Raw genomic sequence first — 54,829 nt, forward strand, 5'->3', positions numbered from 1 at the left:
ATCAACGAGTGGATGGTCGACGCGTCCGCACACCCTTTTTGGCGCAGAACGTGCGCAGCCTTACCGGTGAACGCACCAAAGGCAACTTCACCATCCAAACCCTCTGCCAAATGACGGGCCAGCGTGGTCTTTCCGGTTCCGGCATACCCAAACAAGCGAAACACCTGTGGCCCGTGAGAGCGTGCCCAGCGCGCCACTTCAGTAAGTGCATCATCTTGTTGCGGAGACCAATCCATTCCAGACCACCTGTAATAACTTTCTCAAACGTCAATGAGTAATAAACGAAGCTGACCTGAAACGCCCTCGTTTTCTTAAAAAGGTCAACAGGACACTCCAAATTGAACTTGTGAAACTTACGCGGAATTCAGGCACTGTCGCTAGGGTTGCAGCAGCCTATCAATTTCGGAGCAACCCCATGCCACTGTGGAAGACATGTGCCAGCGAAAGTCCCGACATCTACGCCACGGCCCGCGCCGTTGAAGGCTTAGCCAAAGCCCGCATTCCAGAAACCGGAGTGAGCCCGGAAGAAGCCTACAATCTTGTGCGGGACGAGCTGTATCTAGATGGCAACGCACGGCAAAACCTTGCCACGTTCTGCACCACATGGGTGGAGGATGAAGTCCACAAACTCATGGCTGATTGCATCGATAAGAACATGATCGATAAGGATGAGTATCCGCAAACGGCAGAGATCGAAGCCCGCTGCGTTCACATCATCGCTAGCCTCTGGAACTCGCCGGAAGCCGAAGAAACCATCGGCTGCTCCACAACCGGCTCTTCAGAAGCCGCCATGCTGGGCGGCCTTGCACTGAAATGGGCATGGAGAGACCGCCGCAAGAAAGAAGGCAAGCCTCACGATAAGCCCAATATGGTTTGCGGTCCTGTTCAGGTGTGCTGGCATAAGTTCGCAAAATACTTCGATGTGGAACTGCGCCAGATCCCACTCAGCGAAGGCTCTCTCCATATGCGGCCTGAGCAGTTGAAAGACTATGTGGACGAAAACACAATCTGCGTCGTCCCCACACTGGGCGTTACCTTCACCGGCGTTTACGAACCCGTCAAAGAAATCTGCCAGGAGCTGGATAGGCTTCAGAATGAAACCGGTCTGGACATCCCAGTCCACGTGGATGCCGCATCCGGTGGCTTCGTTGCACCCTTCTTGCATCCGGAACTGCTGTGGGATTTCCGCCTCGACCGCGTGAAATCCATCAACGCCTCTGGCCACAAGTTCGGCCTCGCGCCTCTGGGTGTGGGCTGGGTGATCTGGCGCGATAAAAAAGAGTTGCCGTCTGATCTGGTGTTCAACGTTGATTATCTGGGCGGCAACATGCCCACCTTCGCGCTGAACTTCTCTCGCCCCGGCGGACAGATCGTCATCCAGTATTACAACTTCATGCGATTAGGATGGGATGGCTACCGAGACATCCAGTCCGCTTGCGCAGAAAATGCTCAGTATCTGGCAGAGAAACTATCAGAACTGCCGGAGCTGGATATCCTTTACGACGGCAACGGCGCCCTACCCTGCGTATGCTATCGCCTTAAACATCCGAACAAAGCTCACTACACGCTCTACGATCTTTCAGAGCGCGTCCGCATGAATGGATGGCAAATCGCATCCTATCCACTGCCATCAGATATGGAAGATACGGTTGTCCAGCGCGTCATGATCCGCCACGGCGTCTCTCACGATGCCGTCGAGCAGCTCTACTGGGACATCAAGAAAGCCCTGAACTATCTGGACAAAAACAACATCAAGTGGTCCGAGGCTGGACCAAGTTTCTCTCACGGATAGAACATATCCCCGAAAAGTGGAAACCGGTTTTCGGAAAAGGATATGCCCCAAACAAACCCGTGAGAGATGATCTTTGAGTATCAGGCCAGCTGTTCCAGCAGCTGTGCCAGATAGTCTGGCTCATCAAGATGGTTCTCAACCATCAGCTCAAACTCTTTGTAAGTCGCCACGTACTGCACAGCTCCCATCAGATCACGGGTTTCATTCTCCCGTGCGGCCAATGGGTGAGACGAGCCTTTAAGCCCTTCAAAGTAAGCATCAACAAACGCTTCGCCCAGCGACTTATCGATCTCGCAGAGGAACGGATAAACGCCAGCCACATCATAAACCGGCAAATCCCAACGGCATTCATCCCAGTCCAGAATACCAACCAGTTCACCAGAGTTCTCACTAATCAGCGTGTTCGGCGGGCCAAAATCACCATGGATCAGATGCTTGGTCTCATTCAGCTTCGCCAAAGCACCAAGGGCATCATTTAGAGATGCCTCAACATCAGTCCAGTACTCTGAGGTCAGGTACTTGCCATCGATGTTCTTGGAAGCTTCCATCCCAGAAAGCGCTTCCAGTAACGCAGCGCCAGACTTCAGCGTCTCCTTGCTGACACCCGGACGTTCTTCCTCTGCAAATTTAAACGCATCCCGCTCCTCCCAAAGCTTGATGTGCAGATTTGCCAGAGCCTGACCGCTTTGCTTGCAGGTCTCAACCTTGTCCAGTGGAGGTGTTTCCCCTTCGATCAGCTCAAAGAGAGAGTAGTGTGCACCTTCCACCTCGGTCACACGCTCCTGATTAACACCGTACAGCGCCTTCGGAACCTCATAGCCAATCAGATCATGAAGCAGGTCCAGACATTTGAATTCAGAGAGGATCTGCTCTTCGGTTCTGTTTGGATTGTGACGACGAAGAACCACAGGCTCGTCACCGTCTATCTCTCCCAACCATGTTTCATTGGCATGGCCTTCTCCAAAAGAGGACCACTTGGTGTTTTCCGGCAAGGCAAAAGCTTCATCAAGGAGCTTGATTTCCTGCTTATTCATTTGCATCCCCCATTAACTCGCCAAAATCTCCCAGTGCATAGCGCGTGTTGCCATCACGACCCGTCACGCGTTCTGCATTCAACATTGAATTGACGATTGCTTCTTCTGTAGCTTCTGCTGCTGCTCTAAACACTCTGTCAATTCGCCGCTCATCCATTTGTTCCACCGAATGCGTACGTTTTCTGCTCTTAATGTCCACCGGATCCACAGTTGTGAACGCTAAAGCTATATCGCCACTTCCATGACCAAGGAATGAACCAGTTCGTGCAAGTCCTACGGATGTCCGTCTGGCTACTCGCTTCAACTGTCGTTCGCTCAGTGGCAGATCCGTTCCAACGATCATGATGATGGAACCTTTCTCAGGCCCACTCTCATCACGTGCCAGCTTCTCTTCAATCTGCGGACCAATGTGCCGTCCAGCCAATGTAAAGTCCGGCATGCGGCCCATATTGGAAAGCACCAGAGCACCCACATGGTACTCTTTATTGCCCAGTTTCACCTGGCGAGAGGCACTCCCGATGCCCCCTTTCAGCCCATAACAGGACATGCCCCGTCCTGCACCAACTGCACCTTGTTCAAACTCGTCTGAAACTGCAGAAATCGCCTCCAGAGCGTGATTGGGCCGAACATACAACGCACTGATCTTGTTCAGAAAAGCATCGTTACATTCAAACACGACAGGGTTGATGGTTCCCATCACGAAATCGATGTCTGGCGTTTCTGCCAGCGTATGCTGGATAAGCCCCTCACTCACAGCACCAACGCTCAACGTGTTGGTCAGCAAGATAGGCGTTTCCAGCTCTCCCAGTTCCTCAACCTGCACCAGCCCGACGCTCTTGCCGAACCCATTGAAAACATGGGAAGCCGCGCGGGTTCTCAGGTTAAAGGCGTTCTCATTGTGAGTGGTAATTGCTGTCACGCCAGTCTGGCAGTCTCCATCCGAAAGCGTCACGTGCCCAACTTTGACACCCGGAACATCACAGATTGTGTTCCGCTGACCCTTTGGCAAAGACCCAATATTGATTTTCTGAAACATTCCAACCTCTGGCACAAATCGTATTCCACTCAGGTGTACCAGTCCTATTTCATAGTTAATCAGCAAACAACGCCATCAAGGCAAATGGTGGCTTAATTCAGGAAAGATCCGCTTCAATATTGGCCGACCAATTTCACTTCCAGTATAACCTCCCTGTATATATCCGATGGTTTTCCCGTTTTAACTCATCAAGAATTTCAATAAAATCAACGAAAATAAGTGTAAGCAGCTAATTGCAAAATACCCCGAAATATCGGAAAATGGTCTACCAATTAGCTGTCACCAAATTCCAAGCATCAGAATCTTTCCTGCATCATATCAACCGCTCCGGCTGCAGGAAACTGATAGGACTGGCCAAAAGTGACGCATGCTGCCTGATACACTTTGAACAATGAGGACAAAATGACCGCAGAAATCATCAGCTTTGGGGAGCCGTTGTTCGAGTTCAATCAGGTCAAGGAATACAGCGGTGAAGGCCCGGACTATCTCTCCGGCTTTGGTGGTGATGCCTCAAACTTTGCGTGCTGCGCAGCCCGTCAGGGCGCTAGCGTCGCAATCCTGACCCATCTGGGTACTGATGTTTTCGGCAACAAGTTCATTGATCTTTGGGAGAAAGAAGGCGTCCAGACCCACCTTGTTGAACGCAACGCCATTGCGGCAACCGGTATTTACTTCATCTCTCACGACGAGCAAGGTCACCACTTCAGCTTTGCCCGCAAAGGCTCCGCCGCATCGCAGATCACACCAGAGCAGCTGCCAGCAGATGCAATCCGCGCAGCGAAGCTGTTCCACGTCACCGCAATCACACAGGCCATCTCCACCAGTTCTTGCGACAGCGTATTCAAAGGCATCGAAATTGCTAAAGAGGGCGGTACGCTCACCTCTTTCGACACCAACCTGCGCCTCAAACTGTGGGATCTGAACCGCGCCCGCGGCATCATCCACGAAACTGCACGTCTCGTTGATTTCATCATGCCAAGCGTTGATGAAGCCGAAGTGCTGACCGGCCTGTCTGATCCAGACAAAATTTGCGACTTCTACCTCAACCTCGGCTCAAAGAACGTTATTCTGAAGCTGGGTAAAGAAGGCGCCATGTACGCCACCGCATCTGAGAGAAAGCGCGTGGCAGGTAATCCGGTTGAGGCTATCGATGCAACAGGCGCAGGCGACTGCTTCTCCGGCTCATTCTTCACCAATGTGGTGGCAGGCAAGTCACTGGAAGAGAGCCTCAAATACGCCAACGCCGCAGCAGCGTTGACCACTCAGGGCTACGGTGCAGTTGCTCCAATCCCAACACGGAACCAGGTCGAAGCCTTTATGAAGGCCCGAGATATCTGATAGGCAAGTATGAGAGTAGGCTCGCTCTAAAACAGCGGGCCTTTTTTATTTGAACTGATCGCCAAAGAAGCCGATGTGATTGCGCATTTCCCGGCGCGCACCTTCCACATCCCGCGCGCGGATCGCATCCAGAATGGCCTTGTGCTCTTCAATGCCATGACGACGCGCAAATTCCGGCAGCAGCGGGTAAAGCCCCTTGCTCATGTTCATGCCCACGAGGATCTGCGGCTTCATTAGCTCATAAACAGCAGCGGCATATTCATTCTTCGCAGCCTTCACCACCGCAGCATGGAACCGCATATCACCATCAATGGTACCGACGGAGTCCAATCCATCGCTATGGATCTGCGCCAACGCGGCATCCAGCTCTTCCATTTCCTCATCTGTCCAGCGCTCAGCAGCTAGTGCCGCCATCTCACCTTCAAACGCCATACGGGTTTCCTGGCATTGGATGACATCACCAATTCCAGAGATCGCAAACTCACCAAGGGTTGGAGCAAATGGGGTTGGAGTGACGTGCTCTTTGATGACAAAGCTACCAGAACCGCGCACAGTCTTGATGTAGCCTTCTTTACGCAGGCGCTCCATTGCACCGCGTACAACAGGCCGCGAGACGCCGTACCGCTCACAAAGCGCGTTTTCAGTCGGAAGCTTCAAGCCTTCCGGAAATTCTCCGGAATCGACAGCTTCTTTCATCTTGTCGTAAACCGCATTCGAGAGGTTTGCTGGACGGGCCACCGCTCACTCCAATTATTCTTGTTTTTCTTAGCTGTTTGCAGCCTTTGGAATTGCATTAATTTACAACAGCCCGCCTGAGCTAACAAGCTTGCCACCCTAAACCCGCCCAAAGCACATCTCGCAAAAACACCAGTAGAAAACCCTGAGTAAAATCAGAGAACTACACCAATTATGAGCTCATCAAAATAAGCGAACAACCATGTCTGCTTAAGCAACTGCGACATTATGTAGTCTACTTATTTACAGCGCATCTTTCTAATATATCTGAGAGGGATTGTGGGGTCTCTCCAAGGTTGGGGGTGTTATTATGCGTCGACTTCCTTTCAAGACTATTCAGTGTGCGGCAACTGACTTCTGTGGCACTTTGGCTGTCACCAGTATCCTCGTAGGCCTCCTTTATCTGATCTTCACGCTGACCTGAGTTCTCTGCGTTTTCCAACAGCTTAGGACACAGCATCTGTTGGACAGGTCAAACTCTGCTCTGGCGAACTTCCGCAACTTGAGTCATTCTTGACGGTGACGTTCAAGTAATCTTCAGATGACTGTACATGACCGATGTTCTGCAACTAAGCCCTTATGCGCCCGATGAAATCAACGAGGAGATGGATCGCCGCTTCTCGCCTGCCCACTATTGGGAGCTTCAGCAGGACGAAGATCTGAAAGCCCAAATACTGCCAAACATTCGAGTGGTCGCCACCAAGGGGGATGTGGGCCTGCCAACAGAACTCATGGCCTCCCTGCCCAATTTGGAACTCATCACGGTCTACGGTGCAGGCTACGACAAAATCGACCTGGATCAGGCCCGCAATCGCAACATCATCATCACCACGACGCCAGACGCGCTGACCGAAGCCGTCGCCGATCATGTGGTTGCGCTCGCCCTCGCCTCCTCTCGCAGAATTGCAGAGGGGGACCGCTTTATCCGCAATGGCGACTGGCTCAGGGGCAAACTCGGCATCGGCTACAGCTTACGCGGCAAAACACTCGGCATTTTCGGGTATGGGCGTATTGGCAGAAAAACCGCAGAGATTCTCGGCGGTACATTTGGCATGCATATCTTGTACTGCGACAGGAACAGCGACCCATCCGAGGACAGCCTATGCAGAGCGACACCTCTTGAGCTGGCAAACGAATCTGACGTGCTGGTTATTGCCGCTTCAGGCAGTCCCGACACAAAAAATATTATAGATATTAATATATTAGAAGCACTCGGACCTCAAGGCCTTCTTATCAATATTGCCCGCGGTTCATTAGTAAACACTCAACATTTGATCGCTGCACTTGAGAGCAGAAAACTGGGCGCAGCAGCATTGGATGTATTTCCAGATGAGCCCAATGTTCCCAATGAACTGATCAGTTCACCCTACACAACACTCACACCCCATCTCGCAAGTGCCACACTGGAAACGCGACTGGAGATGGGACGCCAAGTAATTGAAAATATTTCATCTTATACGCGAAATGGAGAAGTATTTAGCCGACTAAATTTCTAACCTATACGTAACCCCAACAACATTTACATAGAAAAAACAAAAATATAGCTCACACCCACTCGATTCAGGTGTTATTGTTACCTGCGAGTTCCACTTACTTTATAAATAAAGCAAATTCATGCCTTTAAAAAAATCCAGAGTTACTGTGTCCGATATTGCGAAAGCAGCGGGGGTATCGGTGGCGACCGTGTCGAATACAATAAACGACACCGGCCGCATGACGGAAGAAACCAAAGCTCGCGTAAAGAAAGCAATGCAGGAGCTGGGCTTTGTAAGAGATTACAACGCCGCCAAACTCCGTTCCGGCCGCTCACGCCTTATTGGCGTACTCGTACCGGACATCTCAGTCCCGTTTTATGCCGAGTTCTGCACCTCACTGGAAGCCGCACTTTCAGAACACGGCTATCTGCCTGTGATCGCAAATGTCGGAGAGGACACCAAGCGCCAGCAGACTATGCTGGAGGAAGTCATCGGTCACGGCGTAGCTGGCATCGCCATCAGCCCAAGCGCGGGCACCAAGCGCAGCGACTTTGAGATCGCCAGCACACGCAAGATTCCAGTTGTCACCTTCTGCCGTGAGATTGAAGGTCTAGCCATGGATTACATCGGCTCCAACAACTATCAGGCCGCTCAGCTGGCCACCAAACACCTGTTGGAACAAGGCCACCGCAAGTTCGCAATGATCGCAGGCCTGCAGGAAACAATGCCAGGCCGCGAGCGCAAACGCGGGTTTTACGACGCCTTGAAAGCAGCAGGCATTCCTGAAGCAGATATCCATGTGGAAGTATGTGGCTTCGATCGTGAATGCGGCCGCATCAAAGCGCAGGAGTTGATCTCAAACCAAACCGAGTTCACCGCCCTGCTCTGCCACAACGATCTGGTTTCAGTCGGCGCAGCAGCAGAGCTAAAGAAAGCCGGCCGCAATATTGGCGAGGACCTCGCCGTAGTCGGCTTCGACAATCTTCCAGAGGGAGAAGCATGGACACCTGCCCTCACCTCAGTGGAGAGCTACCCACGCACAATCGGCAAGGACGTCGCCAACCTGCTCATCAAACGCCTTGATGGAGACACTGCCCCCACCATGACGGAGCGTGTAGAGCCGCATCTGTTGGTACGCGACTCTTCCAGATTTCAGGTCTGACGCCTTTACTTAGGACGAGGCTCGTCCCAGAGATTTTCCCAGGAGTAAGGGCTGCCGGACAGAAAGTACTCATCGCCAGGAATGAAGCGATGGTTCTTGTCCAGATGTGCAATACGGGACATGTCGTGCTCATCAAGATCGCACGCGAGCGCCGCAAGGTTCTGTGCGAGTCGCTCAGGATTGCCTGACTTCGGCACAACGATAATGCCGTTCTGGATCGCCCATTTCAGCACCACCTGAGATGTGGTCGCATCATGCTTCTCTGCAATCTCTTCAATAACAGGATGTGCCAGAACAACCTCCTGCTTCTGCTGCTCAGTCAGGTCAGCAGGAATACCACGGCCAAGCGGTGAGTAAGCCGTAATCGCGATGTTGTTGTGCAGGCAGTAAGAGCGCAATTCATTCTGCTGAAGGAACGGATGTAGCTCCACCTGATTAACCGCAGGCGCAACCCGCGCTTCCATGATCAGGTCTTCCAGCTTGTGAGTGCTGAAGTTGGAAACGCCGATGGTGTTCACCAAGCCCTCATCAAAACACTCTTCCAGCTCACGCCACGTGCTCATCAGCGGCACGTCCTCAAGCGAATAGTAATCCGCTGAACTGGTAGGCTTCTTCACGCCCTTCTTCAGCGCAACAGGCCAGTGCATGAGATAAAGGTCGAGATACTCCATCTGAAGATCCGCAAGCGTCTTCTCTAGTGCACCTCTCACATCCTCAGGCTTATGAAAGCTGTTCCAAAGCTTGGAGGTGATGAAGAGATCTCCGCGTTTGATGCCGTCTTCTTTCATCGCATCAGCGATTGCCTGACCGATCTCCGCTTCGTTATCGTACATCATCGCGCAATCGATGTGACGATACCCGGCCTTCAACGCCGCACGCAGCGCAGGATAGGTTTTGCCTTCTCCAAAGTTCACCGTGCCAAGGCCCAGCATTGGCATCTTGTAACCGGTGGAAAGTGTCTTTGATCGCATGATGCCCCCTCAAAAAAGAAAACCTGCCAGCATAGGCCAGCAGGTTTCCTTACAACGTATTGTGCACCAGATAAACACCAGCGCGAACCATTTCAGCTCATCAAAGAGCCAAATACTCTAAGCCACGTACTTGTTGAGCACCTCTAATGCAGCCAACTTGCGGGAGAGATCTCCCTCCAGCCATTGCTCCATGGCACCAAGGACTTTTTCCTGAGAATAACAACGCAGGCACGTTGCAGCTCCCGGGATAAGAACCCCGTTTTCCATCTGCGCAGCTTCAAAGATATCATCCAGCGCTCCAGTGTCAGCTTCAGCGCTCACAAGCTCCAGTGCTGTCACCCGCAAACGACGACGCGGACTTGATAGATAGCTACGTACATCAATGTTAGCCTCAGCTTTTCCGGCCAAAACTTTCAGTGCAGACGCGGACACAGCATCGGTCTTGTCCTTCAATGCAGCTGTCACAACCTTCTCAGCTTCCGGCTTTGCAGAGGTGCCAAGCAGCTCAACACGCATGGCACGCACGGCAACATCGTTCTCAGGCGGCAGAGCAAGAATGCGGTCAATCGCATCTTCGGAAAGCTCAAGACCATTCTCAACCAGATGCACGAGGCTCTGGCTTGCAGCAAAGCGAACCTGCATCTGACGGTCAGACAGAGCAGACACCAACGCTTCAATCAGCTCCGGACGCTTCGCATCACCACAGATACGCAAAGCCAACAGACGGATGTCCAGCGCTGGATCATCAGGACGACCCGGCACAACACGCTTCTTCTCAATCAGCTCATTCGCCAACTCAAGGAAGTGCATGTCCTTCTTGCCAAGCTCAACAGGCTCTTCTGCAAGCTTCTCAATCTCATCCTCAGTGTTCAGGATAGCGCCAAGGGTAGAACCCGGGAAGGCAACAACATTGTCCGGCAGATCTTCAGCTCTCTCAATCGCACCTTCTGGCACCTCTTCAGAGACTACCTCGTTTGCACCGGAGGTCACCTTCGCAACCAGATCCTCAGCAGCAGGCTCTTCCGAAACAACCTCTTCTTCAGCAACGACCTCTTCTGGAATCTGCGGCTCGATCACATTACCTTCACGATCAATCTGAACACGCGGCGGCTTATCGTCACCTTTGCCGTTGTTGCCTAGGTCAGACGGATCTTTCTCTTTCGCAGTGTCGAGAATATCCTGATCATGCGCTTCAGGCATCAGCTTGCCGGAAACAGCCCAGACCAGCTGCACAGATGCATTGTCTGCAATGTCACCCTCACCTTCAGCCAGCTTGGCAAGTGAGTTCAAAGCGGCAAGGCGGATTTCCTGTTCAGCACTGGTAACCTGCTCCTGCAGCACAGCCAGCCCTTCAACGCTCGGCTTCTCCCCATGCAGCACGATAAATGCCTTCAGAACAGCTTCTTCCGTGCGGTGGGTCGCGATTTCAGTCAGCAGTGAGGTCGCAGCTTCACTTTCCACCTTCGCCAAGACCGGGACCAGAGCGGCAACAAACACATCACTCGCGCTGCGTAGAGAGCGCTCAGTCCGCTCAATCAACGAATCCGGCTTGGTGATCTCAACTGAAGCCATCCGCTCCAGCGCCATCACGCGCAGCGTTTCTTCCTCATCCTCAAAAGCCACTTTTTCAAGCTTGGAGTAAGAGATTTTGCCCGGAGCCTTCAAAGCCAGCCGGCGCATCTGCGGCTCACTATCTGCCAGCAGAACAGCCAGATCAGCTTCTTCACCACGTGCCATCAGCACTTCAGCCGCTGCAACACGAACATCCGGATCAGCATCAGCAAACAGAGCACGCAGGATCTCACCAACGCGCTCATCTTTCGCAGAAGAAAGCGCACGCGCCGTATGCTCGCGCACACGAGCAGAAGCATCAGACGCCAGCCCAGCCAGTTCCAGCAAGCCAGTCACACCCATTTCAGCGAGCGCCACAGTAACTTCCGGCCAGACTTCCTGACCAAACGGATCCCGTGCAGCTTCCAGCAACGTAGCCGCCGATGCTTCACACTTGAGCGTGCCAAGCGCCAGAATGGACTTACGCTGCACATCCAGCCAGTCATCCCACTCAGCGCCGTAACCATCCCAGGCAACGTCATCTTCGCAGCGATCTTTGGCAAGCTTCGTCAGCCACTCTTCAGCAACTGTTCCGCCTACAATTGCAAGACCATCAATGGCCGAGAGCTTCACTTCCAGCACAGGGTCGTTCAGCAGGCTCCAGAGAAGCACATCAGCATCAAGGCCTTTGCCCGCGCTGATCAGAGCCTCTACCGCATCACTGCGAACGTCTTCATCCTCATCCCGCAAAGCTTCTGCTAGTGCGGCCTGAGCTGTCGAATTTCCAAACTTTCCAAGAATTTGAGCGGACAAACACTTTTCACGCTCTTCGCCGTTTGCAAGCAACTCACACAGGATCTTCACGAGCTTATCGGTAGCTTCGGTCTGCTCGATTGCAAAATCCTGATCCAAACGCCTGGTGGAAACCGTCATGATTGGCTTTTCTCCTCAAGCGTATTCTCGAAAAGTGGGCACCGGATCACGGCAAGAATACGCAAAACTAAAACTCAAAGCAGGTTGAAGGTTCAACATCGAAAGCCAACCGCTTCAAGGTCCACTTCTGCAAAAGGGCCAACCTCTGAAAGCCCCTTGGCACAAGCGGAAAAAGAACTGGCGGGGTGCGCCCGCCAGTTCCTGATTTCTTATGCAATATCGCGACGAGCGAAAGACATAGACCGGAAACTATCCTTGTATGGGCTTGTGCCGATCTTCTTAATGCGACCAACACCCATCTTGTAGTTGTAGTTACCGCTGATCCAGTCAACCACGCGGCCAGACAGAGCATTCGCTGGCTGTGCAGTGTGCAGGAAGTCCATGTAAAGCATGCCCTTCTTCAGCGCTGGAGTAACAATTGCTACCGCAGTGATCGCTGCTTCAGTCAGCTCGATGTGGCCTTCGTCCATCAGCTTGGTGAAGGTGAAGTCATCGCCTTCGATACCTACTGTGGTGTCTGTCTGAACCGGAATACGGTCAGAGTAGAGCATCACATAGTCACCGTTCTCGATACCGCGCTCTTTCGCATCATCTGGGTGGATTTCAACCCAGTTTTCAGGCCAGCGCTGTACGATGTAAGGACGACGGCGGTCATCATAACCAGACTGCCAACGCTCATTGATACGACCAGAAGTCACCCAGAGCTCATCATCCTTCGGCTTCATCCATGCCCAGTAATCGGAGAACAGGCTCCATGGGCTCTTCTGGATGTTACACTTACCAGTCTGAGAGTTGAAGTGAGTGAGCTTCTTGTTGTAGCGGTTGGAACCACTTGGACCAGTCGCAGACAGTTCACGGGTGGTATCATGCAGACGCTTGGTACCCTGCAGGGTGCCATCTTCAAGCATAACAACCGGGCCCTGAATACCGTCAGTACCGAACTCAGCAAACTTCTCGTGAAGAGTCTTGCCTTCCTTCTGCGCAGCAACCTTCAGCATAAAGAAGTCTTTACGGCTGCCACGGGAGAAGCGGGCTGCTTCTTCAAGCACTTCATTGGAGTCTTTCCAGTCGTAGCCCTTGAAGCCCATTTTCTTCGCGAGGTTCGCAACAATCCACCAGTCAGGTTTTGCTTCACCCGGTGCATCGTAGAATTTTGGATACAGACGCAGACGACGCTCACCGTTTGCACGGGTGAATGTGTCTTCACCCCAACCTGCAGCTGGGAAGACGATGTCAGCGAAACGTGCACCAATTGGATCTACGAGGTAGATGTCTTGGTTCACAACAACCATACCACCGCTGTCTACACGCTTCTTCAGTGTGTCGATGATGGTTTGCTTGTCGTAAGAGCGCACCTGATTTGGGTTCTGAACGGTCAGCTCTTCAAACTTTGCAGCAAGAGACTGGGAACCACACATGGACTGGATCCAGGTGTTACCAATCACGTGAGCAAAGCGGGTGTGACCACTCATCAGATACCGGTCGGTATCCATTGCGCGGCGACGACGGCCTGGCAGTTTCTCAGGAGACTTGTTGCGTGGGTAAGAACCACCCTTCAAGCCACCACGCTGGTGACCACCAGCACGACCGATAACCTGACCTGGGCGACCACCACAGCCACAGATAATACCAAGGGAAGAAATCGCATTGGTGTTACCGGTGTTGTTGGACCAGTAGAAGCCCTTCTCGATCATGATGGATGTCTTAGGACGTGATCCATCTTCACGAGGTTTCGCCATCCACTCAGCAGCTGTGTAGATCTTCTCTACATCGATCTGAGCAGTTTCAGCAGCTGCAGTTGGTTCAAACTCATCCTGAGCCATCAGCCACTTAACGAAGTCTTCGTAGCCTTTGGTCTGGAATTTGCCCCAAGTGGTACGCCACTGCCATGGAGTGTTACGGGTACCCTGACCGAAGCCTGAGGAGCTTTCCCACTTGTTGTTGACCCAGTCACGGATCCACTCAGCGTCCTGCCAGCCGTTTTCGATAATCACACGAGCAATCGCGTTCACAACGAGAAGGTCAGTACCAGGCTGGATGTCGAGCCACAGACCGCCATTTTTCTCAGCGTAAGCCACACCAGCGGTCTTACGTGGGATCATGAAGATGGTCTTCTGACCATTCTGGATCGCAGGCATCATCCAGTCAGTGAACAGGATGGTCTTGGACTCATATGGGTCCGTACCGCAAACCATCAGGGTCTCAGCATCTTTCCAATCCTGATAGGATGGACCGAAGTTGTCGAAACCAGCGTCACGGAAGCCTGGTGTGGAGGTCACATCAGACGGAGTGTCGTGGAAAGTGAAGTTCGCAGTGCTAACAGAGCGCAGAGCATACTTGGAAATCGCATAGGTGTTTTCCATGTAGCCGTAGGAGAATGTTTTCACGCAGAAAGCGTTCTCGCCGTGCTTCTTGATAACGTGCTTACCAACTTCCGCAGCAACTTCCAGAGCCAGATCCCAGGTCACTGGCATCAGTGTGCCGAACATGCGGATCATTGGTGACTTCAGACGATCACGGGTTGGGGTCTGAGGGTTGTAAACCTTCTTCGCCAGCGCACCACCACGGATAGATGAGTTACCATTGATGTTTACATGCTTGGTATCTTTATCCGGAATGATGATCACATGGTGAGGTTCACCCTTGTGCAGCACAACGTTGTACTGGTTAGGAGCAACCCATGGGCCCAGCGGATCAACCGGGAAGTCTACGCCAAAGGCGTTTTCAGCGGCTTTTTCACCACCTACTTTTCCGCCCTTAACAGGCCAGCGATAGATCTTATAACCACACGCTACGATACAATAATCACAAGCAGTGGAAAGAACATCAGCGTCTACCGGAGGCAGCGGAATGTTTGTTCCAGGAATGTAGTAGGGAGTTGACATGATTTACTCCTCACCCTTTGAGATTGTCGTAGCGGCCATAGATCAGCCCGAACATACCAACAGCGTAGATATCGTCGCCGTCTAGCTCGAGAAGAACCTGAGGCAGACTCTGGTAAGCCTGGCCGGAGATGAAGATACCGTGACGGGTTAGGTCAAAGGTGGTTAGGTGCAGTGGGCATGGGCCCAGCGCCTTATCACCTTTCTGATAGGTACCCTGCAGCGGACCACCCTGGTGAGTACAGGTGTAGTTGAACGCGACAATGTCCTTGTCAGTACCGATACCGCCGCCAGCTTCCTTGCCCAGCTTAACAATCATGGACTCGGAGTAAGCGCCATCATCTGGGTAGCTGAAGTCAAATGGCTCGTCTTCTTTCAGATCAGAAAGCTTACAAATGAACTTGCGCTCATAAGTGGAGACCATTGCAGGCACCTTCGCGGAGGAAGGACCAGACTTCAGTGCCACCATTACGGTGAAGGTAGAAATACCGGAAGTCAGCAGGAACTGACGGCGTGTCATCACGCAGCGCTTGCCAGTTTTCGCGATTTCCTCAGGGCCGTTAACGACCTCAATCATCTCAGGAGAGACGGACTTAGGTTGATGTGTCATCTCCATCTCCTCTTAGTTCGCTACAGCCGGAAGCGGTTCATACTCAGGAAGATCAGGTGTTTCCATGAGAAGACGCTCGCCAGAGAAGCTTTCTACGAAGGCCACCAGATCAGCTTTCTCTTTGTCGGTCAGACCAAGAGGTTTGATCAGGTCAGTTTTCGTTGCTGCCCAGTCGTTAGTGCCACCACCCTGGTTGTAGAATTCAACTACGTCTTCCAGAGTTTCCAGCATGCCGTTGTGCATGTAAGGAGCGGTGTACTTGGTGTAACGCAGAGAAGGCACACGGAACTTACCGAGGTCAGCTTCCTGCTTGGTCACGAAGTAAAGGCCCGGATCGTCCTTCCACTTGCGATATTTCTCTTCCGTGGAACCTTTTGCATAAAGCTCGAAGCGGAAGGTGATCTGTGCAAGCTCATCATCTTCCCAGCCGTCATAAGCTGGAACGCCGAGGTTGTAGTACTTCTGGTTGGAGATCAGAGCACCGTCGTGACAGGTTGAACAACCTGCTTTGCCGGTGAACAGTTCCATACCACGCTTCTGCTGGTCAGACAGAGCATTGTCATCGCCCAGCATGTACAGGTCGAACGGAGTATCGCGCTGAACGATGGAACGTTCGAATGCAGCAATCGCCATGTAAGCGTCGCGCATCAGCGGATATTCTGTGCCGAACACGTCATTGAAGCGCTCACGATATTCAGGAATGAACGCAAGGCGTGCTTCCATCATGTCGTCTTCACCGTTACCGGCAACACCGCCACGTGCAGCTGTGCGGGCCTCTGCTTCCAGAGATTTGGAAACACCAGTCCAGAACAGATTGCCGTAGTAAGCAGAGTTCACGATGGTTGGTGAATTACGCCAGTGAACAGTACCTGGGTAGCCCAGAGAGATCTTGTCCGGGAAATCCCAGCCAAGTTCTGGAAGGTGACAGGCCGAACAAGGCATTGCACCGTTACCGGACAGGCGTGGATCGAAGAACAGAAGCTTACCCAGCTCAACCTTTTCAGGTGTCATTGGGTTATCTGGTGGAGAAGGAGGCTCTCCCAAAGGAGCCAGTTCTGCCGGGCGTTTTTCAGCCGCTTGAACACCAGCTGCCACTGCAACAATGGAAACACCAGCAAGTGCAATCGCACTAATGGTTTTTTTGAATGTTGTCATTTTAGCAGCCCCCTAGTTCTTCTTGTTTTTCCAGTCTTCGATCAACTCGTAAGAGTAGTCGTCGGCTGTCCAAACGTATTCAGGAGTATCGAAGCTGTCGCCAGACAAGGACTTGAGGAACGCGACCAGATTGGCTTTTTCGCTGTTCTTCAGGTTGAGTGGCTTCAGACGTGAGTCTTTGTTGACATCATCACCACCGCCCTGGTTGTAGAATTCTACAACGTCTTCAAGGGTCGCCAGCATGCCGTTGTGCATGTAAGGCGCGGTGTAGGTCAGCTCACGAAGAGTTGGGGTCAGGAAGGAACGCTTGTTCTCTTCTTTGTGATCCCGGATGTATGCACCCTGGTCTTCACGCAGGTTCATGTAGTTTTCTACGCCCATGAACTTCGCGTAAGTCACATAGGTGATGTGACGCAGCGGATCAGACCAGATGTCCGGATTGTTTGGAACACCGGTATTGTGTGGCTGATCATCAGTGAAGCGGTTGCCGGAGTGACAGGATGAACATCCTGCTTTGCCCATGAAGAGTTCATAACCGCGTCTCTCAGCGACGGTCAGCTCACCACGGTCAAACGCGGAACCTTGAGATGTAATGGATTTAAGGAATGCTTCCAAAGCACCACGAGCACCACCGTTGGATGGTTCGCCCTTGCCCGCAGCTTTAAACATTTCAACGTAAACAGGATCCTGCTTAAAGCGCTCCTGCATAATACGCATATCCATGTTCATGATGTAGGTCTCTGTGATCATACCACGAGACACGTCGTTCAGGTTTGTACCCAAACGGCCATCATGCATCCATGCAGCACGGTGTCCGACGTTCGCCAGTGTTGGCGTGTTACGGAAACCTTCTGTACCTGTATATGCGGTAGAAAGCTGCTCGCCATCTGTGAACGCCTTAGCTGGATCATGACATGTTGAACAGCTAAGGTTGGTGTCACCAGACAAACGGCTATCATAGAATAAGCGTTTTCCCAGTTCTACAAGAGCAGGATTCTGCTCAATTTTTGCAACAGGCCCTAAATCTGTTGCGAATGCCGCAGTGCTTGTCATCAAAGCAATCGACATACCGACGAGAAGGCGCATTGTTACCCCCAGTTTGCCTAGGATGACGCCGCCTGGATTCGTTGCCAAGCGGCGTCGATCCCCGAATACGCATTATTTCTGCATGGGGTTGAACTGCATTCATTGATTGCAATCAGAAGCTGGATTTAAGAGTTCTAAACAATGATATTTTTTCACCTTCATCCGGTAACAAAATGTTGAATAAAAGTAATCCTTAGAATATTGATTTATATCAATGTCCTTTACTACAGGGGACTTTACGCCAAATCACGTAATAAGCGGGGAGCTTAACGCATGTCGGGGACAACCCCTCCTAAGATAGCGTCATCGCCTGACCAACCATCTTTTGAATGTGTTCATGAAACCTGCGGTTTTAAGGGCGAAGAATGCATCTGCCGCCCTATGCATCTTCACTTCGACAGAGCTGAACTTCGCACCGCCCGAACCATCGAGCTGAACGAAGGTGATCAGCTGGCACCCGAAGACTTTCCGGAACCAGTTGTCTTTGCAGTCCTCACTGGTGTGATTGCTGTCGAGAGTCATTTAAGTGATGGCCGCCGCTCTCTACTGACACTCCGCTTCCCGGGCGAATACCTCGACATGAACCGCGCGGACAGACATGCATCCGGTGAGGTTGTCGCGCTTGCGCCAACATCCGTAAAGCTTGTCCCACGCAATGTGTTCGAAGAACTTCTCCTGCGAGATGGAAATCTGCGCCGCATTTACTGGCGCCGCGCAACAGACATCATGCACCAGCAGTTCGACCATTCCTCTGATCTGGGCAAGAAGACCCCAACAGAGCGCATGGCCTCCTTTATCTTTGAACTGCGCAACCGCATGAACATCCCGCGCTTCGTAGAAGAGTTCACTCTGCCAATCTCCAGACAGTCTATCGCGGACTACCTCGGCCTGCGCGCTGAAACCGTCAGCCGTGTTCTGAAAAGTCTGGAGAAAGAAGGCGCAGTCAAACTCATCGGCAAACACAAGATTGAAGTTCTGGACTTCAAAGGCCTACGTAAGATCGCCAACGGCGCACGCCCGCGCCTGTCCAACCACCGCTGATCAAATCAGCAAACACAAGAGCTGGCGAACTACCAGCTCTTTCAGCCCTACTCTTCCTCTACATTATTAATACGCGCCGTGATCTCATTAAGACGGGTCAGGCTCTGCATCGTCATGGGCAGCATGATGGCAGCTTCCACAAACTCCCATGAATACGCTACAATAGAGAAGATCATCCCTGTGCTCATATCCGGTAGGCCAGCTGCAAGCACCAGATTGGTGACGATGAAGGCAATCTGAAACAGGAAGATCACGCCATAAACGATCGCTTCCGTATCTGAAAGCCGCACTTCATGAGTTCGCAAAGCTCTCAGATGCCGCCAGACACCTTTCCGACTACCCCGCTCCAACACATTCACCTGATTTTCACTCTCCGCATTGAGCGAGGAGTTCAACAGATAGAATCGGCTGTTAAACGCCGAATAGGTCAGCAGCATCAGGAGAACAACTGCAAATGCAGAGGCCGACAGTAACAAATGGAACCCGGCGAGCACCACCATAGCTACAACGATCTGAATAACAGCTGAAAGCACCTCAGGTACTTCACCTTCCAGATAATCCACCAGCTCCCGGCTCATGTTCAGCCGCGCAGCCCGTTTTGAGACCGGTTTATTCTGATGCTTCTGATCCAGTGCAGCGCCAAGATGAACGCGGATGGTACCGTAGGCGCGAGTATCATAAATCCGTCGGGCAACAGCAATCACCGTCAGCCCGACAAGCACGGCACCCATTATAATGACATTATCATAGGCACCCTGCAGCAGGTCATCGATGGCAAACCCGATCAGCAGCGGGATCAACGCCATCAGAAAATTCTCTGCGAGCACACCAGCCCATGTCAGACAGATCCGATAAGGAAAGGTCTTCACAATGGTAGAAAGCCCAAGATGCCCCTCTAAACGCATTAAGTCCTCAACACGAAGATAATAGATTGTCATTTTAGATAATCTATTATCTCATTGTGTCAAGGCCTGCCCGTTGCAGAGCTAAGCCACCATCTCCTCAACACCAACCAGCTCAAAAGAACCAACTGCCGTTTCTATCCCATTCAGCAGCACCGCAAGCTTGTGCTCACCATCGTAATACCGCCGGGTCGTAATGGGCCGCATGCTATGCTGACCTGTAACAGAGAGCTTCTGCCCTGCACGCAACTCCCCGCGCTTCCATTTGAACACCTTGGGTGCCAAAGTCCCGTTGGCTTTCCGATGGTAGATTACAAAATCCAGCATGTAAGAAATCGGCTGGTCGGAAGAGTTCGCGATCTCAGCAGCAAAGGAAAGCTTGGAGCCAAACTCGACACGGCTATCCCGCAGCTCACAAGAGACAACCTGCGCATGTTCAGGATCATACCCGAGCACCGCAAGGCTCGGCAGATGCGCGGCTTTCACGTTGCTCCGCAGAGCATGGCGTACCATCCGCTTCCGCCGCTCAGAAGGCTCTTCCATCCATCTCTTACACACCTCAGCTGTCAGATCTGGATGATCCTTTGAGATGTCATTGAGATGATTGGCAACAGACCGGCGCACATACTCGGTCTCGTCATCCTTCAACGCCTCCAACAAAGGCAAACACTTCTCCGGCGCTTCAATGAACCCCTTCAAGCGCTGCCCCCATGGCAGCCGTGGTCGCGTCCCCTCAGAAACGAGCCGCCGCACATGGGCGCTTTCATCCGCGGCCCATTCAGTCAACAACACCATCGCTTCATCTTCATAGCGCTCGATGAAAGCACGAATGGCAAACTCAGCAGAAAACCGACTGGTCATCTCTTTCATGGCCGCCATGGAAAGCTCAAAGTGCTCCAGACCATAAAGCAGAACATAGTCTGAGTACGGCATGGTGATGAAACCATAGAGCCCATCCCCTTCATGCTCCCAGACAGGCTCGTCATCCATAGCCAGCGGCGCAGAAAGCGTCGCCATCATGATCCAGAGCGCATCGCTATAATCTTCCGGCAGATAACGACGCAGACAACGTGCCAGATGAAGTGAGCGCTCCTTTAGCTCCAGGTCACTCAATCCCTCCAGCGCTTCCACCATAAAACCAGCACTGTCAAACGCAGGATGAACCCTCGCCAAAGCAGAGGCCACACGTTGGATAGAGGCTTGATTGAAGACCTCTTTAAAAGGCTCAGCCATAAGTCCCCACCACGCTAAAGAACTCCATTGCACCCGCTTTACGAGGCTGATGCTCACGGCTCATATCAATCATTGAAAAATACGCCTGCCCAGCTTCATGCTGACCAGCCGCAGCAAATGCCCGCTCACTCGCGCTACTATCCGCCCAGACTACAATATCAGCGTAAGCACCATCCTCATGCTTCACAAGTGAACGACGCACAAAGCCCTTATGCCCATCCAGAAATTCACTCTGAAACCGCTCAGACGCAGCGACAAGATCCGCCTCCGTCTTATCAGCAGCAAGATGAAAAGGAGCAAACTCAATCACTTGGTTGGTCATCATTATTTCCTTAGAAGTCTCGATGACCCGTTTGTATGGACAAATATGCCATTTAATGACACATTTCTTTCATGACCACAGAGAGAACCAGAGCAACCGCGCTGGAGCGCTTAGATCGACTTGAACAAATAGAAACACTGCTGAAGTCCGGCGAGTGCCCGACAACCCATGATCTGGCGAAAGAACTCGGTATTTCTCAAAGAACCCTGTTCCGGGATCTGGAGTTACTCCGTGAACGCGGCCTGCCGATCGAAGCGGACAAAGGCCGCGGCGGCGGCATTCGCTTGCAATCCCGTTGGGGAGTTGGTCGTCTCAAGCTGGAGTATAAAGAGGCCATCGATCTGCTCATCAGCCTCGCCATCGCTGAGAGCATGCACTCCCCTCTCCTGCTGGCCAATCTCAAGCCAATCCGCCGAAAACTGATCGCCTCTTTCTCCCCGGAACTGCGCTCACGGGTCGACACTCTGAAGTCCCGCATCTGGATCGGCGGAACGGCTTCGGTCTATGTATATGGATCCTTTGAGGAAATCGACAGCGACGCCATGAGCCCAATCAACGAAGCCTTTCTGATGAGCAAATGCATCCAGATCGAGTACAGTGATCAGAACGGCAATCTCTCCCAGCGTACCATCGAACCGCACTACCTCTTCCTGAGCTATCCGGTCTGGTACATCATGGCCTGGGACCACCTGCGCAACGCCGTCCGCACCTTCCGCCTCGACCGCATAAAATCCGCCCAAATGCTCGCAAAAAGCTTCCCCTTAAAACCCAGACAACCCTTCATAGAGGCCATCGACGGCATAGAACCAACGACACCTTAAGCACCGTTTCTCTGGGTTTCGCACCACGTCATCAAAGCTTCAACAAACATTCATAGGCCTGCCATGCGGGGCCCCTAACCAGAAAGCACTTAACCGCAAAACTATTCTGACAGGGGATTTTCATGCGCGTTCTTCGCACTTCACTTATGGGCGGCATTTCGGTTGCCATGCTGGCAGCAGGCCTTTCTGCTGTAACTGCATCTGAAGCAAAGTTCTTCAAACGCATCGCGACCATGCCGGTTTACGAAACATTGGCAGAAGGCGTAGACCGCAAGTCGGAAACCGTGGCAGAAATCATTACCGCTTCTGAAGACGGCATGACCCTCGCCTTTACCGATGGCCCTCAGAAAGAGATCGTCTTCCTCGATGCTTCCAACGCCGCACAGCCAGTTCCAGCAGGGCGTACCGCACTCGGTGGCGAGCCCACTTCTGTAGCGATTTCAGGCAAGTATGCACTTGCAGGTGTAAACACCTCCGAAAGCTACACCAAGCCGTCCGGCTACCTCGCTGTCATCGATTTGGCGACCAAACAGATCACCGCAAAGTGCGATGTCAAAGGCCAGCCTGACTCTGTGGCTGTCTCCAAAGACGGCAAGTTCCTCGCGATTGCTATTGAAAACGAGCGTGACGAAGACCTGAACGACGGCGCTTTACCTCAGTTGCCAGCAGGTTTCCTGACCATCTTCGATCTGGACAACAACGGCATGCCGACAAACTGCGATGCCGTGCGCACCGTGGAAATGACAGGCCTTGCGGCAGAAGGTGGCGATGACCCAGAACCAGAATACGTCGCCATCAACAGCAAGGGCGAAGCTGTTGTAACTCTTCAGGAAAATAACCACCTCGCCATCGTGGACTTGGATTCCGGCAAGATAATCAACCACTTCTCAGCCGGTACAGCAACCGCTGAAAACGTGCCGGTTAAGAAGGCGCGTCTCTCTGATGCCTCTGGTTCGAAGGTGGACGTTCCTCGGGAACCGGATGCTGTGGCTTGGATTGATGGCAATCGCTTCGTGACAGCCAACGAAGGGGATTACAAAGGCGGCTCTCGTGGTTTCACCATCTGGAACAAAGACGGCACCATCGAGTTCGACAGCGGCAACCAGATGGAACATCTGGCCATGTCCCACGGGCATTACCCTGCCAAGCGCGCACACAAGAAGGGTACTGAGCCTGAGGGCGTAACTGTTGGCAAGTTCGGCGGAGAAACCCTGATCTTCGTAAACTCCGAGCGCGGAAACTTCGTCGCGGTCTATCGCGACACGGGCGGTAAACCTGAGTTCGTCCAGTTCCTGCCAACTCACATTGGCCCAGAAGGCCTGCTGGCGATACCGTCCCGCAATCTCTTCGTTGTCGCCAACGAGAAGGACAATGTGGAAGACAAAGTCCGCGCCCACGTTGGCCTCTACGAGTTTGGCGCAACCTCTGCTGAGTACCCGCAGCTGGTCTCCAACATTGATCCGGAAACCAACGCACCAATCGGCTGGGGCGCAATCTCCGGCATGGTGGCAGATAAAGACGATGCCAACAAACTCTACGCCGTCTCTGACAGCTTCTACGACAAAGCCCGCATCTTCACGCTGGACGTTTCCAAACAGCCTGTTGAAATCACAGGCCACATGGATCTGACAGGCGGCACCGCGAAAAAGTACGATCTGGAAGGCATCGCCCTGCGCAAAGAGGGTGGCTTCTGGCTGGCATCTGAAGGCAATGCGAAGAAGGAAATGGAACACTACCTGCTTCAGGCCTCTGCCAATGGTGAGATCCAGAAAGAAATCAAACTGCCAGCAAGCCTTATCGCACAAGCCAAGCGCTTCTCACTGGAAGGCGTGGCCGAGTTTGAGGTGAACGGCAAAACCCTCGTAGCCGTTGCAGTTCAGCGTGAGTGGAACGACGATCCGAAAGGCATGACCAAAATCGGCATCTACAACCCTGAGGATGAAAGCTGGGGCTTCGTTCACTACCCGCTGGACGCGCCACGCAGTTCCGCCGGTGGTTGGGTTGGCCTCTCCGAAATCACAGCTCTCGGCAATGGCAAGTTCGCTATTCTGGAGCGTGACAACAAAGGCGGTAAGGAAGCAGCCATCAAGCAGGTAACCACGATCTCACTGCAAGGCATCACGCCTGCACCACACGGCACCGAACTTCCAGTGCTGACCAAGAAAGTCGTTCTCGATCTGCTGCCAGCCATGTCCGCAACCAATGGCTGGACACCAGATAAGGTGGAAGGGCTGGCTATCACCAACGATGGCCGCATCCTCGTCTCTACCGACAATGACGGCGTAGATGATGCCAGCGGAGAAAGCCTCTTCTTCTCCATGGGCGATGCAGCACAGCTGAACTAAGAGCAACACAACTGAATGAAGAACAGCCCGGCGGAACATTTCGCCGGGTTTTTCAATGCCGTGATTGGAAAATTCTGGCGGTGTCCCTCCGCAGCCTTAAATCAGGTAGATATTATCACGTATAAACAATCTATACGTGCTGTATCAAATAATACAACAGCCACCCAAGCAACGCACCAATAGTGAAGTCAGATAAATACTTCTGATTCTCAATAAACTCGGTGCACATATGCCTATATCTAATTTAAATACACCACAAACAACTGTGCAAATAGATCAAAGCACAAGTTTCGCGCAAGTTAATGCAAAGGATGCACAAGCCACTAACTTGAGTTATTCCACTTCACAGACAGATACCCCTAAAAAAACGGGCTTCTACTACGCCCCCTTTGCATCTGAAGATATTTTGGACTACGCCGCAGGCGCTAATCGAACCAGAAACACCACTGGCAAAGAGCCACGCCATATCATCGTGGCAAATGACGCAGACAAGACCAAGCTGGAAACCCTGAAGCAGCAACTGATTGAAAAAAAGCATACACAAGCCAGCGACATGCGCCAGACAGCAAATGCAGTCATCTCAGAACTAAACCTTGAAGGATTTGAGCTTCTGGATTTTGTGTCTTCAGATGATTACAAAGCCATGATGAAACTAGCGCAAAACTACACTTTCGAGGCTCATGTTTTGCAGCAGTCAGACATTATCAGCAATGAAAACACCGGCATTCTGGGCACATTGAAGAGCAGCGAAAACAAGCTTTATGTTCTCGGTCATGGCTCTTCCGGCTCCAACGAGATATCCAGTAAACGGAGCGCCAGTGAAGAAGGCTATGAAATAGTCTCCTCAAGAGATCTTGCCGAGCAACTCTCCAAAGGTGGACTGGACAAGTCTTTCTCTGACATCCGTGTCGCAAGTTGCTACAGCGCTGATACAACCAAGCCAGAGTCATTTGATCCAGCTGAACTCAAACTGGCAGCTGAACCGGGCTATATAGACGCCCCGGAAGATCCCGAACTGGACGGCACAAAGGTGGTCCCATTTGCCCAATCGCTTGCAAATGATCTGAAGGAAGTTGGCTTCGACAAAGTTGAAGTTGCAGGTTATCACGGCACAAGTACAGCCATCTCAGATGACACGCATAGATACCAGACACTTCATACAGACGATGCGCCAGTAGCCAGAAGCTCCGAAGTGCGAGAGTTGTTCCTGCCCGTCTGAGCTTGGCACCCTCCCAACTGAATGCATAAAGCCCGACAAAGCTTCTTCGCCGGGCCTTCTGCTTAGCGCTGGCTTTCTGCCAGCCTACGCAAAATAGCATCAGCTTGGGTCCAGAGGATCGCACTCCCCTCCTCTGCAACCTGATTCAGCTCGGAGCGGTTCAGGCGTTTAGCAAGTGTCGCACCAAAATCAGGCGAATGGACTGGGCTTGTATCCTTCAGCCCATACCATAACTGCACGTCCTGCTTGATGTTTTCGACGTTGAACGACCAACGCCCCATGGCAAGCCCAGTATCACGGGCATACCCGGCAGCACCCTGAGAGAAGCCGGCAGCAAGCACATCTCGATAAAGTGGAGCAAACGATGCTGAGGCATAAAACGCACTGTCCTCAGGCCCACTCATCCCTTCAATCATCTGCCACAACCAATCAGCTGTCGCCATGCCTGCAATGTCTGCCTCAAGACGATCTGGATCATCACAAGCAAGCGAAACCATGCCCTTCAACTCATTAGGAAGCATAGCAAATAGCTCTGGAGAGGCCAGCTCATCCTGACCGGAGACAACAGCAACGCCATCAACAAGACCAGCATCAGCCAGCGCCAACGCAAACGGAGCGCCTTGCGAAAAGCCAATCGCAAACGCCTGATCAGCTTTCACAAAATCAAGCAGTTCTTTGATATCCGCTGCCCAGCTTTCAAAACTTTTCTCAGGATCAGCCTCGGAGTTCCCCAGCCCAGGACGATCAACGGAGAGAATGCGCAGACCAAGATCTGCTGCAGCCTGCTCTCCAAACGGAATGGCCGAGGCCATCCCTGCACCCTGACACAAAATCACAGGCCGCCCGTCTGCAGCGCCCCATTCACTCCACGCAAGGACGCGGCCACTGGAAAGTTTCAGTGTTCCATCTTGCAGCTTCACAACATATTCCTCAATGCAAATTCAAAAGCTAAATCAACAAACTAATAAGACAGGCAATCTCTGCTCTCAAAGCTGCAACTAGCAAAACCGGTAATCACGGCCAGATCAAGCCAACAATCTCATTTTCCCCGATCACGCAAACACGATTTAAAAGAAAGCCCGGAGGAACACCCCGGGCCTTATCGCTTATTTCTTGGTAGCAAGTTGCTCGCCCATGGAAGCCAGCTCTTCAACATGCCAGAATTCCCGGATCTTGCCGTCTTCAACGCGGTAGACCTCAAAGCCAGCAATATCAAAGGTGTTACCGTTCGCTTCAGAACCGAACAGACCATCGGTATTTGTGCCTTTATAGCGCCAGTAAATCAGAACCTTATCATCACCAACCGGCTCAACCATACCAAGCTCATGGCGGGAGTCCGGCGCACCAACTGCCAGAGCCGTGAAGGTGTCCAGCGCGGACTGCTTGGCGTTTTGGCCATCATGACCGTTGTGGTCCACCATGTCGTCTGCGTAGAACTCAGCCAGTTTCGCGCGGTCAAACGGACGACTGTCGGCAACCTCATAAAATTTACTCAGAAGATCAGTAGCTTCAGTCGCACCTGCAACGGCAGTTGAAAGGGCAAGAGCTGCACCTGCTACAGCAAGCTTCAGTTTGTTCATTGGTGTGTTTCCCTTGTTTTCATTAGGCAAACCCCATATGAAATCAAAGAAGCAGAACGTCTAGTACGCACTATTTTAGCAGCTAGTATACAAAAAGGTACTGCATACCATGAGCGATGACAGCACAGACACACCAAGTGGAGCATTCGTTGGCTACGAAACATGCCCGGTGCGCCGAACGCTCACCGTTCTCAATGGAAAATGGAAGCTCTTGATTATATACGAGCTTTTGCCCGCTCCATGCCGCTTCAACGAGCTGAAGCGCAGACTGCCCGGCGTCTCTCAACGCTTGCTCACAGCCCAATTGAGATCACTGGAAGCAGACGGAATTGTCGATCGTATGGTAATGGAAGTTGTCCCGCCCCATGTGGAATACTCTCTCTCTGAAAAAGGCAGATCCCTGCAGCCAGTCCTTCAGGCAATGGAAACCTGGGGCGAGAACGAGATTAAAAACTTCCCGATAAGCTAGTCTTTGCGCTCATAGTGATAGGTGATCTTGGGCTTGTTCTTACCGAACAGGATCTTCAGGATCACAAGGGGAATAGTGATGGCAATGATGGCCAGCATCAGGCCTGAGGCAAACCCGATCACAAGGAGGATAAATGCCAGCAAAGCCATTGCGAACAATATCGCGATAACTCGTCCGGTCACATATTCCAGAAAATTCAGCATCACCATCTCCAACGGGCATATCTCTGAGAACCACACAGCGGTTTCTGAACGAGAATACGCAAACAAACATCCAAAACAGCGCCGTTGCTATGTGCGCTGTTTCAGAGCTACCCCAAGGGTACACCACTAAAAGATGGCGATGCAACTGAAGAGAATCAAGCGTTCTCGTGCTTTTTAGCTGCTGAGTTATTCCCGCTCTCTGCATTCAGATCAGCAAAGGTCCGGCCAGAAGCAACCAGCTCCTCCAGCAGTTTTGCGGGCTGCCAGAAGTAGGCATCCTCCTGTGCATACGCCTTGATATTGCTGAGGATTTTCTCCAGACCAATCTCATCGGCATACTGCATCGGGCCACCACGCCAACGCGGGAATCCATAGCCGTAGATCAGCGTCATATCCACGTCCAATGGCCGCAAAGCAATGCCTTCCTCAACCACCTTCGCAGCCTCATTCACCATCGCCGCCATGTAGCGATCCAGGATCTGCTCTTTTGAAAGATTTTGTGCGTTGATTTGTTTTTCCTTGCGTTCTTCTGTCAGAATGTCGAGTACAGCCGGGTTTGGCGTCCCTTTCCGAGCGCCATCCTCATAAACGTAATAGCCCTTGCTGGTTTTCTGTCCAAACCAACCTTGCTCACACATGCGGTCTGCAAATGTGAAATAGCGTTCACGTGGATCACGGGTTGGCGCCTTCCGCTTGCGAGTCGCCCAGCCGATATCCAGACCGGCCAGATCAGACACCGCGTACGGCCCCATCGGGAAACCGAACTCTAACATCACGTCATCCACCTCAAACGGTGTTGAACCATCCACCACAATCGCATCTGCAGCAGCACGATAGGTTGCCAGAATGCGGTTGCCGATGAAGCCATCACAAACACCAGCCCGAACAGCAACCTTGCGCATGATCTTGCCAAGCTGGAAACCAGTCGCAATCACGTCTGGAGCTGTCTTATCCGCGACCACTACTTCCAGCAGTTTCATAATGTGTGCCGGAGAGAAGAAGTGCAGCCCAATCACATCCTGCGGACGCTTGGTGACGGCGGCAATGGCGTTCACATCCAGATAGGAGGTGTTGGTTGCCAGAACGGCACCCTCCTTACAAACCTCATCCAGCTTCTGGAACACTTGCTTCTTCACGTCGATGTCTTCAAACACCGCCTCAACAACCAGATCTACATCAGAAAGCGAGACATAGTCCGTGCTCAAGGACAGCGCTTCATCAAAAATCCGCTGCTCCTGCTCCGCTGAAAGCTTGCCTTTCTTGACGGCACCGCCAACGTTCTTGGCAATCGTCGCCTTCGCCCGGCCAAGCCCTTCATCATCACGCTCGATCAGCGTGACGGAAAGCCCATTCATCAGCGCACCAGTCGCAATGCCTGCGCCCATGGTTCCGCCGCCAATCACACCAATGGACTTGAGCGTACGCGGAGCAATGCCCTCAATCTCTGGAAGCTTGCCAAGAGCCCGATCCGCAAAGAAAGCATGCGCCAGCGCACGGTGCTGAGCGGAGTTCTTCAGCTCCATAAACATCTCACGCTCTTTCGCCATGCCATCCGCAAAACTGGTCTGGCTGGCCATCTCAATGGCTTCAACACAAACCACCGGCGACTTCTGACCACGCGCCCGCTTGGCAACAGCAGCTTTGGCATCCGCAAACACCTGAGCATCAACCGCAGGAGCAACCAACTCGGAACAACGGCGCAGCGGAGTTCCGTTGTCGATCACAGACCGCGCAAACGCCAGACCTGCTGCAACCGCATCAGCCTCTTCGCTCACACCATCCAGAATACCAGCAGCCTTCGCAGCATCCGCCCCAATCGGCGCACCACTCGGGATCATCTCCAGCGCTTTCTCATAGCCCGCAAGTCGCGGCAGTCGCTGCGTACCACCTGCACCCGGAATGATGCCCAGATGCACTTCCGGCAGACCAACCTTGGCGCCCTTCACCCCAACACGGAAGTGACAGCCGAGCGCAACTTCAAGCCCGCCGCCGAGCGCAACACCATGAATAGCCGCAATCACAGGCTTGGAGCAGGCTTCAATACCATCAATCACATCAGGCAGATGCGGTTCAGTGGCAGGACGCTTGAATTCACGGATATCCGCCCCGGCGATGAACACCTTGCCTTCCCCAACAATCACCGCAGCTTTCGCCACTTCGTCTTCCTCAAACTGCTTGATGCGCGCAACCAGATCCTGCCGGATCGCCAGAGACAACGCATTCACCGGCGCATTGCTCACGGTCATAACCGCAACATCACCGCGCAATTCATAGGAAACCTGACCTGATGACTTAAATGAAGAAGACACTCGAAACTCCCTGAGGCAAAGCGCACTCCCGCGCCGCACTACCATTCGCAATTCCACGTAGTTTAGCAGGGCGCGGCAGGAATTCCAGTTGTAAAATACAATTCCGATATGCGGAATTATAAGCGATAAAATACGGCGAACCTCACCGTCTAAGCTGGCTCCTCCAACCCATTAGGCAAGGAAATCCAGATCACAGTCTGAGCCTCCTGCGAATGGCGCGAAAGGTGGCCTTTGCCATGCGTGTCCTCAATCATCAAAAACTCCCCAGCCTCTACAGTACGAACCTCACCATCACTGGTCTCATACTCAACCGCCCCATCAAGCCGCACAGTCAAACATCGATCAGGAACCGTATGCCATTCCACTTGGCGCATCCCAGCCGGAATACGGGTGATGCGGACACGTGAAGCCGAATAGCTGGCAGTCACATCAAACGGCACAGCATCTGGATGCACCGACACCTGATTGGTCGGTATCTCAATTTCATCGAAATGCGATTCCCCATCCGGTGTTGCGTAGATACGTAGGCACTTCACAGCAGCAGCCTCCCTCAATCTGACCAAGACATCGCGAGATCTACCTAGCACACCACAACCAGAAGACGAAACAACCACATTGGTTGGGGCTTAAAGTCCATGACTTATTACATCTTCTCTTTTGAGCAGAATCTAGTGGGATTGCTAGTTAGAAAAATTGTCCCTATAGGTGTCCCAACAAAGGCAGAATGCTTGTTGGACTGCCACAAGTATGGTCCGCTAAGATCAATGCCTTCAGTTAAGTACGATGAAAATTTTCTAGGGTTGTAAACTTGAAGTACCGCGCCGAAATTGACGGGCTGCGAGCAGTCGCAGTCGTTCCTGTTATCTTCTTCCATGTCGGTTTTGAGCACTTCAAAGGAGGCTTCATAGGTGTAGATGTTTTCTTTGTGATCAGCGGTTACTTAATCACCACAATTCTAATAAATGACCTTGAGCAAAATCGGTTTAGTCTCTTAACTTTCTACGAGCGACGAGCTCGAAGGATACTACCCGCTCTCTTCACTGTCCTTGCTACAACGACTTTATTAGCTTATTTTTTCCTGTATCCAGCTGATTTGGAAGAGTATAGCTTAAGCTTGCTATCAGTATTTGGTTTTGTATCGAATATTTTCTTCTGGAAAAATTCTGATTACTTTGCAACAGAGGCAGAATTAACTCCACTCCTGCATACATGGAGTTTAGCTGTTGAAGAGCAATACTACGTTGTATTCCCTATCTTTCTTGTAATATTATGGCGACATTGTCGGCATAGGGTACTGTTCGCAACTATAGCAATTACAATAGTTAGTTTCATTTTAAGCGAGTGGGGATGGCGAACTGACGCAACAGCGAACTTTTACCTAGCTCCTACGCGGGCTTGGGAGCTACTTTCTGGTTCTTTGGTCGCTTTTTTCCTGCAAAAGAGAAGCGTTCAAAGTAACAATCTATTGTCGTTTTTGGGCCTGATAGCAATTATTTTTGCAATCTTTACTTTCAATGATTTAACACCGTTTCCCAGTATCTTCACTCTTGTTCCGGTAATTGGCACTGTATTAATCATCGCGTTTGCGGGTGAAAGAACATACACGGCAAAATTACTCAGCAACAAAATACTGGTAAGTGTCGGACTCCTAAGCTATTCAGCCTACTTATGGCATCAACCTGTGTTCGCGTTTTATCGCCGAATCTATGGTATCGAACTCGAGAGCATGTCAGCCTTCACACTTATCGGTATTACAGCTATTTTATCGGTTTTCTCTTGGAGGTTTATTGAACTTCCCTTCAGGAACAAGCAGCACCTCAGCAGAAAAAAAATCTTTATTATCGCGCCATCTTTTGCATCAGTAATTGGATTGATTTGCTTAAGTCTGATTTTAACTGACGGAGCCCGATTTCGTTTTGATTTTCCAGACAAACCTGAACCCTGGGCTGGTATCAAATGCCATGGTGCTGCAAATATAAGTAAGTTTGAAGACCCACTCAGTGAATGCTTAGGCAACGGAAAAACATCCGGCAATGGTGACATTTATCTCATTGGCGACAGTCATGCTGCACAACTTACGTTTGCTCTTCGAGCAGTCGCTGCACAGCGGAATAAACGTTTCTATTTCATCAATACAGAAAATCAGAACGACTATCCCTATTCGTTTTTGAGTAAACCGGTTGCATCTGACCGGCTATTAGAGCATCTGCTTAAAGTCTCCAAACAAGGCGATTACTTTGTAACTTCATTTCATAGAGGTCATCTAAACGACTCACGCGACAAACATATACCGCTGAATTCGGACCTGAAATTCGGTGAAAAGGCTTCAATGTTTAGAAGTAACTTTTCTTCTTATATGAAGCGATTCAGAAGAAAAGGAATATCTATCTATCTTGTAAAAGATGGGCCTTTACTCGCAGATAGCAGTACCTCCTTAGAGGCTTGCATGCACGCATTTCAAGAAGCAAGTTACTCCCCTTGCCTCATCAACTTTGAACAGGATAACTACACACGCACAAGACAGCTTAAAGTTTTTGACCAACTAGCTGAAAACTTTGAGTTTGTGAAAACCGTAGATTATCTTCCAACATTATACGACAATGATGTCTTTTCGCCGATCTCAGAAGACGGCCAGTATCTTATGTTCGATAGGCATCACCTGACTGAAACTGCATCTTTAAAACTGAAAGACTTTTTTGCGTCGTCTCTCAAACCTGTGAATACTATTAATTGAGATTAACACGGCTAATAGTGTTTCCTGAGCGATCTTCATGCCAAAAACAAAAAACCCGGCACCTTACGGCACCGGGTTTCTCGTTTAGTCTTGGAAGCGCATCATCGAAAACGACCTCTGTTTCCGATGATGGACACCTTAGAAGCAGCGCTTACTTGGAAGCGTCTGCCCAGCTCTTGATCAGCTCGTCGTAGTCAACGGTGACCGGAGTTGGTTTTTCGTTAGCCAGTTTGGCTTTAGGTGCGCCTGGCTGGTTCAGCCAGTAGTCGCGATCCTTAACTTCGTTGAGCTTAGGACCACACTCGCCCTGAACACCAGCACGCTCAAGACGCTTCAGAACTTTGTCCTGAGCAGCAGCAAGAGCAGTCATAGCTTCCTGAGGAGTTTTCGCGCCTGAGGATGCATCACCAATGTTCTGCCACCACAGCTGAGCCAGCTTTGGATAGTCAGGAACGTTGGTACCGGTTGGGGTCCACTGTACGCGAGCTGGTGAACGGTAGAATTCAACCAGACCACCTAGCTTAGGTGCGCGCTCGGTGAATGATGCATCACGAACGTCACTGTCACGCACGAAGGTCAGACCAACGTGAGACTTCTTCAGAGAAGTTGTCTTTGCAACGGTGAACTGAGCGTACAGCCATGCAGCTTTCGCACGATCTTCCGGAGTAGACTTCATCAGAGTCCAGGAACCAGCATCCTGATAACCCAGCTTCATGCCTTCTTCCCAGTATGCACCCTTCGGAGAAGGAGCCATACGCCACTTAGGAGTGCCGTCTGCGTTCACAACTGGAATACCATCTTTCACCATGTCTGCGGTGAAGGCTGTGTACCAGAAGATCTGCTGAGCAACAGAACCTTGTGCCGGAACTGGACCAGCTTCAGAGAACACCATACCTGGTGCTTCAGCCGGAGCGTATTTCTTCAGCCACTCGATGTACTTGGTGATGGAGTAAACCGCTGCAGGACCATCGGTTGCACCACCGCGCTCAACGGAAGAACCAGCTGGGGAACAGCCGTTCACACGAATGCCCCACTCGTCAACTGGCAGACCGTTCGGGATACCCTTGTCGCCAGCACCAGCCATGGAGAGCCATGCATCGGTAAAGCGCCAACCCAAGGATGGGTCTTTCTTACCGTAGTCCATGTGGCCATAGACTTTTTCGCCGTTGATTTCTTTCACGTCGTTGGTGAAGAACTCTGCGATGTCTTCGTAAGCAGACCAGTTAACCGGAACACCCAACTCGTAGCCATATTTCGCTTTAAACTGAGCTTTGATGTCTGGGTTGGTGAACCAGTCATAGCGGAACCAGTAAAGGTTCGCGAACTGCTGATCAGGAAGCTGGTAAAGCTTGCCGTCCGGACCAGTGGTGAAGGACTTGCCGATGAAGTCTTCAATGTCCAGAGTTGGCAGAGTTACGTCTTTACCTTCGTTCGCCATCCAGTCGGTCAGGTTACGAACCTGCTGGTAACGAGCGTGAGTACCGATCAGGTCGGAGTCGTTGATGTACGCGTCGTAGATGTTCTCGCCAGACTGCATCTGGGTCTGAAGCTTCTCAACAACGTCACCTTCACCGATCAGATCGTGAGTAACTTTAATACCGGTGATTTCGGTAAATGCTTTTGCAAGAACCTTAGCTTCGTATTCGTGGGTCGCAATGGTCTCGGAAACCACTTTGATTTCCATACCTTTGAAAGGCTCAGCAGCTTTGATGAACCAGTCCATTTCCTTCATCTGCTCTTCCTGAGAAAGAGTAGAAGGCTGGAACTCGTCGCTCACCCACTTCTTAGCGGCTTCCATGTCTGCAAATGCAGAGCTGGAAGCACAGATCATGGCTGCAAAGCCAACGGACGCTAATAGCTGACGTCTCATATATATTCCTCCCGACTATAATTTATTGCACTGACAGTTCCCCTAGACGTCAGTGCGGAGAAAAAAGCTCATTCCTAAACCCAGCGGAACACGCAAAACGCATATGCCACACAGACCAACAGAGCCCACCAAAGGTTTGTGCTAACAAACCCAAGCCAAAACAGGCAGATAAACGCACTGCCCAACAGCGAGACAAACAAGCGGTCACCGCGTGTTGTCTCAAATCTCAAAATGCCATGCCGCGGGCTTCCCCCCGGCACAAACCACTCCCAAACCGCCATTCCGGAAAGAAACAGCGCAATCATGGAAAAGAAAATCGCTGTTGGCTGCGTCCAGGCCATCCAAGAAAAATCCATGCCTTGCTCTCCTGATTAAACGCGGCCCAGGGCAAAGCCCTTAGCGATGTAGTTACGTACGAAGTAGATCACCAACGCACCCGGAATAATGGTCAAGATTCCAGCCGCGGCGAGTACACCCCAATCCATGCCGGAAGCTGAAACCGTACGGGTCATGGTCGCCGCAATCGGCTTGGCAGCCGTGGTTGTCAGCGTACGGGCAATCAGCAGCTCAACCCATGAGAACATGAAGCAGAAGAACGCTGCCACGCCGATGCCGCTTGCAATCAGAGGCATGAAGATCTTGCCGAAGAATTTCGGGAAGGAGTAGCCATCGATATACGCAGTCTCATCGATCTCTTTCGGAACGCCGGACATAAAGCCTTCAAGGATCCACACAGCCAGCGGCACGTTGAACAGACAGTGCGCCAGAGCCACAGCAATGTGCGTGTCGATCAGGCCGAAAGCGGAGTAAAGCTGGAAGAACGGCAGCGCAAACACCGCCGGAGGTGCCATACGGTTGGTCAGCAGCCAGAAGAACAGGTGCTTATCACCCAGAAACTTGTAGCGAGAGAACGCATAAGCCGCTGGCAGCGCAACCGCCACGGAGATCACCGTGTTCAGCGCCACATAGGTAATGGAGTTGATGTAACCGCTGTACCAGCTAGGGTCTGTGAAGATCACCATGTAGTTGGCGAGCGTCGGCTCATCCGGCCACAGGGTGAACTTGCTCAGGATCTCCTGGTTGGTCTTCAAACTCATATTGAAGAGCCAATAGATCGGCAGCATCAAAAACGTGATGTACAGAGTTGGCACGAGGAAGGAATAACGGCTTCCTGTTCTTTGTGCCTTCGCGCGGGCCCGGCTGCGTGGAGCTTGTCCACCAGCAGCAACACCACCATCAATTGTAGCAGTTCCAGTTGTTGTCGACATGGTGCTTACTCCTCGCCTGCGTAGTGTTTTTTCTCAGTCCCGGCATTGTTCATTACGGTGTAGAACACCCAGGAGAACAAGAGGATGATGAGGAAGTAGACGAGGGACATTGCAGCAGCTGGTCCAAGGTCAAACTGACCAATCGCCATCTTCACAAGGTCGATACTCAGGAAGGTCGTGGAGTTACCCGGTCCGCCACCTGTCACAACAAACGGCTCGGTGTAAATCATGAAGCTGTCCATGAAGCGCAGCAGAACCGCAATCAGCAACACACTGTGCATCTTTGGCAGCTGGATGTAACGGAACACAGCCCAGCGGGAAGCACCATCGATGCGTGCTGCCTGATAATAAGCCTCAGGAATGGAAACCAGACCCGCATAGCACAGCAGCACAACAAGGCTGGTCCAGTGCCACACATCCATAACAATCACGGTGGCCCAGGCCGCAACAGGGTCCTGCGTGTAATTGTAATTGATGCCCAGCGAGTTCAGGAAGTAACCAAGAAGACCGATGTCCGCACGGCCAAACACCTGCCAGATGGTGCCAACCACGTTCCACGGCACGAGCAGTGGCAGCGCCATCAGCACCAGACAAACCGGAACGCCCCAGCCCTTTTTAGGCATGCAAAGCGCAATCCCGATACCCAGCGGAATTTCAATCGCGAGGATCGTGAAAGAGAAGATCAGGTTGCGCACCAGAGCATCATGAAAACGCTCCGAGGCAAGCAGTTCCTGAAACCATTCAATACCAACCCAGAAGAACTGGTTGTTTCCAAAGCTGTCCTGAAACGCGTAGTTCACAACAGTCATCAACGGGATAACAGCGGTAAAGGCCACCAGCAAAAGAACCGGTAAAACCATGAACCAGGCTTTGTTGTTTACGGTCTTTTCCATGGCTTAAGCCCCCTCGCTTACGAGCCAGCTATCGGCATAAAGGTTCGTCTGTGTCGGGTCGAAGAGAGCGGTCGGGCTTTCCGGAATGCTCTCGCCTTCGCCAACAATCGCGTTCAGCGCAATGCCATCCATCTCACCGCGCAGAATGCGGTAACGTCCGATGTCCTCAACATTGTTGACGGTCAGCGGCAAGCCTTCGCCAGCACCACCCAGCTTCACGAACTCAGGGCGAATGCCCACTTCGGTCTTCTGAGCAACCTTTTTCGGGTCAAGACCGCACTGCAGCGGAACACTGTGGTCGCCAATGCGCGCCATGGTGCCATCCACCTCACATGGCAGAACGTTCATGCCCGGGGAACCGATGAAGTAACCAACAAACGTATGCTGCGGGCGACGGAACAGCTCATCCGGCGTTCCGATCTGCACCACTTCACCGCCATACATCACCACAACCTTATCCGCGAAGGTCAGCGCCTCGGTCTGGTCGTGGGTCACGTAAACCATGGTGAAACCAAACTGCTTGTGCAGATGCTTCAGCTGCGAGCGCAGAACCCACTTCATGTGCGGGTCAATCACGGTCAGCGGCTCATCAAACAGGATCGCATTGGTGTCAGAACGCACCAGACCACGCCCTAGAGAAATCTTCTGCTTCTCATCAGCTGTCAGACCCTGCGCCTTGCGCTTGGCCTTGCTCTCCAGATCAATGATCTTCAGAATTTCATTGACCTTCTGATCAACCTCAGCCGCCGGAACACCGCGATTGCGCAGCGGGAAAGCGAGATTGTCGTAAACAGACATGGTGTCGTAAACGACTGGGAACTGGAACACCTGCGCGATGTTACGCGCTTCGGTGGAAAGCTCCGTGACCGGCTTGCCATCAAACAGCAGCTCACCCTCAGACGGGGTCAGCAGGCCGGAAATGATGTTCAAAAGAGTTGTCTTGCCACAGCCGGAAGAGCCAAGAAGCGCATAAGCACCACCGTCTTCAAAGGTCAGATTAACTTCCTTCAAAGCGTAGTCGCTTGGGCTCGTTGGGTTCGGCAGATAAGAGTGGCGAATGTGGTCGAGATCAATACGTGCCATGCTCGCCTCCTTAAGCCGCTTCGCTCATGAGAGACGCAACAGAGCGACCCTCATCATCAAAGATCATGAAGTTCTTGGCGTCCACGTACACCTCGATCTCAGCATCCACATCCACGTTATGAATGCCATGCTCCAGCGCCACCCAGCGGTGGTTCAGGCAGGTCAGGTGGATGAAGCTCTCAGATCCGGTGATCTCGGAAACATCAACAACGGCAGGAAGACACACAGCATCTTCGCTCGGGCGCTGCAGGTAGAGGTGATGGGGCCGGAAACCTGCTTTGTAATGTCCATCAGGAAGACGCTTCTCTTCCTCAGATGCCGGAATAACTGTGCCGTTGGACGTGCGGAACTCACTTCCGCTTTTTGTCAGGCCCAACAGGTTCAGCGGCGGATCAGAGAAAGTTTGCGCAGTGACGATGTCCTGAGGATTTCTGTAAACATCGATGGTGTCACCAAACTGAGAAACACGGCCTTCATGCAAAGTGGCTGTACGCCCGCCAAGCAGCAGCGCTTCAGTTGGTTCTGTAGTCGCGTAAACAAACACGGCACCGCTCTCAGAAAAAATCTTCGGCAGCTCATCGCGCAGTTCTTCGCGCAGTTTATAATCCAGGTTCGCCAGCGGCTCATCCATCAGCACCAGATGCGCGCCTTTCACAAGCGCGCGCGCCAGTGCTGTACGCTGCTGCTGACCACCGGAAAGGTTCAGCGGCGTTCTGTCCAGATACGGAGAGAGCTTCATCAGATCCGCAGCTTTGCGCACCTGCTTGTCGATCTCATCCCCCTTCAGCCCTGCAACGCGCAGCGGGCTGGCGATGTTTTCGTAAACCGTGAGAGCCGGGTAGTTGATGAACTGCTGATAGACCATGGCGACATCGCGCTTGCGCACGGAAACACCGGTCATATCCTGTCCATTTACGAGCACTTGCCCTGCAGTTGGTTTGTCCAGCCCTGCCATCAAACGCATCAGCGTTGTTTTGCCCGACAGTGTTGGTCCCAACAATACGTTCAATGAACCACTTTCAAGACGCAGAGACACGTCACGAATATGATCCATGCCGTCAACAGTTTTGCTGACGCCCCTTAATTCAAGCATGTTGCCCTCCCGGAACAGAAAGCGACCCGACTGCTTTCTGCGGTACGCGCTGCTTGCACTGCGGTACCTTCAAATTCCTGACTGTAATTCCATAAACAGCTCAAAACCGAGCTGAATCCCATAGTAAAGGCCGAGGCCTTTTAAAGAACATCGCAGCTTTTTGATGCTGCGTTCCTGTCAAATTTTCACGAGCCTCCCCGAACACTTTCAAGTTCTGCTTTCTTACGCAGCTCCGTCCCTACAAAGTGCCATTAGAGACCAAAATTAAACTACGTCCTAACCTACACGTCAATTTTCGTTTACAGCCGATTACGCGCATATTCGCGTAATTTCGAAATATAAGCGAAACCACTTAAGCGTCAATTCGAAAATTGACAAAACGAAACTCCCAGTTGTTATCCATTAGGATGAGAACGCACCACGTGCGGCTGAAAATGTTGAAGATCTGTCATTCCTGCACCCCACACCCGTCTCCTTTAACACCTTGAAAAGACTGAGGTGTTCACTCAAACTCAAATATACTGAGCCAACTAATATTTTCGCGGCGAAATAATTCGAACCTATTTTCGGCAATCTGACGTTCTCCACCGGGTGTGTTCAAATCCTGAATTTCCTTTGCTTAAAGATCGATTCTGGAGCCCAGCTTGACGGTTCGCACTCGCACCTCCCACCAGTTTCGCAGCACCCCTTGCCCTACAGGTAGATGCAACTCTATTGTCGTGAAGCAAGATTAAACTGAAGCGACAGACTTTGGTTGATCAGGGAGGGGAACTGCATCATGGATTTTTGCCTACAGCTTTACAGCGCACGAAACTTCCAGCCTTGGAAAGAGGTCATTCAGGAAACCGCTCTCCTCGGATACACGCAGGTCGAAGGCTTCGAAGAGCTCTACCCCACACTGGAAGCCGCCCAGAAAATCCGCAAGTTGCTCGACCAATACGACCTGGACATGCCCTCCGGCCATTTTGATCTGAAGGATCTGGAAGAAAACCTCGACCAGTGCATCAAGATCGCAGTCCTCCTTGGCATGCACACCATCTTTGCCCCCTACCTCACGCCAGAAGACCGCCCCAAAACCAAGCACGAATGGACCGTCTTCGCTCACCGGCTGGAGCATCTTGCAGGCACGCTCAAGCACAAGGGCTTTCACTTCGGCTGGCATAACCACGATTTCGAGTTCCGCCCCCTCCCCGATGGCACCATCCCCATGGAGATCATCATCTCCGAAGCACCCTCTGTGGAATGGGAGATCGACGCCGCATGGATCATCAAGGCAGATCTTGACCCGCTGGATTGGATCGAAGCCCACGGCACCCGCATCACCGCCGTCCATATCAAAGACATCGCGCCAGAAGGCGAAGGCGTGGATGAAGATGGCTGGGCAGATGTAGGGTTTGGCACCGTTCCATGGGGCCACATCCTCGCTGCCCTGCAGGAAAAGAGCCGCACCAAAATCTACATTCTGGAGCACGACGACCCGAACAATTTTCTCCGCTTCGCTGACCGTTCCTTAACCTCACTTAAAATGCTTGAGGGCGTATAGGTAGTTTGCCATAGACACGCCTCTCCCATGCATTAAGGCAAGCCGATTGTCTCCACCAAGGAGACGGCATAAGGGAGAGGTAGGATGAACAGACGAGAGTTTCTCGGAGCATCTGCCCTAACAATTTCCAGCGCCTATTACATGGGCATCGTGGCTGGACCAGTCTTCGCAGAAAGCAAAGACAAAGCAAATTCCATCAAAAACGCAAAGGTCACGTACTTTGATGCCCGCCCCGGCGCGCGCTCCAGAGACGTTGGCTTCGATTCCGATGGCATGGTTTGGTACTGCGGACAGGCAGATGGCACGCTCACACGTCTTGATCCTGACACTGGAGAACTTCACCCGGTTTCACTGGGCGAAAAAGCAGCGCCACACGGCGTGGTACTTGGCCCGGACAACGCAATGTGGGTCACAGAAGGCGGACAGAACGCCATTGCCCGCGTAGATCCAGCAACCGACGCCGTCACCCTCATTCCACTACCAGCCGAGTTTGAGGACGCAAACCTCAACACCGGCGTGTTTGACCACGACGGCATCTACTGGTTCACCGGACAAAACGGCGTCTATGGCCGCGTTGATCCCGTAACGCAGGAAATTGAAGTCTGGCCTAGCCCACAAGGCCCCGGCCCTTATGGCATCACCGTCACCCCGCAGGGAGATGTCTGGTACGCGTCTCTCGCAGGCAGCCACATCGCCAACATCGACAGAGCCAACGGACGCGCCCGCATTGTGACGCCTCCCACAGAGGAACAAGGCGCCCGCCGTGTCTGGTCCAACTCAGAAGGCAAACTCTGGGTCAGTGAATGGCTCTCAGGGCAGGTTAGCGAGTATGACCCGCAAGCCGACACATGGCGCGAATGGCGCCTCCCTGGCAATGACCCACTGCCCTACTCTGTCTATGTTGACGAAAACGACAAGGTCTGGCTCACCGACTTTGATGCCGATGTCGTTGTCTACTTTGATCCAGACACAGAAGAGTTCACCAGCTTCCCAAGCAACAAAACCGATCCTGATGTCCGCCAACTGGCAGGACGCAAAGGTGAAGTTTGGGGCGGAGAGTCTGGAACTGACAGGATCGTGCGCATTCAGTTTGAAGAAACAGAAACAACGCCATCCTGATCCAATCACATCGGCAAAAGAGAAGGGCGCTCATCCGGGCGCCCTTTTTGTTTAGAAGGAAAATGCCATCTGATCTTTGTTGGCTTTTGTTCCATGAGGAATACCTTCATGATCCAACAGCCAGATCTTGGTATCTATACCACCACCAAAACCAACCAGAGCCCCATTCGAGCCAATCACGCGGTGGCAAGGAATAACAATCGGCAGCGGGTTTGCATTGTTCGCCAACCCAACGGCACGGCTCGCCCCCGGATTGCCCAGCGCTTTCGCCACATCGCCATAGCTGCGCGTCTCACCAAACGGGATCGCTGCAAGCTGTTCCCAGACACTCTTTTGAAACTCAGTGCCAATCAGCTTCCAATTGAGAGAAAACTCCTTGAGGTCGCCAGCAAAATACGCTGCCAACTGCGCAATCAGATCTGCGTAAGGCGTTGCATCTTCAATCCAGCCATCCTCAACGTACCGTCTGCGCGCACTTTCAGGAAAATGGATAAACTCCAGCCCACCGGCTTCCCCACCAATCAAAAGCTCCCCGACAGGGCTTTCATAAGTGCAATATGTGATTGGTTCTGCGTCAGTGGTCATGCTCATCCCCTCCTTCGGAAGCTCATGAAAAAACTCTCCGCCGCTAGCTGCAGCGGAGAGTTCTGTAAAGCTTATTGAAGGCATCAGAGCTTAGCAAGCTCACGCTCCTCATTCAGAGGCGTAAGTAACCTGTTTTTGAACGCCGAGACCTTCGATGCCCAGCTCCATCTTGTCGCCCGGCTTCAGGTAAGTCTCTGGCTTCTGGCCCATACCAACACCCGGAGGCGTACCGGTGGAGATCACATCACCCGGCTGCAGGCTCATGAACTGGGACAGATGCGAAATCACCTGCGCCACGCCAAACACCATGGTCTTGGTAGAACCATCCTGATAGCGGTTGCCGTTCACTTCCAGATACATGGAAAGGTTCTGTGGGTCTTCCACTTCATCACGGGTCACAAGCCATGGACCAATCGGACCAAAGGTGTCAGCAGACTTACCTTTTACCCACTGACCACTGCGATGCAGCTGAAAATCACGCTCAGACAGATCATTGACCACGCAATAGCCAGCTACGTGGTCCAGCGCCTCTTCCTCACTCACATACTTGGTGTGCTTACCGATCACCACACCAAGCTCCACTTCCCAGTCTGTCTTCACAGAACCACGTGGGATCTCGATGTTATCGTTCGGGCCACAAATGGCAGAGGTCGCTTTGAAGAACGTCACAGGCTCTTCCGGCACCTGCATGCCAGCTTCTGCGGCATGGTCAGAATAGTTCAGGCCGATGCAGATGAACTTGCCAACATGGCCAACACAAGCACCAATGCGTGGGTTCCCGTCCACCACTGGCAGGCTGTTCAGATCCAAAGCCGCAATCTTCGCAAGTCCCTCTGCGCTCAAGGTGTCACCGGCGATGTCCCCAACCACACCAGAAAGATCACGAATGTTGCCATCTGCATCCAGAACACCTGGCTTCTCGGCGTTCATCTCACCAAATCTAAGGAGCTTCATGTCCCTACCCTTCTTATTAAACCGCCCATCCGCCATCAATGGCGTGTGTCTGTCCGGTTGTAAATCCGCTTTCATCACTACCAAGGTACACAGCCAGCGCAGCGATTTCTTCTGGCTTGCCAATGCGTCCCATAGGCTGACGCGCAATAAAATCTTTCATGGCCTGCTCGTAGTTCCCGGTCGCCTTAAGGCGGTCATGCAGGGATGGACTATCAACCGTACCCGGACAAATGGCATTACAGCGAATGCCTTTGGTCACAAAGTCCGCCGCAATCGCCTTGGTCAGGCCAATCACCGCCGCTTTGGAGGAACAGTATACGAACCGGTTCGGCACGCCTTTCAGCGAAGAGGCCACGGACGACATGTTGATGATGGAACCGCCACCGTTTTCCAGCATATCTGGAATCGCCGCACGGCATAGACGGTACATCGCCTTCACATTCAAATTGAAAGAGAAGTCCCAGGCATCCTCATCACACTCCAGAATCGTTCCGTTGTGCACAAAGCCAGCACAGTTGAACAGGATGTCCAGCGGGCCGGTCTTCTTCAGGGTTTCCTGAACCTCATCCGCATTGGTCACATCCAGCTTCAAGCCGGTGACACCATCAATGGCATTCAACTCCGCAAGCGCAGCCTCGTTGATGTCAGTCGCAAAAACCTTTGCACCTTCAGCGGCATAGGCTTCCACCGTCGCACGGCCAATTCCCTGCCCTGCCGCAGTGATCAGGGCTGTCTTGCCAGTAAGTCGTCCCATGTGTCCTCCCCCGGACTGAATTTTTAAAAAATATAGGCTCGGCCGAACCAACCAGAAACGCGGATTATTAGAGAGGAAGCACTGCTTATCGTCAAAGCAAAAGGCAGGTGACCCCTTGGTCTTCTCCCAAAGACCGCAGAAATCCGTCAGTTCACCAAATCACATAATGGCATAACTTAAATATAAAAACTTCTTTCAAATGTAAATTAGAAATTGACAACCGCCGGTTTTGCATCAAACAATAAGCTCAAATCGAACAGAGCTGATTATGGCAGACACACAAGCAATAAAAGACAAAGCTGAGAAATACCGCGCGCCCGCCCTGGAGAAGGGACTGGATATTCTGGAGTTACTCTCCCAGTACGCATCCGGCCTGTCTCAGGCAGAAATCGCGAAAGCTCTCGACCGGTCTCCGAACGAGATCTACCGTATGCTCACCACACTGGTACGCCGCGAGTATGTTTCGCGCTCCATCGAGGGCGACCGCTTTCAGCTCAGCCTGAAAATGTATTCCATGTCGCATCGCCACCCACCGGTGACCCGCCTGCTGGAAGCAGCAGTGCCCATGATGCGCAAGACGGCCAAAGACGTTCACCAGTCCAGCCACATCGGCATGGAACATCAGGGAGAGATCGTCGTCGTCGCCAGCGTGGAAGCACCGGGCAACTGGAGTTTCGTGCTCAAAACCGGCTCGGTCATCGGCCTCTGGAACACAGGCACCGGACGGGCAATCGCTGCCTTCCAGAAGCCGGAGATCCGCGAACTCATGTACAACCAGCATGAACGCGCCCTTGGAGAACCGGAGATGAGCTACGACCAGTTCCGTGCCATTCTGGAGGAGGTGCAGCAGCAAGGCTTCGTACGCATGCCATCCGCCAGCACGGTCGGTGTTACCAATCTGGCCTTCCCAATTCTGGGACCAGACGGCCATGCGGTTGCGGCACTCAGCTGCCCGTTCATGGAGCGGATAGACGACTTTAAAGCACCAGGAATTGAAGAAGTTCAGGAGGCCTACGCTCAGGTCGCAAAGGACATAACCAACATTTACGGCACAGTAACAACCTAAGGAAATCGCTATGGGCTTGGGAGGGAAGCTGGCTCATCGACAATTGGGAGGAACAAATCTGCAGCTACCGACGTTGGGGATCGGCGGCGCAGCATTTGGCGGGCTGTTCGCAACAGCACCTCGCAAAGAGTCCATGAGCACATTGGATCGCGCCAAAGAGGTTGGTCTCACATACATTGACACCGCCCCTTACTACGGCTTTGGCCGCTCTGAACGCGTCATTGGAGATGCCGTGCGCAAGTACGACTACATCATCTCCACCAAGGTTGGCCGCCTGCTTAAACCCGGCATGGCGGACAATCCAGCCCAGTTCGGCTGGCCTGATCCGCTTCCCTTCCACCCGGTCTACGATTATTCGTATGACGGTATCATGCGCTCCTATGAGGCCAGCCTGCACCGCACTGGCCTTGACCGCCTCGACATCCTTCTGGTTCATGACATCGGCACCGCCACCCATGGCCCGGAAGAAAACCTGCGCCATATGAAAGACCTGAAAGGCGGCATCAGAGCCCTTCAGGAACTCAAGAGCTCCGGCGCGATCTCAGCCATGGGCCTTGGCGTCAACGAGACCGCCATCTGCATGGAGCTGATGCAGCAAGCCCATTGGGATGCTTTCCTGCTCGCAGGGCGTTACACCCTGCTGGAACAAGCCCCTCTGCAAGACCTGCTACCAGCCTGCCTTGAAGCAAAAACCTCCATCATTCTGGGTGGCCCCTTCAACTCTGGCATCCTCGTAGGCGGCAACACCTGGAACTATGAAAGCGCTCCCCCTGAAATACTGACACATGTGAATGCGCTGAAAGAGTGCTGTCAGGAGTTCTCCGTTGATCTTGCTGCTGCGGCCCTGCACTTCCCACTCGCACACCCAGCAGTCGCCAGCGTCATTCCCGGAATGCGCAATCGCAGCGAGCTGGAAGGCATCCTCAAATGGATCGCAGCTGACATCCCCGATGCCTTTTGGGCGCGACTAAAAGAAAGAGAATTACTCCCGGCAGACGCCCCTGTCCCTTCTGGCAATCTTTTCTTCGAACAAGAGGTGAAGCATGCTTAGGATTGATGCCCACCACCATTTCTGGAAGCTTTCCCGCGGCGACTACAGCTGGCTGACACCAGACCTGAACGTCCTTTATCGCGACTTCCTCGTCAGCGACATCCAGCCCCTGCTCACGCAAGCCAAGATGGACGGAACCATTCTCGTTCAGGCCGCTGACACCGTTGAAGAAACCCACTTCATGCTGGAACTGGCCGCACAGCACGACTGGATCCTCGGCGTTGTCGGCTGGGTGGATATGGAGGCAGCGAACGCCCCTGAGATCATTCGGGAGCTCTCACAAAACCCAAAGCTAGTCGGCATTCGTCCGATGATACAAGACATTGAAGACGATGAGTGGATGCTGCAGGACAACCTGCGCCCCGCCATTCAGGCCCTCATCGACAACAATCTGACACTCGACCTGCTGGTCCAGCCTAGGCATCTGCCACACCTCAAAACTTTCCTCAGCCGCTATCCAGATCTGCGCGCAGTCATCGACCATGGCGCAAAACCGGATATCCGCAACAAGGCCATCGAGACGTGGTCCCAACACGTCGGCGACATCGCACGCACCTCCAACGTCTGCTGTAAACTCTCCGGCCTCCTCACAGAAGCCTCCGAAAACGCAGAGATCGAAGATATCGCGCCCTACGCTTTTCACATCCTGAAATGCTTTGGGCCTGAGCGCGTGATGTTCGGCAGCGACTGGCCGGTTCTTCTCCTCGCGAATACCTATCAAAACTGGGTGGACATGGTGGAACAGCTCACCGCTGACCTGCCTCAGGCAGATTGGGAGGCCATCTTTGGTGGCACCGCTGCAAAGTTCTACCTCACCAAAACAATGGAAACTCTCTGAAATGTCGGCACCCATTCCAGCCAGCGTCAAACTCCAGCCAGCTGACAACGTCATCATCGCCACAAGAGCGCTACAGCCGGGCGATCAGGCAGGCGACCTTCAGGTCCGCGATAACATCCCGGCAGGCCACAAAATCGCTGAGCGTGACATCAAGCAAGGCGAAGCACTCATCAAGTTCGGCCAGACAATCGGCTTCGCCATAACCGACATTCAGGCAGGCTCCCACGTGCATTCGCACAACATGGAGTTCTCCGATCCCGGCGTGCACCACAGCTTCTGCAAGGACTACAAGCCAACGCAATACGTAGAGCATCCGGAAGAACGCACCTTCCTTGGCTATCACCGCGAAGACGGCAGCGTCGGCACCCGCAACTACATCGCCGTCCTCACCAGCGTAAACTGCTCTGCCACAGCAGCTCACCGCATCGCCGATGCTTTCAGTGACGAAGACCTGCTCCAGTTTGAGAACGTTGACGGCGTTGCCTCCTTCGCCCACGGCACAGGCTGCGGCATGGCAGGCGACAACGAAGGCTTCGCAAACCTGCAACGCGTCCTCTGGGGTTACGCCAGAAACCCGAATGTCGGCGGCGTTCTGCTGGTAGGCCTGGGCTGCGAAGTCAACCAGATCGACTTTCTTTTGGATGCCTACGGCCTCAAGCAATCACCAACCTTCCAGTTCATGAACATTCAGGGCATGGGCGGGCTGCGCAAAACCATCGAAGCAGGCATTGAGAAGGTCAAAGCCATGCTGCCGGAGGTCAACAAAGCCACCCGTCATCCAGCACCGGTTTCCAAGTTGATGGTCGGCCTGCAATGCGGCGGCTCCGATGGCTGGTCCGGCGTCACGGCCAACCCGGCCCTTGGCTACGCGACGGATCTGCTCGTCAAATACGGCGGCACTTCCGTCCTCTCTGAAACCTCAGAGATCTACGGTGCAGAACATCTGCTCACCAGCCGCGCCGCCAACCAGAAGATTGCCGAAAAGCTCGTTGAACGGGTCCGTTGGTGGGAGGACTACACCGCCCGCAACAACGGCACCATGGACAACAACCCCTCACCGGGCAACAAACGCGGCGGCCTGACAACCATCCTCGAAAAATCCCTCGGCGCAGTCGCCAAAGGCGGCACGACAGCGCTGCAAGGCGTCTACAAATACGGTGAACCTATCGAGACCAACGGCTTCGTCTTTATGGACAGCCCCGGCTATGACCCTGCTTCTGTCACCGGCCAGATCGCCAGTGGTTGCAACCTGATCGTCTTCACCACGGGTCGCGGCTCCGCCTTTGGCAGCAAGCCATCGCCAACGATCAAAGTCGCCAGTAACACACCTCTCTTCGAGCATATGCCTGAGGATATGGACTTCAACGCAGGCTCCATCATCTCCGAAGGAAGATCCGTCGAAGAGGTTGGTACAGAACTGTTTGAGCTGATGATCAAAGTCGCGTCTGGCGAACACAGCAAATCAGAAGCTCAGGGCCTGGGCGACTACGAGTTCGTGCCTTGGCAAATTGGCGCGGTGATGTAGCCAGCCAGCTACCGGCGAAACCTCGCCCTGTACTCGCGCGGTGTCATGCCTTTCACCGCGCGAAACTGGCGATTAAAGTTGGCCAGCGCCGAATACCCAACATTATGAGCAATGAGCGACACAGGGGCATCGCCGCCAGAAAGCTGCGCGCACGCATCCCCAATCCGAATACGTTTCAGATACTCAGAGACCGTCTGCCCGGTATGGCGTTGAAACAGCCGGTGCACACCTGAAACACTGAGCGCCGCAGTTTCTGCCAGTTCTTCCAAAGGCAACACCCGTGAATACTCGGAATGAATAAGCGTCAGCACTCGGTCAATCCGCTCATTCCCACCATCCGCGCTGGAAAGCACCACCGGATCATGCGCAAGCTGCATCGCATACTCATCCTCAGAAAGCTCCGCCAGCACCCGCAAGATGGTGAACAAGCGCTCCAACGGATCTTCCTTAAAGAATCTCCTGATCTTCGGCACCACTCGATGCCTTGCATCATCGCTGAAACTCAAACCCGCCAAGGCCCGCTGAAACAGCTTCTTCACGCCGGAGAGCTCTGACATCTCATTGGTGATCCGCTCAATCCACTCTGGCTCAAACCAGATCACCAGTGCCTGATGGGGCTCCTCATCATCAGGCTGCTGTTGGACGCCCAAGTATGCGGAAGATTGGGCCCAAGCAGCACAAGGTCTGCATGCCCATAATCGCCCACATGATCCCCCACATAGCGTTGGCCTTCCGAGTTCAATGTCAGCGTCAGCTCATATTCAGGATGATGATGCCAGGAGAACGGAATGCCATCATGAAGACGCCGGTTCATCACCTTGAATGAACCGTCTTCAGACTCTGGCACTTTCTCCAGATATGATCGCATTTCACCCTCTGAACCAGTAAGACGCCAGAATAGTATCAGTATCAGCTAGTTTAGAACAACTCTCACATACCAAAGTGAATAAACTTACAAGCCATTGAAGGATCTGGGAGGACCACATGGACGCTGAACTGCTTGCAGACAATCACTGGGGCTCAACTGCAACCGACACCCAGTTGAAAGACATCAAGAAAACCCTGCCCTTACGCGTACTGTCAGAAGAAGACTGGCAACACTGGATCACCCGCGGCTATGTCATCGTGCGTCAGGCCGTGCCGCAGGAAAACGTAAAGCGCCTGGTAGATCTGCTTTGGGAGTTTGATGAGAAAGATCCTAAGGATCCCTCCACCTGGTACACCCCACAACGCCGCGCCCACAAAATGCTGGAGCTTAACAACGCGGGCATGCTGGAGATTTATAACCACCAGTACCTGTGGGACAACCGCATGCAGCAACGCATCTACGATGCCTTCGTAGATATCTGGGACCGCGAAGATCTTTGGGTCAGCATCGACCGCGCCAATCTCAATCCCCCCAAGAAAGACCGAGACGGAAAACCCGGCTTCATTCATTGGGATGTCGACACCTCCTTGCGCCCGCTGCCCATCAGCGTGCAAGGCGTCCTCTCACTGGTGAAGCAGGATGAAGAAACCGGTGGCTTCCAATGCATCCCCAAACTCTTCGAAGACTTTGAGGAGTGGGTTAAGACCCAACCAGAAGATCGCAATCCAAAACATCCGGATTACACAGGCTTTGAAATTGAAAAAATTGAGATGGAACCGGGCGATTTGATGATCTTCAATGCGCTCCTCGCCCACGGCATCCGTCCCAACAACTCCAAAGACAAGGTACGCATCGCCCAATACATCTCCATGTTCCCGTCAGAACAGAGCAATGAAGATCTGAGGCAGGAGCGCATCCATCAGTGGCGCAATATGGTACCGCCGCAAAGAGCATCCTTCCCCGGCGACCCACGCGAATGGGAAAAGAAAAACGCCCAAACCGCTGAACTGACCAATCTCGGCAAAAAGCTTCTGGGGCTGGACCTCTGGTAAAACGAAAAAGAGCGCTTCCTCATTATGGGGAAACGCTCTTGCACCGGTACACATTGCTCTATGCGTAACTGACGACCTCAAACTCAATGCCGTCATCGTCGTCGAAGTAGAAGCGGCGACCAGGCTCGTAATCTGCGTGGTTCCGGGTCTTATACCCGCCTGCCAGCACCTTCTTCTCAACCGCATCCAGATCATCAACGACCACGCCAACGTGGTTCAGACTACCATGAGTGACGTAATTGTCTTCCTTGGTCGCATTGGTGTTTCCGAGAGAATAAACGGCGATGTAACTGTCATCTGTTCCAACATGAACAGTGGTTCCACCCGCCCGAGCAGCACCCTGCCAACGCACATGCCAACCAAACCAATCTGAAAGACGGCCTGCGGTCGCAATTGGGTCAGAAACGGTGATGTTTACGTGCTCTAAAAAACTCTTTGTCATCGCAATAGCCTTTCTTTTGACTTCTGATGACACCCTGTTTAGGACTTCAAGTTAAGTTTAAGTCAAGCACTATTTTTGAGAAATTTATGAAGCACTCAGATGTCATGACAATCGGTGAACTCGCCGAAAGATCCGGCCTCACCACATCGGCTATCCGCTTTTACGAAACCAAGGGAATAGTCACAGCCAGCCGCAATGCAGGCGGCCAACGCCGCTTCATGCGCGCCGACATCCGCCGCTTGTCTTTCGCTCTCATCGCACAAGAATTTGGCTTCACAATCAAAGAAATTTCAGAGCAACTGGGAACCTTGCCACCGGGCCGCGCACCCAACAAAGTAGAATGGAAACGCCTGAGCCAACAGTTCAAGGTGCACTTGGATGAGCGTATCACCCGCATGGAACGCTTAAGATCCCAGCTGGAAGGCTGCATGGGCTGTGGCTGTCTCTCCCTCGACAAATGCGAGCTCTACAACGCCGGCGACGCTGCCGCCAGCTACGGCCGCGGTCCCCGCTTCATCTACGGTGACAAATCTTTCAGGCAGCAAGCAGAACCAGCTGAATGACAAGGACGCATTCGTCCTTGTCATCATCAACCACACCGGTTGAAATGCGGGCAAAGTTGGAGGACTAAGGCTTTCATGAGCCCGCCCGCGAAAAAACCTTAGTTCTGCACCAGAACCACTTGGCCACTTCCTGAGCTGCTAAGAACATCGCGGTAATGCTCCGCAACCTTGGCAGCAGGCACACAATGCGTGCTATCCATTCCAAACTTCTCGGCAGATTCTTTCACGAGCGAGAGGCTCAATGAGTTGATGCGCTTATCATCAGCCAGCTCCAGCGCCACAGTTCGCACAAACGCATCAACACCAGCCGTTGCAATCGCAATTGCAGCAGTATTCGGCATCGGATGTTGGGCGACAGCACCGGAGGTTAGAGTAATGGAGCCACCCTTATTGAGGTACTTGTGACCAACACGGGTCAAGTTCACCTGCCCCATGACTTTACTCTGCAAAGCCCGCTCATAGGCATGGTCCCCTTCCTCATCAAAGCCACCAAACACGCCATCACCAGCAACACTGATGATCGCATCTACGGCGCCAATCTTTTCAAAAAGCGCCTCAAGAGAAGCTTTGTCTTCAATATCAGCCTGCATATCACCACTGGACCTGCCAACAGTGATCACCTCATGCTCCTGCCCCAACAGTTTCGCAACTTCACTTCCAACAAGGCCAGTGCCACCTACAACAACAGTTTTCATCTCAAACTCCTAATCAGTCTGTGTTTCTTGAAAACTGATGTACGCCCCAACTCATTCAGAAAAAAGCATAGCTTTCTGACCAACTCCGTCACATTATTAGACTATGACGAATTTAGATCATCTCAATGTCATCAGCACGATCTGTGAAGTCGGAAGCTTCCAACTCGCAAGCGAAAAGCTGAACAAGGCACGCTCCGCGGTTTCTTATTCAGTGAAGCAGGTCGAAGAGTTCTACCAACTCCAGATCTTCGATCGCTCCAAGTACCGCCCAGAGCTCACGCCTGAAGGAAAAACTCTACTGGTTCAGATCAGAAGACTTCTGGAGCAAGCCAAAGCCTTCGAAGATTCAGTAAAAGACCTGAAGGGAGAAAACGAGCCTGAGATCCGCTTGGCAGTTAGCAGCATCTTTCCAGTCACTTGGATCACGGACCTCCTAAAGTCACTCCGTACCAAGTTCCCTCAGACAACGATCCACTTGGATGTAGAAGTAGCCTCCGGAGAGCGCATGCTCCTGTCTGAATCTGTCGACATGGCCATCTTCGCCGCCCCAACTCGCAATGCATCGTTGGATTACAAGCCCATCACCAATAAGGATGTACCCCTTGTCATCTCTGATGTTTTGATTGGAGAGGCTGCCCCACATTCTCTCACGCGTGCTAGTTTGGCTGAGCATCCTCAGATCGTGGTAAAGTCCTCTGATGCTCAATCACCCGACACAGGCCTGCTTGCGGATGCACCAAAGTGGTATGTGACGGACCTGCAGGCCAAGAAAGATCTGATTACCTCTGGACTGGGCTGGGGCCGTCTTCCCCATCATATGATCGCTCAGGAGCTTTCTGAGGGCGTTCTGAAGACCCTGCCAACTCTTGGCGAGATCAGCCTGCCAATCTGCCTTGCCAAGCGCGGCAACCACCATTCGGGTCCGGTGGCCTCACATATCTGGAAGTACTTTGATGGAGAGCAGAATTTCCCGGCCTAGGCGGGTTAGTTGCTAGTTTCTGTTTCAAAATCCGGACAACAAAAAACCCGCCATCTTTGCGATAGCGGGTTTGATATTTTGGTTGCGGGGGCAGGATTTGAACCTGCGACCTTCAGGTTATGAGCCTGACGAGCTACCGGGCTGCTCCACCCCGCGGTAATAAGGTATGTTCTGTGTATTTTGTCGAGATTTTTGTGTGTCTTATTCATGCCCGGCGGCGCCCTACTCTCCCGCGTCTTAAGACGAAGTACCATTGGCGCAGGGGCGTTTCACTTCCGAGTTCGGGATGGGATCGGGTGGGGGCGCCCCGCCATAGCCACCGGGCAGGAATAAGTCACATTATGAACTGGTCTGTTTTGTTTAGTTGAAGCTTTGTTTTTGGATTTAAGCTTTATGATTATAGCTTAATGGGAGTGATCAAGATCGATCGAGCTATTAGTAAGGCTCAGCTTCGGATGTTACCACCCTTCCACATGCCTCCTATCGACGTGGTGGTCTTCCACGGCTCTCAAGGGATATCTTGTTTTGAGGTTGGTTTCCCGCTTAGATGCCTTCAGCGGTTATCCATTCCGTACATAGCTACCCTGCAATGCGGCTGGCGCCACAACAGGTCCACCAGAGGTACGTCCATCCCGGTCCTCTCGTACTAGGGACAGATCCTCTCAAATTTCCTACACCCACGGCAGATAGGGACCGAACTGTCTCGCGACGTTCTGAACCCAGCTCACGTACCGCTTTAATTGGCGAACAGCCAAACCCTTGGGACCTGCTCCAGCCCCAGGATGCGATGAGCCGACATCGAGGTGCCAAACAATGCCGTCGATATGGACTCTTGGGCATCATCAGCCTGTTATCCCCGGCGTACCTTTTATCCGTTGAGCGATGGCCCTTCCACGAGGGACCACCGGATCACTATGACCGACTTTCGTCTCTGCTCGACTTGTCAGTCTCGCAGTCAGGCAGGCTTATGCCATTGCACTCAACGAGCGATTTCCGACCGCTCTGAGCCTACCTTCGCGCGCCTCCGTTACCATTTGGGAGGCGACCGCCCCAGTCAAACTACCCGCCACACACGGTCCCGGATATTGTAGTACCGCGGTTAGATATCCATGAGGACAAGGGTGGTATTTCAAGGATGGCTCCACCCGAGCTGGCGCCCGGGGTTCAACGCCTACCACCTATCCTACACATGTCATCACGAATACCAGTGTGAAGCTGTAGTAAAGGTGCACGGGGTCTTTCCGTCTGACCGCAGGAACCCCGCATCTTCACGGGGAATTCAATTTCACTGAGTCTGTGCTGGAGACAGCGGGGAAGTCGTTACGCCATTCGTGCAGGTCGGAACTTACCCGACAAGGAATTTCGCTACCTTAGGACCGTTATAGTTACGGCCGCCGTTTACTGGGGCTTCAATTCGGTGCTTGCACACCTCCTCTTAACCTTCCAGCACCGGGCAGGCGTCAGACCCTATACGTCGCCTTGCGGCTTCGCAGAGCCCTGTGTTTTTGATAAACAGTCGCAACCCCCTATTCTGTGCCCCCGATACAAAGTTGCCTTCGTACCGGGCTCCCTTCTCGCGAACTTACGGGAGCAATTTGCCGAGTTCCTTCAGCACAGTTCTCTCAAGCGCCTTGGTATACTCTACCTGTC

Annotated in this window: 50 protein-coding genes, 1 tRNA gene and 2 rRNA genes (2 of these 53 cut by a window edge); 19 read left to right on the forward strand and 34 right to left on the reverse strand. The window is 52.6% G+C overall.

Features of this window, described 5'->3' with window-relative positions:
• Positions 1–236: the 5' portion of an ATP-dependent RecD-like DNA helicase gene (locus tag PJE062_RS23600; protein ID WP_008552592.1), read on the reverse strand. 874 nt of this gene lie to the left of the window's left edge; the window shows 236 of its 1,110 coding nt (coding positions 1–236); it begins with the start codon at positions 234–236; the stop codon falls past the left edge of the window.
• 179 nt (positions 237–415) lie between these two features.
• On the opposite strand from PJE062_RS23600, the gene PJE062_RS23605 reads away from it, so the two are divergent.
• A complete protein-coding gene (locus PJE062_RS23605; protein ID WP_008552642.1) occupies positions 416–1,792 on the forward strand; it encodes a glutamate decarboxylase in 1,377 nt (458 codons plus the stop codon).
• 80 nt (positions 1,793–1,872) lie between these two features.
• Here PJE062_RS23605 and PJE062_RS23610 read toward each other — a convergent pair whose 3' ends face one another.
• Both PJE062_RS23610 and PJE062_RS23615 read right to left on the reverse strand, forming a co-directional pair.
• Entirely contained in the window at positions 1,873–2,826 is a 954-nt protein-coding gene (locus PJE062_RS23610; protein WP_008552604.1) for a phosphotransferase enzyme family protein, read from the reverse strand.
• Positions 2,819–3,862, reverse strand: a complete 1,044-nt coding sequence (locus tag PJE062_RS23615) for a P1 family peptidase (RefSeq protein ID WP_008552670.1) — start codon at positions 3,860–3,862, stop codon at positions 2,819–2,821. The genes PJE062_RS23610 and PJE062_RS23615 overlap by 8 nt, the downstream gene beginning before the upstream one ends.
• A 402-nt stretch (positions 3,863–4,264) precedes the next feature.
• Between PJE062_RS23615 and PJE062_RS23620 the strand changes: the two genes are divergently transcribed.
• Positions 4,265–5,200, forward strand: a complete 936-nt coding sequence (locus PJE062_RS23620; protein ID WP_008552542.1) for a sugar kinase — start codon at positions 4,265–4,267, stop codon at positions 5,198–5,200.
• 45 nt (positions 5,201–5,245) lie between these two features.
• On the opposite strand, the gene PJE062_RS23625 is transcribed toward PJE062_RS23620, so the two are convergent.
• Positions 5,246–5,938, reverse strand: a complete 693-nt coding sequence (locus PJE062_RS23625) for a FadR/GntR family transcriptional regulator (protein WP_008552540.1) — start codon at positions 5,936–5,938, stop codon at positions 5,246–5,248.
• A gap of 548 nt (positions 5,939–6,486) precedes the next feature.
• Between PJE062_RS23625 and PJE062_RS23630 the strand changes: the two genes are divergently transcribed.
• Both PJE062_RS23630 and PJE062_RS23635 read left to right on the forward strand, forming a co-directional pair.
• A complete protein-coding gene (locus PJE062_RS23630) occupies positions 6,487–7,431 on the forward strand; it encodes a 2-hydroxyacid dehydrogenase (RefSeq protein ID WP_008552521.1) in 945 nt (314 codons plus the stop codon).
• 118 nt (positions 7,432–7,549) lie between these two features.
• A complete protein-coding gene (locus tag PJE062_RS23635) occupies positions 7,550–8,572 on the forward strand; it encodes a LacI family DNA-binding transcriptional regulator (RefSeq protein ID WP_083417503.1) in 1,023 nt (340 codons plus the stop codon).
• 5 nt (positions 8,573–8,577) lie between these two features.
• Here the strand turns inward: PJE062_RS23635 and PJE062_RS23640 are convergent, their stop codons facing one another.
• The 6 genes from PJE062_RS23640 to PJE062_RS23665 all read right to left on the reverse strand — a co-directional run bounded on the left by PJE062_RS23640 (position 8,578) and on the right by PJE062_RS23665 (position 17,760).
• Positions 8,578–9,543: an aldo/keto reductase gene (locus PJE062_RS23640; protein ID WP_008552516.1), complete on the reverse strand. Its 966-nt coding sequence runs from the start codon at positions 9,541–9,543 to the stop codon at positions 8,578–8,580.
• Between the two features lie 117 nt (positions 9,544–9,660).
• Positions 9,661–12,027 carry a HEAT repeat domain-containing protein gene (locus PJE062_RS23645; protein ID WP_008552655.1) on the reverse strand — a complete coding sequence of 789 codons (2,367 nt, stop codon included), beginning with the start codon at positions 12,025–12,027 and terminating at the stop codon, positions 9,661–9,663.
• Between the two features lie 209 nt (positions 12,028–12,236).
• Positions 12,237–14,912, reverse strand: coding sequence for an arsenate reductase (azurin) large subunit (locus tag PJE062_RS23650; RefSeq protein WP_008552660.1), 2,676 nt, complete (start codon positions 14,910–14,912; stop codon positions 12,237–12,239).
• A gap of 10 nt (positions 14,913–14,922) precedes the next feature.
• Entirely contained in the window at positions 14,923–15,519 is a 597-nt protein-coding gene (locus PJE062_RS23655; protein WP_008552535.1) for an arsenate reductase (azurin) small subunit, read from the reverse strand.
• A 12-nt stretch (positions 15,520–15,531) separates the two neighbouring features.
• The gene (locus PJE062_RS23660; protein ID WP_008552612.1) at positions 15,532–16,674 is read right to left on the reverse strand and encodes a cytochrome-c peroxidase; all 1,143 of its coding nucleotides are present in this window, start codon (positions 16,672–16,674) and stop codon (positions 15,532–15,534) included.
• A gap of 12 nt (positions 16,675–16,686) precedes the next feature.
• Entirely contained in the window at positions 16,687–17,760 is a 1,074-nt protein-coding gene (locus PJE062_RS23665) for a cytochrome-c peroxidase (protein ID WP_008552624.1), read from the reverse strand.
• A 273-nt stretch (positions 17,761–18,033) separates the two neighbouring features.
• On the opposite strand from PJE062_RS23665, the gene PJE062_RS23670 reads away from it, so the two are divergent.
• Positions 18,034–18,801, forward strand: a complete 768-nt coding sequence (locus PJE062_RS23670) for a Crp/Fnr family transcriptional regulator (RefSeq protein WP_208609282.1) — start codon at positions 18,034–18,036, stop codon at positions 18,799–18,801.
• A 47-nt stretch (positions 18,802–18,848) separates the two neighbouring features.
• On the opposite strand, the gene PJE062_RS23675 is transcribed toward PJE062_RS23670, so the two are convergent.
• Genes PJE062_RS23675 through PJE062_RS25885 form a run of 3 tightly spaced genes read right to left on the reverse strand, consistent with a single transcriptional unit; the run spans position 18,849 to position 21,258 of the window.
• Positions 18,849–19,739, reverse strand: coding sequence for an ABC transporter six-transmembrane domain-containing protein (locus PJE062_RS23675; RefSeq protein ID WP_083793305.1), 891 nt, complete (start codon positions 19,737–19,739; stop codon positions 18,849–18,851).
• 48 nt (positions 19,740–19,787) lie between these two features.
• Positions 19,788–20,936, reverse strand: coding sequence for a DNA alkylation repair protein (locus tag PJE062_RS23680; protein WP_008552588.1), 1,149 nt, complete (start codon positions 20,934–20,936; stop codon positions 19,788–19,790).
• The gene (locus PJE062_RS25885) at positions 20,929–21,258 is read right to left on the reverse strand and encodes a hypothetical protein (protein WP_157039319.1); all 330 of its coding nucleotides are present in this window, start codon (positions 21,256–21,258) and stop codon (positions 20,929–20,931) included. The genes PJE062_RS23680 and PJE062_RS25885 overlap by 8 nt, the downstream gene beginning before the upstream one ends.
• A gap of 71 nt (positions 21,259–21,329) precedes the next feature.
• Here PJE062_RS25885 and PJE062_RS23690 point away from each other — a divergent pair, with 71 nt between their 5' ends.
• From PJE062_RS23690 to PJE062_RS23700, 3 genes are all read left to right on the forward strand, one after another.
• A complete protein-coding gene (locus PJE062_RS23690) occupies positions 21,330–22,079 on the forward strand; it encodes a YafY family protein (protein WP_008552596.1) in 750 nt (249 codons plus the stop codon).
• Positions 22,080–22,201: 122 nt separating this feature from the next.
• Positions 22,202–24,424 (forward strand): esterase-like activity of phytase family protein, encoded by a 2,223-nt coding sequence (locus PJE062_RS23695; RefSeq protein WP_008552509.1) that lies wholly within the window; start codon positions 22,202–22,204, stop codon positions 24,422–24,424.
• Positions 24,425–24,830: 406 nt separating this feature from the next.
• A complete protein-coding gene (locus PJE062_RS23700; RefSeq protein WP_208982464.1) occupies positions 24,831–25,643 on the forward strand; it encodes a hypothetical protein in 813 nt (270 codons plus the stop codon).
• A 62-nt stretch (positions 25,644–25,705) separates the two neighbouring features.
• Here PJE062_RS23700 and PJE062_RS23705 read toward each other — a convergent pair whose 3' ends face one another.
• Together PJE062_RS23705 and PJE062_RS23710 are read right to left on the reverse strand one after the other, a co-directional pair.
• A complete protein-coding gene (locus tag PJE062_RS23705; protein WP_008552524.1) occupies positions 25,706–26,563 on the reverse strand; it encodes an alpha/beta fold hydrolase in 858 nt (285 codons plus the stop codon).
• Between the two features lie 186 nt (positions 26,564–26,749).
• Positions 26,750–27,223 (reverse strand): ester cyclase, encoded by a 474-nt coding sequence (locus tag PJE062_RS23710; protein ID WP_037038128.1) that lies wholly within the window; start codon positions 27,221–27,223, stop codon positions 26,750–26,752.
• Between the two features lie 109 nt (positions 27,224–27,332).
• Here PJE062_RS23710 and PJE062_RS23715 point away from each other — a divergent pair, with 109 nt between their 5' ends.
• Positions 27,333–27,692 (forward strand): helix-turn-helix domain-containing protein, encoded by a 360-nt coding sequence (locus PJE062_RS23715; protein WP_008552622.1) that lies wholly within the window; start codon positions 27,333–27,335, stop codon positions 27,690–27,692.
• On the opposite strand, the gene PJE062_RS23720 is transcribed toward PJE062_RS23715, so the two are convergent.
• From PJE062_RS23720 to PJE062_RS23730, 3 genes are all read right to left on the reverse strand, one after another.
• Entirely contained in the window at positions 27,689–27,895 is a 207-nt protein-coding gene (locus PJE062_RS23720; protein ID WP_128647471.1) for a hypothetical protein, read from the reverse strand. The genes PJE062_RS23715 and PJE062_RS23720 overlap by 4 nt on opposite strands.
• A 155-nt stretch (positions 27,896–28,050) precedes the next feature.
• Positions 28,051–30,204: a 3-hydroxyacyl-CoA dehydrogenase NAD-binding domain-containing protein gene (locus PJE062_RS23725; RefSeq protein WP_008552512.1), complete on the reverse strand. Its 2,154-nt coding sequence runs from the start codon at positions 30,202–30,204 to the stop codon at positions 28,051–28,053.
• Between the two features lie 149 nt (positions 30,205–30,353).
• Entirely contained in the window at positions 30,354–30,740 is a 387-nt protein-coding gene (locus PJE062_RS23730) for a hypothetical protein (protein ID WP_008552578.1), read from the reverse strand.
• 272 nt (positions 30,741–31,012) lie between these two features.
• On the opposite strand from PJE062_RS23730, the gene PJE062_RS25890 reads away from it, so the two are divergent.
• Positions 31,013–32,938: an acyltransferase family protein gene (locus PJE062_RS25890; protein ID WP_008552583.1), complete on the forward strand. Its 1,926-nt coding sequence runs from the start codon at positions 31,013–31,015 to the stop codon at positions 32,936–32,938.
• A 151-nt stretch (positions 32,939–33,089) separates the two neighbouring features.
• On the opposite strand, the gene PJE062_RS23740 is transcribed toward PJE062_RS25890, so the two are convergent.
• The 6 genes from PJE062_RS23740 to PJE062_RS23765 form a co-directional block, all read right to left on the reverse strand.
• Complete coding sequence (locus tag PJE062_RS23740) at positions 33,090–34,808, reverse strand: ABC transporter substrate-binding protein (protein ID WP_008552567.1); 1,719 nt, start codon at positions 34,806–34,808, stop codon at positions 33,090–33,092.
• Positions 34,809–34,882: 74 nt separating this feature from the next.
• Positions 34,883–35,164, reverse strand: coding sequence for a DUF2160 domain-containing protein (locus PJE062_RS23745; protein ID WP_037038130.1), 282 nt, complete (start codon positions 35,162–35,164; stop codon positions 34,883–34,885).
• Positions 35,165–35,179: 15 nt separating this feature from the next.
• Positions 35,180–36,076: a carbohydrate ABC transporter permease gene (locus tag PJE062_RS23750; RefSeq protein WP_008552559.1), complete on the reverse strand. Its 897-nt coding sequence runs from the start codon at positions 36,074–36,076 to the stop codon at positions 35,180–35,182.
• 5 nt (positions 36,077–36,081) lie between these two features.
• Positions 36,082–36,969, reverse strand: coding sequence for a carbohydrate ABC transporter permease (locus PJE062_RS23755; RefSeq protein WP_008552533.1), 888 nt, complete (start codon positions 36,967–36,969; stop codon positions 36,082–36,084).
• A 3-nt stretch (positions 36,970–36,972) separates the two neighbouring features.
• A complete protein-coding gene (locus tag PJE062_RS23760; RefSeq protein ID WP_008552531.1) occupies positions 36,973–38,052 on the reverse strand; it encodes an ABC transporter ATP-binding protein in 1,080 nt (359 codons plus the stop codon).
• A gap of 10 nt (positions 38,053–38,062) precedes the next feature.
• Entirely contained in the window at positions 38,063–39,145 is a 1,083-nt protein-coding gene (locus tag PJE062_RS23765) for an ABC transporter ATP-binding protein (RefSeq protein WP_008552565.1), read from the reverse strand.
• A 778-nt stretch (positions 39,146–39,923) separates the two neighbouring features.
• Here PJE062_RS23765 and PJE062_RS23770 point away from each other — a divergent pair.
• Entirely contained in the window at positions 39,924–40,688 is a 765-nt protein-coding gene (locus PJE062_RS23770) for a sugar phosphate isomerase/epimerase (protein WP_008552662.1), read from the forward strand.
• 84 nt (positions 40,689–40,772) lie between these two features.
• Complete coding sequence (locus PJE062_RS23775; RefSeq protein WP_008552625.1) at positions 40,773–41,807, forward strand: membrane protein; 1,035 nt, start codon at positions 40,773–40,775, stop codon at positions 41,805–41,807.
• Between the two features lie 51 nt (positions 41,808–41,858).
• Here PJE062_RS23775 and PJE062_RS23780 read toward each other — a convergent pair whose 3' ends face one another.
• From PJE062_RS23780 to PJE062_RS23790, 3 genes are all read right to left on the reverse strand, one after another.
• Positions 41,859–42,392 carry a methylated-DNA--[protein]-cysteine S-methyltransferase gene (locus PJE062_RS23780; RefSeq protein ID WP_008552549.1) on the reverse strand — a complete coding sequence of 178 codons (534 nt, stop codon included), beginning with the start codon at positions 42,390–42,392 and terminating at the stop codon, positions 41,859–41,861.
• A 108-nt stretch (positions 42,393–42,500) separates the two neighbouring features.
• Positions 42,501–43,346, reverse strand: coding sequence for a fumarylacetoacetate hydrolase family protein (locus PJE062_RS23785; protein ID WP_008552551.1), 846 nt, complete (start codon positions 43,344–43,346; stop codon positions 42,501–42,503).
• Positions 43,347–43,362: 16 nt separating this feature from the next.
• A complete protein-coding gene (locus PJE062_RS23790; RefSeq protein ID WP_008552538.1) occupies positions 43,363–44,100 on the reverse strand; it encodes an SDR family oxidoreductase in 738 nt (245 codons plus the stop codon).
• Positions 44,101–44,368: 268 nt separating this feature from the next.
• Between PJE062_RS23790 and PJE062_RS23795 the strand changes: the two genes are divergently transcribed.
• The 4 genes from PJE062_RS23795 to PJE062_RS23810 are packed head-to-tail and all read left to right on the forward strand — an operon-like array spanning position 44,369 to position 48,580.
• Entirely contained in the window at positions 44,369–45,166 is a 798-nt protein-coding gene (locus PJE062_RS23795) for an IclR family transcriptional regulator (RefSeq protein ID WP_008552630.1), read from the forward strand.
• Between the two features lie 10 nt (positions 45,167–45,176).
• Positions 45,177–46,217 carry an aldo/keto reductase gene (locus PJE062_RS23800; RefSeq protein WP_008552597.1) on the forward strand — a complete coding sequence of 347 codons (1,041 nt, stop codon included), beginning with the start codon at positions 45,177–45,179 and terminating at the stop codon, positions 46,215–46,217.
• A complete protein-coding gene (locus tag PJE062_RS23805; protein WP_008552527.1) occupies positions 46,210–47,055 on the forward strand; it encodes an amidohydrolase in 846 nt (281 codons plus the stop codon). Before PJE062_RS23800 ends, PJE062_RS23805 begins: the two co-directional genes overlap by 8 nt.
• Before the next feature lies 1 nt (position 47,056).
• Positions 47,057–48,580: a UxaA family hydrolase gene (locus tag PJE062_RS23810; RefSeq protein ID WP_008552513.1), complete on the forward strand. Its 1,524-nt coding sequence runs from the start codon at positions 47,057–47,059 to the stop codon at positions 48,578–48,580.
• Positions 48,581–48,588: 8 nt separating this feature from the next.
• On the opposite strand, the gene PJE062_RS23815 is transcribed toward PJE062_RS23810, so the two are convergent.
• Positions 48,589–49,182, reverse strand: coding sequence for a helix-turn-helix domain-containing protein (locus PJE062_RS23815; RefSeq protein ID WP_008552664.1), 594 nt, complete (start codon positions 49,180–49,182; stop codon positions 48,589–48,591).
• Complete coding sequence (locus tag PJE062_RS27115; RefSeq protein ID WP_008552546.1) at positions 49,179–49,448, reverse strand: hypothetical protein; 270 nt, start codon at positions 49,446–49,448, stop codon at positions 49,179–49,181. The genes PJE062_RS23815 and PJE062_RS27115 overlap by 4 nt, the downstream gene beginning before the upstream one ends.
• A 116-nt stretch (positions 49,449–49,564) precedes the next feature.
• On the opposite strand from PJE062_RS27115, the gene PJE062_RS23820 reads away from it, so the two are divergent.
• Positions 49,565–50,500 carry a phytanoyl-CoA dioxygenase family protein gene (locus PJE062_RS23820; RefSeq protein WP_008552518.1) on the forward strand — a complete coding sequence of 312 codons (936 nt, stop codon included), beginning with the start codon at positions 49,565–49,567 and terminating at the stop codon, positions 50,498–50,500.
• A 58-nt stretch (positions 50,501–50,558) separates the two neighbouring features.
• Here the strand turns inward: PJE062_RS23820 and PJE062_RS23825 are convergent, their stop codons facing one another.
• Positions 50,559–50,942 (reverse strand): VOC family protein, encoded by a 384-nt coding sequence (locus PJE062_RS23825; protein ID WP_008552511.1) that lies wholly within the window; start codon positions 50,940–50,942, stop codon positions 50,559–50,561.
• Positions 50,943–51,028: 86 nt separating this feature from the next.
• Here PJE062_RS23825 and soxR point away from each other — a divergent pair, with 86 nt between their 5' ends.
• Entirely contained in the window at positions 51,029–51,505 is a 477-nt protein-coding gene (gene soxR / locus PJE062_RS23830) for a redox-sensitive transcriptional activator SoxR (RefSeq protein WP_008552659.1), read from the forward strand.
• Between the two features lie 98 nt (positions 51,506–51,603).
• On the opposite strand, the gene PJE062_RS23835 is transcribed toward soxR, so the two are convergent.
• Positions 51,604–52,200: a short chain dehydrogenase gene (locus PJE062_RS23835; RefSeq protein WP_008552635.1), complete on the reverse strand. Its 597-nt coding sequence runs from the start codon at positions 52,198–52,200 to the stop codon at positions 51,604–51,606.
• A 103-nt stretch (positions 52,201–52,303) separates the two neighbouring features.
• Here PJE062_RS23835 and PJE062_RS23840 point away from each other — a divergent pair, with 103 nt between their 5' ends.
• A complete protein-coding gene (locus tag PJE062_RS23840; RefSeq protein WP_008552614.1) occupies positions 52,304–53,179 on the forward strand; it encodes a LysR family transcriptional regulator in 876 nt (291 codons plus the stop codon).
• A gap of 79 nt (positions 53,180–53,258) precedes the next feature.
• Here PJE062_RS23840 and PJE062_RS23845 read toward each other — a convergent pair.
• The 3 genes from PJE062_RS23845 to PJE062_RS23855 form a co-directional block, all read right to left on the reverse strand.
• A tRNA-Met gene (locus PJE062_RS23845) sits at positions 53,259–53,335 on the reverse strand.
• Between the two features lie 53 nt (positions 53,336–53,388).
• Positions 53,389–53,503, reverse strand: a 5S ribosomal RNA gene (gene rrf / locus PJE062_RS23850).
• 89 nt (positions 53,504–53,592) lie between these two features.
• A 23S ribosomal RNA gene (locus PJE062_RS23855) occupies positions 53,593–54,829 on the reverse strand (it continues 1,488 nt past the right edge of the window).

The organism is Pseudovibrio sp. JE062 (genome assembly GCF_000156235.1).
Classification (GTDB): domain Bacteria; phylum Pseudomonadota; class Alphaproteobacteria; order Rhizobiales; family Stappiaceae; genus Pseudovibrio.

Bases quoted from the DNA above. Each gene is read 5' to 3' on its own strand.
- PJE062_RS23620 (WP_008552542.1), top strand. From the start codon at position 4,265: ATGACCGCAGAAATCATCAGCTTTGGGGAGCCGTTGTTCGAGTTCAAT.
- PJE062_RS23605 (WP_008552642.1), top strand. From the start codon at position 416: ATGCCACTGTGGAAGACATGTGCCAGCGAAAGTCCCGACATCTACGCC.
- PJE062_RS23655 (WP_008552535.1), bottom strand. From the start codon at position 15,519: ATGACACATCAACCTAAGTCCGTCTCTCCTGAGATGATTGAGGTCGTT.
- PJE062_RS23640 (WP_008552516.1), bottom strand. From the start codon at position 9,543: ATGCGATCAAAGACACTTTCCACCGGTTACAAGATGCCAATGCTGGGC.
- PJE062_RS23780 (WP_008552549.1), bottom strand. From the start codon at position 42,392: ATGACCACTGACGCAGAACCAATCACATATTGCACTTATGAAAGCCCT.
- PJE062_RS23785 (WP_008552551.1), bottom strand. From the start codon at position 43,346: ATGAAGCTCCTTAGATTTGGTGAGATGAACGCCGAGAAGCCAGGTGTT.
- PJE062_RS23720 (WP_128647471.1), bottom strand. From the start codon at position 27,895: ATGCTGAATTTTCTGGAATATGTGACCGGACGAGTTATCGCGATATTG.
- PJE062_RS23790 (WP_008552538.1), bottom strand. From the start codon at position 44,100: ATGGGACGACTTACTGGCAAGACAGCCCTGATCACTGCGGCAGGGCAG.
- PJE062_RS23630 (WP_008552521.1), top strand. From the start codon at position 6,487: ATGACCGATGTTCTGCAACTAAGCCCTTATGCGCCCGATGAAATCAAC.
- PJE062_RS23650 (WP_008552660.1), bottom strand. From the start codon at position 14,912: ATGTCAACTCCCTACTACATTCCTGGAACAAACATTCCGCTGCCTCCG.
- PJE062_RS23835 (WP_008552635.1), bottom strand. From the start codon at position 52,200: ATGAAAACTGTTGTTGTAGGTGGCACTGGCCTTGTTGGAAGTGAAGTT.
- PJE062_RS23760 (WP_008552531.1), bottom strand. From the start codon at position 38,052: ATGGCACGTATTGATCTCGACCACATTCGCCACTCTTATCTGCCGAAC.
- PJE062_RS27115 (WP_008552546.1), bottom strand. From the start codon at position 49,448: ATGCGATCATATCTGGAGAAAGTGCCAGAGTCTGAAGACGGTTCATTC.
- PJE062_RS23840 (WP_008552614.1), top strand. From the start codon at position 52,304: ATGACGAATTTAGATCATCTCAATGTCATCAGCACGATCTGTGAAGTC.
- soxR (WP_008552659.1), top strand. From the start codon at position 51,029: ATGAAGCACTCAGATGTCATGACAATCGGTGAACTCGCCGAAAGATCC.
- PJE062_RS23800 (WP_008552597.1), top strand. From the start codon at position 45,177: ATGGGCTTGGGAGGGAAGCTGGCTCATCGACAATTGGGAGGAACAAAT.
- PJE062_RS23825 (WP_008552511.1), bottom strand. From the start codon at position 50,942: ATGACAAAGAGTTTTTTAGAGCACGTAAACATCACCGTTTCTGACCCA.
- PJE062_RS23635 (WP_083417503.1), top strand. From the start codon at position 7,550: ATGCCTTTAAAAAAATCCAGAGTTACTGTGTCCGATATTGCGAAAGCA.
- PJE062_RS23775 (WP_008552625.1), top strand. From the start codon at position 40,773: ATGAACAGACGAGAGTTTCTCGGAGCATCTGCCCTAACAATTTCCAGC.
- PJE062_RS23740 (WP_008552567.1), bottom strand. From the start codon at position 34,808: ATGAGACGTCAGCTATTAGCGTCCGTTGGCTTTGCAGCCATGATCTGT.
- PJE062_RS23695 (WP_008552509.1), top strand. From the start codon at position 22,202: ATGCGCGTTCTTCGCACTTCACTTATGGGCGGCATTTCGGTTGCCATG.
- PJE062_RS23810 (WP_008552513.1), top strand. From the start codon at position 47,057: ATGTCGGCACCCATTCCAGCCAGCGTCAAACTCCAGCCAGCTGACAAC.
- PJE062_RS23680 (WP_008552588.1), bottom strand. From the start codon at position 20,936: ATGGCTGAGCCTTTTAAAGAGGTCTTCAATCAAGCCTCTATCCAACGT.
- PJE062_RS23745 (WP_037038130.1), bottom strand. From the start codon at position 35,164: ATGGATTTTTCTTGGATGGCCTGGACGCAGCCAACAGCGATTTTCTTT.
- PJE062_RS23670 (WP_208609282.1), top strand. From the start codon at position 18,034: ATGTCGGGGACAACCCCTCCTAAGATAGCGTCATCGCCTGACCAACCA.
- PJE062_RS23665 (WP_008552624.1), bottom strand. From the start codon at position 17,760: ATGCGCCTTCTCGTCGGTATGTCGATTGCTTTGATGACAAGCACTGCG.
- PJE062_RS23715 (WP_008552622.1), top strand. From the start codon at position 27,333: ATGAGCGATGACAGCACAGACACACCAAGTGGAGCATTCGTTGGCTAC.
- PJE062_RS23750 (WP_008552559.1), bottom strand. From the start codon at position 36,076: ATGTCGACAACAACTGGAACTGCTACAATTGATGGTGGTGTTGCTGCT.
- PJE062_RS23645 (WP_008552655.1), bottom strand. From the start codon at position 12,027: ATGACGGTTTCCACCAGGCGTTTGGATCAGGATTTTGCAATCGAGCAG.
- PJE062_RS23710 (WP_037038128.1), bottom strand. From the start codon at position 27,223: ATGAACAAACTGAAGCTTGCTGTAGCAGGTGCAGCTCTTGCCCTTTCA.
- PJE062_RS25885 (WP_157039319.1), bottom strand. From the start codon at position 21,258: ATGACCAACCAAGTGATTGAGTTTGCTCCTTTTCATCTTGCTGCTGAT.
- PJE062_RS23795 (WP_008552630.1), top strand. From the start codon at position 44,369: ATGGCAGACACACAAGCAATAAAAGACAAAGCTGAGAAATACCGCGCG.
- PJE062_RS23690 (WP_008552596.1), top strand. From the start codon at position 21,330: ATGACCACAGAGAGAACCAGAGCAACCGCGCTGGAGCGCTTAGATCGA.
- PJE062_RS23820 (WP_008552518.1), top strand. From the start codon at position 49,565: ATGGACGCTGAACTGCTTGCAGACAATCACTGGGGCTCAACTGCAACC.
- PJE062_RS23805 (WP_008552527.1), top strand. From the start codon at position 46,210: ATGCTTAGGATTGATGCCCACCACCATTTCTGGAAGCTTTCCCGCGGC.
- PJE062_RS23610 (WP_008552604.1), bottom strand. From the start codon at position 2,826: ATGAATAAGCAGGAAATCAAGCTCCTTGATGAAGCTTTTGCCTTGCCG.
- PJE062_RS23755 (WP_008552533.1), bottom strand. From the start codon at position 36,969: ATGGAAAAGACCGTAAACAACAAAGCCTGGTTCATGGTTTTACCGGTT.
- PJE062_RS23765 (WP_008552565.1), bottom strand. From the start codon at position 39,145: ATGCTTGAATTAAGGGGCGTCAGCAAAACTGTTGACGGCATGGATCAT.
- PJE062_RS23660 (WP_008552612.1), bottom strand. From the start codon at position 16,674: ATGACAACATTCAAAAAAACCATTAGTGCGATTGCACTTGCTGGTGTT.
- PJE062_RS23675 (WP_083793305.1), bottom strand. From the start codon at position 19,739: ATGACAATCTATTATCTTCGTGTTGAGGACTTAATGCGTTTAGAGGGG.
- PJE062_RS23770 (WP_008552662.1), top strand. From the start codon at position 39,924: ATGGATTTTTGCCTACAGCTTTACAGCGCACGAAACTTCCAGCCTTGG.
- PJE062_RS23615 (WP_008552670.1), bottom strand. From the start codon at position 3,862: ATGTTTCAGAAAATCAATATTGGGTCTTTGCCAAAGGGTCAGCGGAAC.